This window comes from Salaquimonas pukyongi (genome assembly GCF_001953055.1).
In the GTDB taxonomy this organism is placed as follows: domain Bacteria; phylum Pseudomonadota; class Alphaproteobacteria; order Rhizobiales; family Rhizobiaceae; genus Salaquimonas; species Salaquimonas pukyongi.
This window is the reverse complement of record NZ_CP019044.1, coordinates 3,067,647-3,123,487: the sequence shown is the minus strand read 5'-3', so window position 1 is coordinate 3,123,487 and position 55,841 is coordinate 3,067,647. Positions and strand designations below refer to the sequence as shown.

56 protein-coding genes, 2 tRNA genes and 2 pseudogenes (2 of these 60 cut by a window edge) are annotated in these 55,841 nt (G+C 57.8%); 48 read left to right on the top strand and 12 right to left on the bottom strand.

The window, feature by feature from the left end; translation table 11 throughout:
- Positions 1–131: the beginning of a cell division ATP-binding protein FtsE gene (gene ftsE / locus BVL55_RS15105; RefSeq protein WP_075997593.1), read on the bottom strand. 529 nt of this gene lie to the left of the window's left edge; the window shows 131 of its 660 coding nt (coding positions 1–131); its start codon is at positions 129–131; its stop codon lies off the left edge, out of view.
- Positions 132–323: 192 nt separating this feature from the next.
- On the opposite strand from ftsE, the gene BVL55_RS15100 reads away from it, so the two are divergent.
- The 3 genes from BVL55_RS15100 to BVL55_RS15090 are packed head-to-tail and all read left to right on the top strand — an operon-like array spanning position 324 to position 1,970.
- Entirely contained in the window at positions 324–1,052 is a 729-nt protein-coding gene (locus tag BVL55_RS15100) for a hypothetical protein (RefSeq protein WP_075997592.1), read from the top strand.
- 9 nt (positions 1,053–1,061) lie between these two features.
- Positions 1,062–1,604, top strand: a complete 543-nt coding sequence (gene hpt, locus BVL55_RS15095; RefSeq protein WP_075997591.1) for a hypoxanthine phosphoribosyltransferase — start codon at positions 1,062–1,064, stop codon at positions 1,602–1,604.
- Positions 1,605–1,970 carry a response regulator gene (locus BVL55_RS15090; protein WP_075997590.1) on the top strand — a complete coding sequence of 122 codons (366 nt, stop codon included), beginning with the start codon at positions 1,605–1,607 and terminating at the stop codon, positions 1,968–1,970.
- 17 nt (positions 1,971–1,987) lie between these two features.
- Here the strand turns inward: BVL55_RS15090 and BVL55_RS15085 are convergent, their stop codons facing one another.
- Positions 1,988–2,200, bottom strand: a complete 213-nt coding sequence (locus BVL55_RS15085; protein ID WP_075998210.1) for a DUF1674 domain-containing protein — start codon at positions 2,198–2,200, stop codon at positions 1,988–1,990.
- Between the two features lie 141 nt (positions 2,201–2,341).
- Here BVL55_RS15085 and BVL55_RS15080 point away from each other — a divergent pair, with 141 nt between their 5' ends.
- The 3 genes from BVL55_RS15080 (at position 2,342) to purH (ending at position 7,260) form a co-directional block, all read left to right on the top strand.
- Complete coding sequence (locus tag BVL55_RS15080) at positions 2,342–3,664, top strand: RsmB/NOP family class I SAM-dependent RNA methyltransferase (protein WP_162841522.1); 1,323 nt, start codon at positions 2,342–2,344, stop codon at positions 3,662–3,664.
- Positions 3,665–3,792: 128 nt separating this feature from the next.
- A complete protein-coding gene (locus BVL55_RS15075) occupies positions 3,793–5,496 on the top strand; it encodes a heparinase II/III family protein (RefSeq protein ID WP_075997588.1) in 1,704 nt (567 codons plus the stop codon).
- Positions 5,497–5,646: 150 nt separating this feature from the next.
- Complete coding sequence (gene purH / locus BVL55_RS15070; RefSeq protein ID WP_075997587.1) at positions 5,647–7,260, top strand: bifunctional phosphoribosylaminoimidazolecarboxamide formyltransferase/IMP cyclohydrolase; 1,614 nt, start codon at positions 5,647–5,649, stop codon at positions 7,258–7,260.
- A gap of 3 nt (positions 7,261–7,263) precedes the next feature.
- Here the strand turns inward: purH and BVL55_RS15065 are convergent, their stop codons facing one another.
- On the bottom strand, positions 7,264–8,589 hold the full coding sequence (locus BVL55_RS15065; protein ID WP_075998209.1) for an MFS transporter: 1,326 nt from the start codon (positions 8,587–8,589) through the stop codon (positions 7,264–7,266).
- 440 nt (positions 8,590–9,029) lie between these two features.
- Here BVL55_RS15065 and BVL55_RS15060 point away from each other — a divergent pair, with 440 nt between their 5' ends.
- From BVL55_RS15060 to BVL55_RS15030, 7 genes are all read left to right on the top strand, one after another.
- Positions 9,030–9,296 carry a hypothetical protein gene (locus tag BVL55_RS15060; protein WP_075998208.1) on the top strand — a complete coding sequence of 89 codons (267 nt, stop codon included), beginning with the start codon at positions 9,030–9,032 and terminating at the stop codon, positions 9,294–9,296.
- Between the two features lie 17 nt (positions 9,297–9,313).
- The gene (gene pdxY / locus BVL55_RS15055; RefSeq protein WP_075997586.1) at positions 9,314–10,153 is read left to right on the top strand and encodes a pyridoxal kinase; all 840 of its coding nucleotides are present in this window, start codon (positions 9,314–9,316) and stop codon (positions 10,151–10,153) included.
- A 5-nt stretch (positions 10,154–10,158) separates the two neighbouring features.
- A complete protein-coding gene (locus tag BVL55_RS15050; RefSeq protein WP_075997585.1) occupies positions 10,159–10,971 on the top strand; it encodes a DUF429 domain-containing protein in 813 nt (270 codons plus the stop codon).
- A gap of 71 nt (positions 10,972–11,042) precedes the next feature.
- Positions 11,043–11,684 carry a carbonic anhydrase gene (locus tag BVL55_RS15045; protein ID WP_075997584.1) on the top strand — a complete coding sequence of 214 codons (642 nt, stop codon included), beginning with the start codon at positions 11,043–11,045 and terminating at the stop codon, positions 11,682–11,684.
- Positions 11,685–11,709: 25 nt separating this feature from the next.
- The gene (locus BVL55_RS15040; RefSeq protein WP_075997583.1) at positions 11,710–12,165 is read left to right on the top strand and encodes a hypothetical protein; all 456 of its coding nucleotides are present in this window, start codon (positions 11,710–11,712) and stop codon (positions 12,163–12,165) included.
- 348 nt (positions 12,166–12,513) lie between these two features.
- Entirely contained in the window at positions 12,514–13,032 is a 519-nt protein-coding gene (locus BVL55_RS15035; protein WP_083649568.1) for an invasion associated locus B family protein, read from the top strand.
- Positions 13,033–13,436: 404 nt separating this feature from the next.
- Positions 13,437–13,512, top strand: a tRNA-Thr gene (locus BVL55_RS15030).
- 101 nt (positions 13,513–13,613) lie between these two features.
- On the opposite strand, the gene BVL55_RS15025 is transcribed toward BVL55_RS15030, so the two are convergent.
- Positions 13,614–13,832, bottom strand: coding sequence for a helix-turn-helix domain-containing protein (locus tag BVL55_RS15025; RefSeq protein WP_075998207.1), 219 nt, complete (start codon positions 13,830–13,832; stop codon positions 13,614–13,616).
- A gap of 95 nt (positions 13,833–13,927) precedes the next feature.
- Here BVL55_RS15025 and BVL55_RS16655 point away from each other — a divergent pair, with 95 nt between their 5' ends.
- The 8 genes from BVL55_RS16655 to BVL55_RS14990 all read left to right on the top strand — a co-directional run bounded on the left by BVL55_RS16655 (position 13,928) and on the right by BVL55_RS14990 (position 19,020).
- A complete protein-coding gene (locus tag BVL55_RS16655; protein ID WP_156892570.1) occupies positions 13,928–14,080 on the top strand; it encodes a hypothetical protein in 153 nt (50 codons plus the stop codon).
- Positions 14,081–14,556: 476 nt separating this feature from the next.
- Positions 14,557–14,958 (top strand): ketosteroid isomerase-related protein, encoded by a 402-nt coding sequence (locus BVL55_RS15020; RefSeq protein ID WP_075997581.1) that lies wholly within the window; start codon positions 14,557–14,559, stop codon positions 14,956–14,958.
- 3 nt (positions 14,959–14,961) lie between these two features.
- A complete protein-coding gene (locus tag BVL55_RS15015) occupies positions 14,962–15,558 on the top strand; it encodes a GNAT family N-acetyltransferase (protein ID WP_075997580.1) in 597 nt (198 codons plus the stop codon).
- Between the two features lie 66 nt (positions 15,559–15,624).
- Positions 15,625–16,107: a tellurite resistance TerB family protein gene (locus tag BVL55_RS15010; RefSeq protein ID WP_075997579.1), complete on the top strand. Its 483-nt coding sequence runs from the start codon at positions 15,625–15,627 to the stop codon at positions 16,105–16,107.
- Between the two features lie 6 nt (positions 16,108–16,113).
- Entirely contained in the window at positions 16,114–16,851 is a 738-nt protein-coding gene (locus tag BVL55_RS15005) for a glutamine amidotransferase (RefSeq protein ID WP_075998206.1), read from the top strand.
- 95 nt (positions 16,852–16,946) lie between these two features.
- Positions 16,947–17,240 carry a YggT family protein gene (locus BVL55_RS15000; protein WP_075997578.1) on the top strand — a complete coding sequence of 98 codons (294 nt, stop codon included), beginning with the start codon at positions 16,947–16,949 and terminating at the stop codon, positions 17,238–17,240.
- Positions 17,241–17,254: 14 nt separating this feature from the next.
- Positions 17,255–18,493, top strand: a complete 1,239-nt coding sequence (rlmN, locus tag BVL55_RS14995) for a dual-specificity RNA methyltransferase RlmN (protein ID WP_075997577.1) — start codon at positions 17,255–17,257, stop codon at positions 18,491–18,493.
- Positions 18,494–18,501: 8 nt separating this feature from the next.
- Positions 18,502–19,020, top strand: coding sequence for a hypothetical protein (locus BVL55_RS14990; RefSeq protein ID WP_156892569.1), 519 nt, complete (start codon positions 18,502–18,504; stop codon positions 19,018–19,020).
- Here BVL55_RS14990 and BVL55_RS14985 read toward each other — a convergent pair.
- On the bottom strand, positions 19,004–19,645 hold the full coding sequence (locus tag BVL55_RS14985) for a LysE family translocator (RefSeq protein WP_075997575.1): 642 nt from the start codon (positions 19,643–19,645) through the stop codon (positions 19,004–19,006). The genes BVL55_RS14990 and BVL55_RS14985 overlap by 17 nt on opposite strands.
- A gap of 201 nt (positions 19,646–19,846) precedes the next feature.
- Here BVL55_RS14985 and BVL55_RS14980 point away from each other — a divergent pair, with 201 nt between their 5' ends.
- The 3 genes from BVL55_RS14980 (at position 19,847) to BVL55_RS14970 (ending at position 24,761) form a co-directional block, all read left to right on the top strand.
- Positions 19,847–21,067: an argininosuccinate synthase gene (locus tag BVL55_RS14980; RefSeq protein ID WP_075998205.1), complete on the top strand. Its 1,221-nt coding sequence runs from the start codon at positions 19,847–19,849 to the stop codon at positions 21,065–21,067.
- A gap of 135 nt (positions 21,068–21,202) precedes the next feature.
- A complete protein-coding gene (locus BVL55_RS14975; protein ID WP_162841521.1) occupies positions 21,203–22,615 on the top strand; it encodes a TAXI family TRAP transporter solute-binding subunit in 1,413 nt (470 codons plus the stop codon).
- Between the two features lie 85 nt (positions 22,616–22,700).
- Complete coding sequence (locus BVL55_RS14970; protein ID WP_075997573.1) at positions 22,701–24,761, top strand: M3 family metallopeptidase; 2,061 nt, start codon at positions 22,701–22,703, stop codon at positions 24,759–24,761.
- 11 nt (positions 24,762–24,772) lie between these two features.
- Here the strand turns inward: BVL55_RS14970 and BVL55_RS14965 are convergent, their stop codons facing one another.
- Positions 24,773–25,579 (bottom strand): ion transporter, encoded by an 807-nt coding sequence (locus tag BVL55_RS14965; RefSeq protein WP_162841520.1) that lies wholly within the window; start codon positions 25,577–25,579, stop codon positions 24,773–24,775.
- A gap of 180 nt (positions 25,580–25,759) precedes the next feature.
- Between BVL55_RS14965 and typA the strand changes: the two are divergent.
- Positions 25,760–27,582, top strand: a pseudogene (typA, locus tag BVL55_RS14960) (translational GTPase TypA).
- Between the two features lie 8 nt (positions 27,583–27,590).
- Here typA and BVL55_RS14955 read toward each other — a convergent pair.
- On the bottom strand, positions 27,591–28,508 hold the full coding sequence (locus tag BVL55_RS14955) for a SprT family zinc-dependent metalloprotease (RefSeq protein ID WP_075997571.1): 918 nt from the start codon (positions 28,506–28,508) through the stop codon (positions 27,591–27,593).
- A 183-nt stretch (positions 28,509–28,691) separates the two neighbouring features.
- Between BVL55_RS14955 and BVL55_RS14950 the strand changes: the two genes are divergently transcribed.
- On the top strand, positions 28,692–29,198 hold the full coding sequence (locus BVL55_RS14950) for a GNAT family N-acetyltransferase (protein WP_075997570.1): 507 nt from the start codon (positions 28,692–28,694) through the stop codon (positions 29,196–29,198).
- A gap of 25 nt (positions 29,199–29,223) precedes the next feature.
- Here the strand turns inward: BVL55_RS14950 and BVL55_RS14945 are convergent, their stop codons facing one another.
- Entirely contained in the window at positions 29,224–29,796 is a 573-nt protein-coding gene (locus tag BVL55_RS14945; RefSeq protein ID WP_075997569.1) for a shikimate kinase, read from the bottom strand.
- A gap of 169 nt (positions 29,797–29,965) precedes the next feature.
- Between BVL55_RS14945 and BVL55_RS14940 the strand changes: the two genes are divergently transcribed.
- The 4 genes from BVL55_RS14940 to BVL55_RS14925 all read left to right on the top strand — a co-directional run bounded on the left by BVL55_RS14940 (position 29,966) and on the right by BVL55_RS14925 (position 33,686).
- Positions 29,966–30,112, top strand: a complete 147-nt coding sequence (locus BVL55_RS14940; RefSeq protein WP_075997568.1) for a histidine kinase — start codon at positions 29,966–29,968, stop codon at positions 30,110–30,112.
- A 145-nt stretch (positions 30,113–30,257) separates the two neighbouring features.
- Positions 30,258–31,187, top strand: a complete 930-nt coding sequence (locus BVL55_RS14935; protein ID WP_075998204.1) for a site-specific tyrosine recombinase XerD — start codon at positions 30,258–30,260, stop codon at positions 31,185–31,187.
- A gap of 33 nt (positions 31,188–31,220) precedes the next feature.
- Positions 31,221–32,177, top strand: a complete 957-nt coding sequence (locus BVL55_RS14930; RefSeq protein WP_075997567.1) for an acetyl-CoA carboxylase carboxyltransferase subunit alpha — start codon at positions 31,221–31,223, stop codon at positions 32,175–32,177.
- A gap of 294 nt (positions 32,178–32,471) precedes the next feature.
- The gene (locus BVL55_RS14925; RefSeq protein WP_156892567.1) at positions 32,472–33,686 is read left to right on the top strand and encodes a L,D-transpeptidase family protein; all 1,215 of its coding nucleotides are present in this window, start codon (positions 32,472–32,474) and stop codon (positions 33,684–33,686) included.
- Between the two features lie 50 nt (positions 33,687–33,736).
- Here the strand turns inward: BVL55_RS14925 and BVL55_RS14920 are convergent, their stop codons facing one another.
- Both BVL55_RS14920 and BVL55_RS14915 read right to left on the bottom strand, forming a co-directional pair.
- The gene (locus BVL55_RS14920) at positions 33,737–35,200 is read right to left on the bottom strand and encodes a M48 family metalloprotease (protein WP_075997565.1); all 1,464 of its coding nucleotides are present in this window, start codon (positions 35,198–35,200) and stop codon (positions 33,737–33,739) included.
- A 142-nt stretch (positions 35,201–35,342) separates the two neighbouring features.
- Positions 35,343–36,650: a UDP-glucose dehydrogenase family protein gene (locus BVL55_RS14915; protein WP_075998203.1), complete on the bottom strand. Its 1,308-nt coding sequence runs from the start codon at positions 36,648–36,650 to the stop codon at positions 35,343–35,345.
- Between the two features lie 199 nt (positions 36,651–36,849).
- Between BVL55_RS14915 and BVL55_RS14910 the strand changes: the two genes are divergently transcribed.
- Both BVL55_RS14910 and BVL55_RS14905 read left to right on the top strand, forming a co-directional pair.
- A tRNA-Arg gene (locus tag BVL55_RS14910) sits at positions 36,850–36,926 on the top strand.
- An 18-nt stretch (positions 36,927–36,944) separates the two neighbouring features.
- Entirely contained in the window at positions 36,945–37,493 is a 549-nt protein-coding gene (locus BVL55_RS14905) for a peptidoglycan-binding domain-containing protein (RefSeq protein ID WP_075997564.1), read from the top strand.
- 79 nt (positions 37,494–37,572) lie between these two features.
- Here the strand turns inward: BVL55_RS14905 and BVL55_RS14900 are convergent, their stop codons facing one another.
- Positions 37,573–38,040 (bottom strand): RidA family protein, encoded by a 468-nt coding sequence (locus tag BVL55_RS14900; protein ID WP_075997563.1) that lies wholly within the window; start codon positions 38,038–38,040, stop codon positions 37,573–37,575.
- A 378-nt stretch (positions 38,041–38,418) separates the two neighbouring features.
- On the opposite strand from BVL55_RS14900, the gene BVL55_RS14895 reads away from it, so the two are divergent.
- From BVL55_RS14895 to BVL55_RS14840, 12 genes are all read left to right on the top strand, one after another.
- Positions 38,419–41,280, top strand: a complete 2,862-nt coding sequence (locus BVL55_RS14895) for a molybdopterin oxidoreductase family protein (protein WP_075997562.1) — start codon at positions 38,419–38,421, stop codon at positions 41,278–41,280.
- On the top strand, positions 41,277–41,921 hold the full coding sequence (locus tag BVL55_RS14890) for a LysE family translocator (RefSeq protein ID WP_075997561.1): 645 nt from the start codon (positions 41,277–41,279) through the stop codon (positions 41,919–41,921). Before BVL55_RS14895 ends, BVL55_RS14890 begins: the two co-directional genes overlap by 4 nt.
- Positions 41,918–42,673, top strand: a complete 756-nt coding sequence (locus BVL55_RS14885; RefSeq protein ID WP_075997560.1) for a 4Fe-4S dicluster domain-containing protein — start codon at positions 41,918–41,920, stop codon at positions 42,671–42,673. The genes BVL55_RS14890 and BVL55_RS14885 overlap by 4 nt, the downstream gene beginning before the upstream one ends.
- Positions 42,674–42,675: 2 nt before the next feature.
- Positions 42,676–43,593 carry a dimethyl sulfoxide reductase anchor subunit family protein gene (locus BVL55_RS14880; RefSeq protein ID WP_075997559.1) on the top strand — a complete coding sequence of 306 codons (918 nt, stop codon included), beginning with the start codon at positions 42,676–42,678 and terminating at the stop codon, positions 43,591–43,593.
- 10 nt (positions 43,594–43,603) lie between these two features.
- On the top strand, positions 43,604–44,431 hold the full coding sequence (locus BVL55_RS14875) for an alpha/beta hydrolase (protein WP_075997558.1): 828 nt from the start codon (positions 43,604–43,606) through the stop codon (positions 44,429–44,431).
- Positions 44,432–44,540: 109 nt separating this feature from the next.
- On the top strand, positions 44,541–45,146 hold the full coding sequence (gene leuD / locus BVL55_RS14870; protein WP_075997557.1) for a 3-isopropylmalate dehydratase small subunit: 606 nt from the start codon (positions 44,541–44,543) through the stop codon (positions 45,144–45,146).
- Between the two features lie 50 nt (positions 45,147–45,196).
- Complete coding sequence (locus BVL55_RS14865) at positions 45,197–45,436, top strand: DUF2798 domain-containing protein (protein WP_075997556.1); 240 nt, start codon at positions 45,197–45,199, stop codon at positions 45,434–45,436.
- A gap of 76 nt (positions 45,437–45,512) precedes the next feature.
- Positions 45,513–46,619 (top strand): 3-isopropylmalate dehydrogenase, encoded by a 1,107-nt coding sequence (gene leuB, locus BVL55_RS14860; protein WP_428977265.1) that lies wholly within the window; start codon positions 45,513–45,515, stop codon positions 46,617–46,619.
- Between the two features lie 161 nt (positions 46,620–46,780).
- Positions 46,781–48,004 carry a pilus assembly protein gene (locus tag BVL55_RS14855; protein WP_162841518.1) on the top strand — a complete coding sequence of 408 codons (1,224 nt, stop codon included), beginning with the start codon at positions 46,781–46,783 and terminating at the stop codon, positions 48,002–48,004.
- A 192-nt stretch (positions 48,005–48,196) separates the two neighbouring features.
- The gene (locus tag BVL55_RS14850; protein WP_075997554.1) at positions 48,197–49,570 is read left to right on the top strand and encodes a pilus assembly protein; all 1,374 of its coding nucleotides are present in this window, start codon (positions 48,197–48,199) and stop codon (positions 49,568–49,570) included.
- A 266-nt stretch (positions 49,571–49,836) separates the two neighbouring features.
- Entirely contained in the window at positions 49,837–50,871 is a 1,035-nt protein-coding gene (locus tag BVL55_RS14845; RefSeq protein WP_075997553.1) for an aspartate-semialdehyde dehydrogenase, read from the top strand.
- 194 nt (positions 50,872–51,065) lie between these two features.
- A complete protein-coding gene (locus BVL55_RS14840) occupies positions 51,066–51,803 on the top strand; it encodes an alpha/beta hydrolase family protein (protein WP_075997552.1) in 738 nt (245 codons plus the stop codon).
- Positions 51,804–51,910: 107 nt separating this feature from the next.
- Here BVL55_RS14840 and BVL55_RS14835 read toward each other — a convergent pair whose 3' ends face one another.
- Positions 51,911–52,852, bottom strand: a complete 942-nt coding sequence (locus tag BVL55_RS14835; RefSeq protein WP_075997551.1) for an AEC family transporter — start codon at positions 52,850–52,852, stop codon at positions 51,911–51,913.
- Between the two features lie 122 nt (positions 52,853–52,974).
- Here BVL55_RS14835 and BVL55_RS14830 point away from each other — a divergent pair, with 122 nt between their 5' ends.
- From BVL55_RS14830 to sdhA, 4 genes and pseudogenes are all read left to right on the top strand, one after another.
- Positions 52,975–53,436 carry a GNAT family N-acetyltransferase gene (locus BVL55_RS14830; protein WP_075997550.1) on the top strand — a complete coding sequence of 154 codons (462 nt, stop codon included), beginning with the start codon at positions 52,975–52,977 and terminating at the stop codon, positions 53,434–53,436.
- A gap of 198 nt (positions 53,437–53,634) precedes the next feature.
- Positions 53,635–54,033, top strand: a complete 399-nt coding sequence (gene sdhC / locus BVL55_RS14825; protein ID WP_075998201.1) for a succinate dehydrogenase, cytochrome b556 subunit — start codon at positions 53,635–53,637, stop codon at positions 54,031–54,033.
- Positions 54,034–54,043: 10 nt separating this feature from the next.
- A complete protein-coding gene (gene sdhD / locus BVL55_RS14820) occupies positions 54,044–54,424 on the top strand; it encodes a succinate dehydrogenase, hydrophobic membrane anchor protein (protein WP_075997549.1) in 381 nt (126 codons plus the stop codon).
- 51 nt (positions 54,425–54,475) lie between these two features.
- Positions 54,476–55,841 (top strand): annotated as a pseudogene (gene sdhA / locus BVL55_RS14815) (succinate dehydrogenase flavoprotein subunit); it runs 472 nt beyond the window's last position.

Genomic DNA, 55,841 nt, shown 5'->3' with positions numbered 1-55,841 from the left:
AGGCTTGTCTTTCCCGCACCGGAGGGACCTGTCAAAAACTGGAACGAGTTGGCCCTGACATCGAAAGTCAGATCGCTCAGAACCTCAGGTCCCAGCCCGTAGCGCAATCCGACATTTTCGAACTGAATCACCGTTCTGCTCCGTCCATTTTCGCGCCCCGGACCCGCTGGGCGCTGCCTGCGGCGTTTGTGCGTTAATCATGGTTAACAATACGTTAAGGATTGGGCGATAGTCAGTCTTTGGAAAATTGAATTTGGACGGTGATTCGCGGGTATCCATGTGGTGGGCACCCGGTCCAGGTTTCACCGGGCATGAGACAGGCAATGAAAAGGCATCACAGGCAGATCAGGACCATCGATCATGAACCGCTCCCTGCCGGCTCAGAACACACGCCGGCTGACTCCGGCCATCGCCTTGCTGAATCAGGTGGAGCCGGCCGGTTTCAGGACCACCAGCCAAAGCCGGACTTTTCGGGCCAAAGACGCATAACCAGCGCCATCACCGGCGACTTCTTCGCTGCCAGGCGCTCCGAGTCACAAAGCGGAACACAGGAAGCCGCAATGGCCGCGGGCGACCTCAGCACATCGGTACCACTGACCCGCACCATCGCCGGGGTGGTTGCGGTTTTCACCCTTGCAGTCACGATTCCCACCGGATTCATCGCCATGACGGAAAACCTCGAACAGGCAGCCATCGATCCGGTGACCACTGCATCGATTAATCCGGCCTCCGGGCTGGGGAAGTTGGCCGTTGCGGATGTTTCCATGACCCGGATCGTGAAATCCGGCTCGTCAGTGGTCACGGTGTTTGGCGAGATTCGCAACACTGCCGGTGAAAACCAGACGCCGGGCGATGTGGTTGTTCAGCTTCTCGATGGGAACGGCCGCATTGTCCAGAGCTGGCAGCATCGCACCGGCGCAGGCAGCATCAAGCCGGATGGCAAACTGCGTTTCGTCACCTCATCGATCGACGTCTCCGGACGTGCCCGCACGGCTGTCGCTTTCACCAGGCCAGCCGCCGGCGCAAACACGGCAAACTCCACTTCCCGATAAGAGAACCTGATGCCCATCGTACGAAACAAGAAGATTGAAGTTCTTTTCAGCGCTGAGGACATCGACCGGCGAATCACAGAACTCGCCGAGGAAGTTGCCTTGAGCGAACTGAAGAACATATTGGTGGTCTCCATCCTGAAGGGATCGTTCGTGTTTGCCGCCGATCTCATTCGTGCCTTTCACCGCGCCGGCATGGCACCGGAAGTGGAGTTCATTTCGGTGTCGAGCTATGGCGCGGGGACCCAGGCCGGTGAATTGCGTCTGTTGAGGGATGTGGAATCGGAGGTCGAAGGACGCGACATCATCTTGATCGACGATATTCTGGAATCGGGAAATACATTGAAATTCACCCGCGACCTCATGCTTGAACGCGGGGCCAATCGCGTGGCGATCATTGCCTTGCTGGACAAGACTATTCGGCGCAAGGCGGAAATCGATGCGGATTTCGTGGGATTTGAATGCCCCGACAAGTTTGTTGTCGGATATGGCATGGATGTGGGGCACGCCTTCAGAGAGCTACCTTTTGTCGGCGTCGTAACGGGAGATGCATAAGTGGCGAACATTCTGCTGGTGGAAGATGACGATTCGGTGCGGGAGTTTGTGGCCCGCGCACTGGAAACCGACCGTCACGGTGTGGTGAAAGCGGAAAACGGCGAGGAAGGCCTCGAACTTTTCATCGCCAGCAAGGATGGGTTCGACCTTGTTCTGACAGACATCCAGATGCCGCTGATGGACGGCATCGAGATGAGTCATTCCATTGCCAGGGCACAAACGGGGCAGAAAATCCTGATGATGACAGGCTTTGCCAATCAGCGCGAACGCGCCGAAAGCCTTTCCAGCGTCGTCATCGATGTGGTGCAAAAACCGTTTACACTGCCTGAAATCCGCAAGCGGGTGAGCGAGGCGCTGGCAGCCTGACACGCTGGCGGGCGATCTCAAAAATCGATCGCAATACCCTTTTTCTCCCAATCGCCATAGCGGGCCGGATCGGGGCCGTTCCGGCCATTGATTTCCTTTGGCGCGGCGGCGGCTTTGTCAGCTGCTTTTCTGCGTGCCTGCGCTTCTTCAAGGGCGCGTCTGGCAGCTTCCGGCAGATCTTCGTCCCGCTGGCCCTCTGAATCGGCCCCGCCTTGATCGTCCGGCTTCATTGCGGTGTCCTTTCCGCCCTGCAATTTGGTGCTTCATTTTTCTGCATTTGCATTGTTTTGCACCGGATCAACATACACCTTTCAATCCGGCTGCTTTCATCCCATACAACGCGCTGAACAGGCATAATGCAAGGTTTGCCCATGCGGGAAGATGTCAAGGGAGCAAAAAGCAGACAGGCAGCTGCCGGCATGCTGGCGCTTGTTGCCGGCAAGCGGGCAAGTTTTGATGACCTTGTCGATGCCCAGAAAGGATATCGCCCCTATCTTGCCCTGGACGCGGCAGATCAGGGCCTGGCCAGGGCCATCACGCTTGCAACCCTCCGCCACCGTTGCCGCCTTCAGGCGATGCTTGCCAAATGCTGGGACAGACCGCCGCCAAGGCGCGCCACCCATCTTCTTGCAGTTTTGGAGACAGCCCTTGCCCAGATGGCATTCATGAAAGTCCCGGATCAGGCGGCTGTAAACATTGCCGTCTCCCTTGTCGGCAACAATCCTGCAACCCGGCGGTTTCGCGGCTTTGCCAATGCAGTGCTGCGAAAGGCTGCCAGCCAACTGGATGCGTTGAAACAGCAGACGGAAACGGTTTCCCCTTTTCCGCCCTGGCTGGCAAAACAACTGCAGCACGACCATGGCAAGGAAAAAACCCGGGCGATGGGACGGCAGTTTGGTTTCGAACCAACCCTCGATATCAACGGCAAGCCCGGGATTGGCGCCAAGCTTGCCGAAGCCATTGACCTGCCGGGAACCAGCCGGCGGCTTACTAGCACCATGCCGGTGCACGAACTGCCTGGCTATGAACAGGGCAACTGGTGGGTCCAGGATATCGCCGCGGCCCAGCCGGTCCGGCTGCTCGATCATTGCATGGCCGGCGGCCTGGCCGGAAAGAAAATCGCTGATCTGTGTGCAGCACCTGGCGGCAAGACAATGCAGCTTGCCAGCCTGGGCGCCGATGTAACCGCAGTTGACATATCATCACGCAGGCTTGCCCGCGTTGAAGGAAATCTCGCGCGCACCGGACTTAAGGCTGACGTCGTCTGCAGCGATTTGATGGAATGGGAACCGGCAACAGGGTTCGACGGAATATTACTCGACGCACCTTGTTCTGCTACCGGAACGATACGCAGGCATCCTGATATTCTTTGGAACAGCACTGGTGAGAACCTGTCCGGCCTTGTCGCACTCCAGGTTGCCATGATCGGCAAGGCCGCCGGCCTGTTGCGGCCCGGCGGGGTGCTTGTCTATGCCAATTGTTCCCTGTTGAAAGCGGAGGGGGAGAATCTTGTTGCAACACACCCTTTCCCGCAGCTTGAGCCAATCCGTCTTTCAGCGGATGCACTGCCCGGGCTTGAAGTATGCATCAACGGGCAGGGGAATTTCCGCTCACTGCTTCACTACCTTAAGCTGGACAGCGGCGAACAATCGGGAATGGACGGATTTTTCTGTGCCTGTTTTAAAAGAATCTGACGCCATTCCGGCAGAAGTCCCCACTGCATAAAGACAGATGTTCAATCTGATCCTTCAATAGGTTAAGAGAAAACGGGAAGAGGGCCGGTGACGAACCGGTATTTCAATGCGGCCAATGGAACAGTTAAGTGCTTAGCCAGGAGATCACGTCCGCACGGCTCGCCATCGGCGAAGCGGCGAGACGCCTAGTCAACCGGTTCACAGGACCGCCGCTGCTGAACCGCATGATGCCGGCTGCCACCCCGGGCCGCCTGCTGATCGCACCCAAGGACCTGCGCACGGCAGATCCGACAACCGCTCAGGACATCTACGCAGGAAGGTATTTTCTTGCCGGCAAGCTGGTCGAAACCGGTGGCGGAGATCCCTTCATCAGGGAAGACACGCCGCAAAACTGGCAGCGCGAACTGCATGGCTTTGGCTGGTTCAGACATCTGGAGGCCGATGGCAGCGCCCTGGCCAGACAGAATGCCGCTGCGCTATTGGGCGACTGGCTCAACCACCGCTTTTCCCGTACCCATTCCGTTGCCTGGGAACCGGAAACCGCCGCACGGCGGCTGATTACATGGTTTTCCCACAGTGTTGGCATTCTGGAGGCCATCACCCCGCGCCAGTATCAGCAATGGCTCAAATCAATCGGCTTTCACATCCGCTTTCTAAAATACAACTATGCAGTATCAGATCCGGGTCTGCCGCGATTGCTGGTGCGCATTGCATTGGCCTATGCCTCGATCTGTGTCGACGGCCAGCAGCAGCAGCTACACCGGTCGGCAAGATTGCTGGATGCCGAACTCGCCGAGCAACTGGGCGAGGATGGCATGCATGTTTCCAGAAATCCGTCCGTTATTCCTGATCTTCTCAGCCTGTTGCTGCCACTGCGCCAATCTCATGCGAGTGCCGGTATAGAACCATCCCCTACGCTGGTATCGGCCATCGACCGGCTAATGCTTGCCATGAAGTTCTTTATCCTTGGCGACGGTACCCTGGGCCGCTTCAATGGAATGGCGGCCACAAGAAGCGATCTCCTGGCAACACTGCTCCAATATGATGACAGTCCGGGAACCATGGCATCCGCCACGGTCATCGGCGGCTACCAGCGGCTGGCGGCTGGCGACACCGTTCTGCTGGCAGATATCGCCGCCCCGCCTGGCCGCGGACTTTCAAGAAGTGCTCATGCCGGGGCCCTCGCCTTTGAAATGTCGAGCGGCGACAATCTACTGGTGGTCAATTGCGGCGCCATACCTTTCCGAAAATCGGACTCGACAGCCCGTTTGGCAAGATCGACCGCGGCCCACAGCACGGTGACGATCAACGATACATCGTCCTCCAGGGTATATGCCGGCAACTGGTTTGCGAACCTGCTTGACAACTGGCTAGTTTCCGCACCACGCCGGGTAGTCCACAAGCGCATCGAAAGTCCCGGCGAACTCGGCTTTTCCGCCAGCCATGACGGCTATCTCCGCTCCTTCGGCATTCTTCACCAGCGCGAACTGATGCTCGCTGGCGACGGCAACCGGATCGAGGCAATCGACCGGTTCACCGGACGTCAGGGAAAACCGCTGGCCAAAAGCACCAATGCCCGCTTTGCAATCCGGTTTCACCTTCATCCGTCGGTCAGCGCAGGTCATACAGCAGGTACCGACATTCTGCTGATGTGCGGCAATGGGCGCTCGTGGCGTTTTATTTGCGATGATTGGGACGCAAGAGTTGAGGAAAGCGTTTTCTTCGCTTCGGTTTCAGGCGCCCGGCGGACCACCCAGATCGTTCTTGAGGGTGAAATCGACGCAACACCTCAAGTGCGCTGGCGCCTGATTCGCGAACAGATGGCACAGTAGCCGGTTTAAGGGCCACACGCCGCAAATCTGTGTATTGGCTCACGCTTGGTGCAAACAAAGGTTACCGCTTTACCGCGTGCATGATATCTGCGGGCTGCGATCTCTCGTCCACCCAGTTTCCAATCACTGCAAACCCGGTTGTTGCAAACCATGTCTGTCAAAGCCAAAAACATCCCCGCACCCGATCTGGTTCCGGTAAAACGCGCACTGATCTCTGTGTCGGACAAAACCGGGATCATCGAGCTTGCAGAACAGCTTCACGCCAGGGGCATCACACTGCTCTCAACGGGCGGGACCAGCAAGGCACTCGCGGCAGCCGGATTGCCGGTTACCGATGTAAGCGAGGTTACCGGATTTCCCGAAATCATGGATGGCCGGGTAAAAACCCTGCATCCGGCCATCCATGGTGGATTGCTGGCAATCCGCGGCGACTCAGAACACCGTGAGGCGATGAACGTTCATTCGATCGAGCCGATCGATCTGGTAATCGTCAACCTTTATCCGTTCGAGGAAACGGTTGCATCCGGTGCAGACTATGCAAATGCCGTGGAGAACATCGATATCGGCGGACCTGCCATGATACGCGCCGCCGCAAAAAACCACGCCTATGTCACGATTGTCACCAACCCGGAAGACTATCCCGACCTGATCGGGCAATTGGAAACCGGCGAAAGTGCAACCGGTCTTTCCTTCCGCAAAAAGATGGCAGCGCGGGCCTATGCGATGACCGCACGTTATGATTCTGCCATTGGGTCATGGTTTTCCGGCCAGATGAACGAGCCCCTGCCGGAAATCATCTCGCTTTCCGGAAAAAGGGCGGAAGTGCTGCGCTACGGAGAAAACCCCCACCAGCAAGCCGCCTTCTACCACAGTCAGGAAAAACGCCCGGGCGTTGCCACTGCCCGCCAGTGTCAGGGCAAGCAACTTTCCTACAACAACATCAACGACACTGATGCGGCTTTTGAACTGGTCTGCGAGTTTGCAAAGGACACGCCTGCCATCGCCATCATCAAACACGCCAATCCCTGCGGTGTGGCGGTTGGAAAAAGCCTCGCCGATGCCTATCGCAAGGCCTATGCCTGCGACACGGTTTCAGCCTTTGGCGGTATCGTTGCTGCAAACCGTGAGCTGGATGCCGAGGCAGCTGGCGAAATCGTCAAGATTTTCACCGAGGTCATCATCGCTCCGGCAGTGAGCAAGGAAGCCGAAGCAATTCTTGCAAAAAAGCCCAATCTGCGGCTGCTTGTGACAGACGGCCTGGCCGATCCGGCAACGCCCGGCATGGCGATGAAAACAGTATCCGGCGGCCTGCTGGTTCAAAACCGTGACAATGGCCGTATCGGCCTCGATGATCTGAAGGTGGTTACCGAGCGCCAGCCCACCGAACGTGAACTGGCCGACATGCTGTTTGCCTTCCGTGTCGCAAAACACGTCAAGTCCAACGCGATCGTCTACGTTAAAGACGGCGCAACCGTCGGCATCGGTGCCGGACAGATGAGCCGGGTCGATTCTTCAAGAATTGCCGCCCGCAAGGCACTGGATGCGGCCGAAACAGCGGGCGAAAGCGAGCCTGCAACCATCGGCAGCGTGGTCGCATCCGATGCCTTCTTCCCCTTTGCGGACGGACTGCTTTCGGCCGTTGAGGCCGGCGCCATTGCGGTTATTCAACCCGGCGGTTCCATGCGGGACGATGAAGTCATCGCAGCAGCCAACAAGGCCGGAATTGCCATGGTCTTTACCGGCATGCGCCACTTCCGGCATTAGGCCTTACTCCTGCGGATTATCCGCCGGATAGGGCGTAGTGCGGATGATCAGGAAGCCGACCAGCAGGAAGATCAGAATGACTGCCATGCCGGCGCGCTGGGATATGGTGATCGAGGTAACGACACCGATCAGAAACGGCGCGAGAAAACTTGTCGCCCTGCCGGCAAAGGCGTACAGGCCGAAATAGCGGCCGGCTTCATCCTCGGTAACACTGCGCGCAAGCCAGGAGCGCGAAGAAGCCTGCACCGGACCGAAAGCCAATCCAATCAGCAGGCCATAGGCAATGTAGGCTTTTTCAGCGGGAGTACCGAACAGGCCTCCCGTGTCTGCTCCGGGCAGGGCCAACAGGCCGAACAACGTGTATCCGGGCCCTGTTGAAACAATACCGAGGGTCGCCACGAAAAGGAGAAGGATGGAGACCGTCACCACCCACTTCGAGCCGAAGCGGGTGTCGAGCCAGGCAGCCGCAAAACAGCCGGGGATTGCCACGATATTGAGGATGATCCCGAAAATGCCGATTTCTGCTGTCAGCCAGCCGAACATCGAGGCGGCAAACGCCCCGCCAAGCGCCAGCAGGGCATTGACCCCGTCCTGATAGATCATGCGGGCTACCAGAAACCGGAAAATGCCTGCACGCTGCCTTGCTTCGATAAGCGTCGTCTTGAGTTCGGTCAGGCCGCGGCTGACCGCCTGGCTGATTTTCCGCCTGCCGCCACTGTCCGGTGTAAACAGGAACATCGGCAAGACAAAAATGAAATACCACACCGCTGACAGTGGTCCGGTAATCCGGTCGCCTTCGGCTTTGGCCGGATCGAGGCCGAACAGCGGATCGAAACCCAGGAACGTCTTGCCGGTATCCGGACTTGCGGCCAGAAATGCCACCACGACAATCAACATGATCATCCCGCCGAGGTAGCCAAGCCCCCAGGCAATGTTGGAAACCCGGCCTATTCCTTCCTTGGAAACCAGGCGCGGCAGCATGGAGTCATTGAAGACAATCGAAAACTCGGCCGATACCATGGCCAGCGCAAAGATCGACACGATTAGGAAAAGATTGGCGCCCGGCTCGGCATTCCACAGGGCAAACAACGCTGCGATCTTCACGACCGCAAAGATGGCAATCCACGGTTTTCGTGGGCCTGTTTGATCGGCGATCGATCCGAGGATTGGCGACAATACGGCGATCACCAGGCCGGCAGCGGCAATGCCGAACGTCCAGACCGCCTGGCCCTGGGCGGGGTCTTCTGCAAGACGCGAGACGAAATAGGGCCCGAATATGAAGGTGGTTACGATGGTAAAGAAAGGCTGTGCCGCCCAATCGAACAGCATCCAGCCAAAAATACCCCGCTTGGGAGCCTTTCTCGGCGAATTCGGCACGCCGGTGCCTCGTCCCGTTCTGCCGCCAGTTACTGCCGGCGTTTCCTCTGACACCAAGTTTCCTCCCCGCCCCGAAGCCATGCTGCTGTGTTTACCTGAACTGGGATCCGCCAGCGTTCCTCCTGCAACAGCGGCCATTGGAACTATGGCAGGAAAACGCTTTTTGCACCAGCTACCTGCGGTTCAATTGATCCCGCAGATGAAACCGTACAATACTTCGGTCAGGACCCCTGCTTGCCGGTTTCATAACGACCCGGCCGCGCCTTCACGGCAAGTGATTCCGTTTTGCCCGCCGGATGCTGTAGGATTGGATGGAAACGGCCAGCTGTCGTTCATCACGGCATCATGGAAAGCGGCAACCGATGCCCGACACAAGACTGGAGAGCGACCCGATGACCAACAAACGGCCCAATACGGATAATGCCCGCGCCGAGGAGTCAAAGCGCATTCTGGAACGCATCGAGCGCGAGTCGGAAACCGTTGCAGCCTCCTCAATGGCCCGGACCTCCGATCTTCTTCGCAAAGGTCTCTCCGGCAAGGACGGAAACAGTGAAGATGCTGACCCGGTGGAGGTTCTGGGAAAACGTATCGGCCGCACACTGGGCTGGATCGCCATGATTGCCCTGGTGGTTTATCTGTTGGTTACCTACGTCTTCTGACCGGCGGGAAATTGACGATGAAAAAGCCGGTTATCACGATCTCCAGTCATGTGGTGCGCGGATCGGTTGGAAACCGGGCATCGGCTTTCGCGCTTGAAACCCGCGGCCATCCGGTTTGGGCGGTTCCCACCATAACCCTGCCCTATCATCCCGGCCACGGCACCGCGACCAGAATTGTTCCCGGCCATGGTCGGTTTCAAAGCCTGCTGGACGATCTTGCTGATTCGCCATGGGCAGCAGAACTTGGCGGCGTCCTGACCGGTTACATGGCGGACGCCGTTCAGGCGGAAGCGACAGCACGCTTTACCGCCAGGCTGAAGCAACGAAACCCCAACCTGCTCCATCTTTGCGATCCTGTCATCGGCGATGAGGGCGGGCTTTATGTCAGCGGAGAAACGGCCGCTGCAATTCGCGATCATCTTGCGGCAAGGGCCGACATCCTCACGCCGAACCGGTTTGAACTGCAATGGTTGAGCGGTGAAGATGTTCTGGATGCAGGCAGTGCCCGCAAGGCGGCAGAACACCTTGCCCCGGCAATGATTTTGGCAACGTCGATCCCCGCCATGATGCGCGGCAACATCGCCAATCTGCTCGTTCATGAAAACGGGGCGATGCTTGCCGAACACCGAATGGTGGAAAATGCCCCCAAAGGTCCTGGTGATGCTGCCGCAGCGGTTTTTCTCTCCCGTCTGCTCGACGGCGAATCGCCGGAAAAGGCGCTGCAGGCAACCACTGCCAGCATATTTGAACTGGTGGCAAGGGCTACAAGACGTGGTGCTGATGAACTCATGCTGGAAACCGATTCAGCTTCCCTTCTGCGTCCGGCAGCCATGGTTTCCACGCGCAAACTGATCTGAAAACCATGCAGCAGGCTTCACCATTGCAAAACGCCCATCCGGCCCAAACCGTATTGGCCGGCATGGATGGCTGCCGGGCCGGTTGGATCTCCGTGCACACCACAACCGGAAAGGACAATCAAGCTGCTGCGCCAATGGCGGATGCTGCTGTTTCGCTCTTTGCAACCATCGAAGAGGCCGTAGCTGCCTTCGGCGCTTCGACCATTATTGCGGTGGACATGCCAATCGGTCTCCCCGAGAAAACCGGCGCTGGCGGAAGGGGGCCCGAACAGGCGGTGCGGCCGCAGCTTGGTGCGCGGCAATCCTCGGTATTCTCCATTCCCTCCCGAAGCGCAGTTTATGCCGGTACTTATGGAGAGGCTTGCCATCTGGCGCAGGAGACCTCCGACCCACCCCGAAAAGTCTCCAAACAGGCATTCAACCTGTTTCCAAAAATCCACCAACTTGATCGATTCCTGCGGTGCACGAAAGATGATCCTGCTTTTGCCGGAATCACCCTTTATGAGTGTCATCCCGAGTTTGCATTTGCCGTGCTGAACCATGGTACGGCGATGCAACTTCCCAAAAAAATCAAATCGAAAGTCAATCCGGCAGGAATTGCGGAACGAAGACGGCTGCTTGAACGGCTGGGCTTTGATCAGGAATTCTTGAGGCATGGCATCATGGGTTTCAAGGCGGCCGATGCCGCATTGGACGACTTCATTGACGCTTGTGCCTGCCTTGCCGTTGCCTGGCGTGTGGAGCAGGGTCTTGCCCATCCGCACCCGGAACAATACAAACGCGACGCGCACGGCCTGCCCATTGCCATCTGGGCCTGAGCCAGAGTGAGGACTCGTCAACCGGCGCGAAATGGCACCGGTCGCCGCATGATCGCTTGAAGGAAACGAAGATGAAAAATTTTCCCGCACGCCTTCTTAAAGGATATCAGGATTTCATGGAGGGGCGGTATACCACCGAACGCGACCGCTATCACGAGCTTGCTGAAACCGGACAGAAGCCTGAAATCCTGGTGATCGCCTGCTGTGATTCCCGCGCAGCGCCGGAAACGATCTTCAACTGCGGGCCGGGAGAATTGTTCGTCGTTCGCAACGTTGCAAACCTCGTACCGCCTTACGAGCCGGACGGCAGCTATCACGCTACTTCTGCAGCCCTGGAGTTCGCCGTGCAGGCATTGCGCGTCAAGCACATCCTGGTAATGGGCCATGGGCGCTGCGGCGGAATTTCCGCTGCCCTTGACCCGGCAGACAAGCCGCTTTCTCCCGGCGACTTCATCGGCCAGTGGATGAGCATGCTGGCGCCCCTTGCCGAACAGGTTTCCTCTTCCGATGCCTTGACCAAGGCAGAGCGGCAAACAGCCCTTGAACGCATTTCGGTGCGCAATTCGATCACCAATCTGATGACCTTCCCGTGCGTCGACATCCTTGCGCGGAAGGGAAAGCTCACCCTGCATGGTGCCTGGTTTGATATTTCAACCGGTGAATTGTGGGTGATGAATTCCGATACCGGTGATTTTGCCCGGCCCGGACGCTAAACACACCAACACAGAAAGAACGCCCATGACACAAGCAGGGAAATCTGAAAGCCGGTCTCGTCCGTTTGTCGGCGTGCTGGTTGCAGCCTTCACCCTTTTGTCGATCACCGGATCTGCCGCCGCAAACGGCGATCTGCCGAAGCCGGTTCAAGCCTGGTACCAGGCACTGGGTGACGTTGACCGGAAGGGACTTGACAGCATGCTGGCTGAAGGTGCGCGGATAGAGCTTCGCGACCTCGGCATCGTCCAGACAAAAGGCGAGTTTCTCGATTCGCTGGATGCATGGGCTGAAGCCAACCGGGATGCGGAAATCCTCACCCGGCCCGGCAAGAATACGGGCGATGCCGATGCGGTTTCTGTCGAGGTCTGTTACCGCTTTCCTTCCAATGAGGCTCTGTTCAAGGAAACCTTCAGGCTTGAAGGCGAGCAGATTATCGAATCGGTCCAGGAGCAGATGGCAGAAAGCTGCGGCGAATTTTAAGGGAGTCCCTGCTGGAAGGGCAAACGGTATACAGGCCGCGCAAACTCATCCACTTGGGGCGTTATTGGATGAGCCTGGCGGCCTGTTCCCGAGAGGGAAGCTCTCATGGACCGGCACCTGTAACTGTTCAAATGCCGGTAATTTCCTGTTTAGTTGGTTTGCGGCATACGCAGTGTGCAATCCGTCACAACGCTGCAGTGTTTTGACATCTGCTTGCATGGCCCAGAAGAGCTCTGCCATAATCGGGATCAGGGGCTTGTGCCCGCAGCATTGCGAGCCTCAATGGGTCGCAAAGCACCTTGTTCGCGCAAGGTGAGCTTCGATTAGGCTTTCAAAGGCAGGCAACAGATGAGTCGATCACCCCTGTCGTGGCTTTGCAGATCACTCACCATTGGCATCATTCCTGTCTTGTTGCTGCCCTCGGCAAGCTATTCGGAATGGCAAACCATCTGCCAGAAGAAGATCTGCATGCTGCAAAATCAGATACGCAGCCCAACAGACCAAAAGATACTTGCCCGCATTTCCATGCGCCGGCTCACAGCCGCCGACCGGGAGGTTATTAATTCAGAAACCGCAAATCAAATGTTTGCAGTACTGTTTCTTCCTTTGGGAATTCACATTCCATCCGGCGTGACGGTCATCATCAACGAGGAAATGCTGCTGAAGGCCAATCTGTTGGATTGCACCAAAAAATATGGTTGCAGGGCAGCATTCGCGCCGACGAGCCAGGTTCTGGAGGAAATGGGAAAACAGGAAGCAATTACCGTGTCGATCGTACTTGCGGAAGAGGCGAAGCAGATAAATTTCGCATTCGAGATGGAAGACTTTTCCGACCATCTGAATACCTTTCACCGCCCAAAGCCCTAGGCTGTATCGACATTTAGGTTTCGGACGCGGCGCGAGACGGATTTCGTCTCTGGCAAGGCGAAAATTCCGCCGTGGTGTGGCCCCACCACAAGGGGTTTTCAACGATGCCAGGGGCAAAATCCGCCGCGTTCTAGAAGAATACGGCGAAAATTGCCCACTTCGGCGTCGCGGAACCTCGAAAGGATACCGACCGGTCATCGGTCCCGCTCCTGGAATTGAACGATTTTCCCCCATACCGCGCTCCAAATCCCAAATGTCGATACAGCCTAGGGCAATTCAGGGATTGACCGCCTTGGCGCGGGGCTTTCCAAGGCGCCGGTTTTGTGGTTAAAGCCGCTCGCGGAGTGAGCGTGCGTCTGGCTTCGTTCGGGCTTTCGGGTTCTTCAACAACCTGATCGTATCGGGCCGCTTTAGCTCAGTTGGTAGAGCATCGCATTCGTAATGCGGAGGTCACGTGTTCGAGTCACGTAAGCGGCACCAGCCAACACGCTTATTGTAAAAACAAATGAGTGCGGCACCACAAAATCGTGCCGTCTCTGTTATCCAGAAGCCGGGAATGAACCGTTCTGCAGGCGCCGGTTTCACGGTTCATTCCGGTATTGGAGCAGTTTCGCCACATCTATTCCCAGTGCTCCGGCAATTTGTTCAACAGTCTCTAGGGTGACGTTCATCTGCCCGGCCTCAACGCGGCTGACATAAGCCTGATCGGCGCCAATGCGCATAGCGAGCTCTTCCTGCGACACATCTAACCGCTTGCGCTGCTCTCTTACGGCAAGGCCGAAATGCTTCTTGATCTCCATGACCAAGAAGTCGCCGACAAGACCCTCGCTTATCCATGTATTATAATACATATTCCTGCTAAACAGATACTACGCGAAAACCAAGGAATGAGCCTGTGGAACCCTACAATTTCTGGCAGGACTTATTCGACACATACCAGTCGCTGTCCGACTGGATGAAATTTGCATGGTTGATCGTGCCACCGGCGTTCGTGTTGGGGCTGGTCGCGATCGTGCTGCATTTTCGTATGGCTGGCGCGCGCAAATAAGGGCCTGCGGGAGGTGTATCGCCTCACCTCCTTCGTCATCCTCGGCCTTGAGCCGAGGATCCAGTGCACAACGACCAGCGCTGGATCGCCGGCTTTCGACGGCACTTCGTTTGTCTTTCGCCATCGGCGGCGCTTCGCTTGCCTCGGGTCAGACCCGGCGATGACGAATGTTGATGGTTCGCTGAATGAGGGTACATCCCGGAATGGGTCCTCGGGACAAGCCCGAGGATGACTACCGTTGTTGGCTCATTGACATTGGGCAGATCACGGAATGGGCCCCAGAAACTTGCTTGCTGCGCAAGCTGCCCGCAGATGACATAGGGATGCGCAAGGTTTGAACCAGTAAATGCCATGACACGGCAGCAATTTGCTGGGCGTGAACGGCGAGGTGTGCCCTGATTTTTGTTTGACGCAGGAGCGGGATGTTCTAGATCGGCTCATGTTTCATCACCAGCGCAGAAAAAGGAGCGTGGCGCATGCAGGCCAGATCCATCATCGAAGCCTATTTTGATGCGTTCAACCGGGGCGACATGGCAGCGCTTGAAGGGCTGCTTGACGAAAAGGTCGAGCATCATGTCAATCAGGGACCGGTGCGGCCGGGCATCGAAAAGTTCCGGGCCTTCAATGCCCACATGGCCGAATCCTACAGGGAGGAAATCTCCGACCTGGTGATTTTCTGCAACGGGGACGGGACGCGGGCTGCGGCGGAATTCCTGGTATCCGGCACCTATCTTAAAACCGATGAGGGATTGCCCCCTGCCAAGGGGCAGCGTTACGAACTGGCTGCCGGTTCGTTCTTCACGCTCAAGGACGGCAAGATCACCCGGGTGACGACCTATTACAACCTGCAGGACTGGATCCGGCAGGTTTCCGGGTAAACGATGACGAGCTGCAACGTCACCATAAAGCCCCTGACCGGAAGCGCGCTGGAAGAAGCCATACCCGGCCTTGCCCGCCTGCGGGTATCCGTCTTTGCCGAGTTTCCCTATCTCTACGATGGCGACGATGCCTATGAGGCGCGATATCTTGAAACCTACCGTGAGGCCGGCAACGCGATCGTCGCCGGTGCGTTTGACGGGGAAAAACTGGTGGGCGCTGCCACCGGCACGCCGATGCTGGAACATGAGGCGGAATTCGCCGCCGCGTTTGATGGCCAAGACTACGATCTGACAAAGCTTTTTTACTGCGGAGAATCGGTGCTTATGCCCGATTATCGCGGCCAGGGCATCGGGCACCGGTTTTTCGATGTGCGCGAGGCCCATGCCCGCGGCCTCGGCGCGACCCATTGCTGTTTTTGCGCCGTGGTGAGGCCAGATGGTCATCCGGCCCGGCCATCAGGCTACCGGCCGCTTGACGCCTTCTGGGAAAAACGCGGCTACCGGAAGCTTGCCGGGGTCACCACCACCTATCGCTGGAAGGACATTGGCGAAGCAAGGGAAACCGGCAAGCCGATGCAGTTCTGGATGCGGAAATTGTGAGCGGTTCATGCAAGCGGAAAACGGGGTGACTTTACGCCGCGTGCTGCCCGCGTTACATGGTTTTGGATGTTCGATCGAATAAAAGCGCTCTTGCTGGAACAGGATGGACCGGAGGAAAATCCGGCGACGCCCGATGAGCAGCATCTCGCCGAAGCGGCGCTGATGTTTCATGTCATCGTTGCAGACGGCAATGTGCGGGATGTTGAAATCGACCGCATGCGCGCCGTGCTGACGGAGCGCTACAATCTCAGTGAAGAGGCATTTTCGGAGCTTCTGGAAGCAGCGCGGCAGGCGGAAAGCGAGGCGGTAGACCTGTACCGTTTCACTTCGCTGCTCAACAAGCGCTTTGACCGCGATCAGCGCATCGCGATGATCGAACGGCTGTGGGAAATGGTGTTCGCCGACGGGGAGTTGCACGAGTTCGAGGACAATGTGGTCTGGCGGGTTGCCCAATTGCTTCATGTGGAATCGCCGGACCGCATTGCCATGAAGCAGCGCGTTCGCGACCGGGCGGCACAGGATGGCGGGCAGCAGGAAGGGGAAAGCTGAACCGTGCTGCTCAAGACCCCGAAAGAACTGAGGAACGATGCACAGCCGAAAATCCTGGCGGTTCTGCATCAGGCAACATCGTCCTGCGGGCGCCTCGGCATGATGCTGGAGGCGATGGGCTATGAGATCGATATCCGCCGCCCGCCGCTTGGCGAGGAGCTGCCGGCAACGCTGGAAGATCATGCCGGCGCGGTTATCTTCGGCGGCCCGATGAGCGCCAACGACAATGAGGAATTCGTCAAGCGCGAGATTGACTGGATTGAAGTGCCCCTGAAGGAAAACAAGCCGTTTTTCGGCATCTGCCTGGGCGCACAGATGCTGTCGAAGCATCTCGGCGGGTCGGTGCGGGCCAATGAGCGCGAATATGCCGAGATCGGCTATTATCCGCTTGAAGCGACTGAAGAGGGCCGCAATCTCATGGATTGGCCGGACATGGTCTATCAGTGGCACCGGGAAGGCTTTACCCTGCCCTCGGGCGCAGAACTGCTGGCAACCGGCGAAGAATATGAAAACCAGGCCATGCGGGTTGGCAGCAATGCCTATGGCGTCCAGTTTCATGCCGAACTGACATTTGCCATGCTTTACCGGTGGACGGTACGTGCCGAGCACCGCTTTTCGCTGACGGGCGCCCAGCCGCGGCAGGCGCATATTGACGGGCGCTACCAGCACGATCCGAAGGTGCGGCGCTGGCTGGAGGACTTCCTGGATCACTGGGTAGGCCCGGCGCATGTTCATAGCCGGTAGCGGTTTTCTTCCAGGCCGGGCAGGCCGCCTGATGCGGCTTTGCTTGAAACCGGCGGCAAGGACGTCTATCTGGAGCAAAACCGGAGACCAGTTGAATGCGCGCCCTTTTTGAAGTCCTCTATCTCGCCCTCGATTTCTATATCTGGATCATCATCGCCAGTGCGGTGTTTTCCTGGCTTTACGCTTTCAACGTGGTCAACATGAATAACCAGTTCGTCGGCATGATCGGCAATTTCCTGCATCAGATGACGGAACCGGCGCTCAGGCCTATCCGGCGGTTCATGCCCAATCTCGGCACGATCGATATTTCGCCGATCATCCTGATTTTTGCGATCTTCCTTCTCCAGCGCATCATTGCCTACAACATCATCCCCAATCTTGCGTTCTGACGGGCGCTGCGACGATGGCCGTCACCCTCGACCTATCCGATCCGAAGACCCGGCCTTCCGGTCCGGCGGGCATGGCTGAAAAACCGGTGCTTGTCGGGCTGACACGCCCGCAAATGCAGCAGGCGCTGGCCGAGGCCGGCATTCCGGAAAAACAGGCGCGCATGCGAGCCTCCCAGATCTGGCACTGGCTGTATATCCGCGGCGTTTCGGACTTTTCGGCGATGACCAATATCGGCAAGGAATTGCGGGCAACGCTTGCGGAAAAATTCTCCATTGCGCGGCCGGAAATTGTCGAGGAACAGATTTCCGGTGACGGCACCCGTAAATGGCTGTTGCGGTTTCCGCCGCGCGGGGCCGGCAGGCCGGTGGAAGTGGAAACCGTCTATATTCCAGAAGAAGGCCGCGGCACGCTGTGCATCTCCTCCCAGGTGGGCTGTACGCTGACTTGTTCATTCTGCCACACCGGCACGCAGAAACTGGTGCGCAATCTGACGGCTGAGGAAATCCTGTCGCAATTGCTGGTGGCGCGTGACCGGCTTGGGGATTTTCCCGATGCCGATACGCCCCAGGGCGCCATCGTGCCGCTGGAGGGGCGCAAGGTATCGAACATCGTCATGATGGGGATGGGCGAGCCGCTCTACAATTTCGAGCATGTGAAGAATGCCCTGCTGATTGCTTCCGACGGCGACGGGCTGGCCCTGTCGAAGCGGCGCATTACCTTGTCGACCTCCGGCGTGGTGCCGTATATCGGACGTACCGGGGAGGAAATCGGCTGCATGCTGGCGATCTCGCTGCATGCGGTGCGCGATGAATTGCGCGATGAGCTGGTGCCGATCAACAAGAAGTATCCGCTTGATATGCTGCTCGATGCCTGCCGGGCCTATCCAGGGCTCTCCAATGCCAAACGCATTACCTTCGAGTATGTGATGCTGAAGGGTGTCAACGACTCGCTTGGCGATGCCAAGGAACTGATACGGCTGCTGAAAGGTATTCCTGCCAAGATCAACCTGATCCCCTTCAATCCGTGGCCGGGTTCGGCCTATGAATGTTCGGACTGGGACACCATCGAAAGATTTGCCGACTTCATCAATGCCAATGGTTATGCTTCGCCGATCCGCACACCCCGTGGGCGCGATATACTGGCCGCATGCGGCCAGTTGAAGTCGGAGTCCGAACGCTTGCGCAAGAAAGAGCGCGAAAAACTGGAAAGCCTTGCGCTGGAGGCGATGATGATCGCCGGCCACGGGGAATAGATCGGGGTTTGATGCAGTTCCTTGGCCACCTCATCGTTCGGCTTTTGGCGGTTTCCTTCGGCCTTTTCACAGCAATGCTGGCAGCGAGCCTGTTTCTTTCCGCCGGAATTTTCGGGGGCATGGCCACCGAGTTTCTTGCTGATCTGCAATGGACCATCGAAGGCGACCCCTATCTGGAGCCAGTCGATACTTCGCCGCTCGTTACCCTTCTGGTGGTGGTCATCGGGTTCTTCACCTCTTTTCACGTGGCGGGACTGGCAGCACTGCCGATGCTTCTTGCCGTTGGTCTGGCGGAATTCATGCGCTGGCGCGGCATGACGATCAACCTGGTGCTGGGCGGACTGGTGGCGCTGGCTACGGGACTTTCGGTGTTCGGCGATGCGGGCGGTGAGGGATTGCCATCTGACGGGACACTTGTTGTTCTGCTGGCAACCGGTTTCGTTGGGGGGTTTTTCTATTGGCTGATTGCCGGGCGCAGTGCCGGCAAATGGCTCGATGCGGGCAAGCCGGTCAACCGCGCTCGGTAAACAGGATGCGCACGGCAAAGGCGCCAAAAATGCCGGCAAACAGATAGTCGACAATCCTCGTCACCTTCGGGTTTTCCTTCATCCAGGCGGCGAATTGTCCGGCGAGCGCGATCAGCGGCACCAAGATCACCATGGCAATCAGCACAAACAGGGTGCCGAGAAAAAGCAGTTTGCCGGAAGCATACGGGTCTGCGGTGGAGACGAACTGCGGCAGGAAGGTCATGAAAAAGATGATGATCTTCGGGTTAAGAAGGTTGATGGCAAGTCCCTGAAACCAGTTGCTGAACATCGAGCGCGGATTCTGGCTCTTTTCCGAAATCTGAAATGTAGAGCCGTGGCGGATGGCATCGAACGCCAGCCAGCCGAGATAGGCTGCACCGGCAATCTTTACCGCCGTAAACAAGGCCGGTGAAGCAACGATCAGTGCCGAAAGGCCGAAGGCAACGAACAGGCTGTGAAAGACGATGCCTACCAGGGCGCCGCCGAAAGCAGCCAGTCCCGCATGAACATTCTGGGCGATGGCGCGGCCGATGAAGAACGTCATGTCGGGTCCCGGCGTAAGCGTAATGACGACAACGCCTGCGACATAGGCCAGCAGAACCGGGGTTTCGGGGATGAAATTCACGGGGCACTCTCTGGTTTGTTGCTGTTCCAGTCCCGACACTAACTTCAGTGGAAGTTCGTGCCAATAACCGTGCGGCGATGGCGAGGCGAATTTGCGCAGCCGCCAATTCCCTCTTGCGAACGCAAAACTTGCCGCTATGTTGCCGCCAGCCTGACGGCCCTGCCGTCAATTGAATGCATCTCAAACATTGTGAAACGTCCCATGGCAGCTCCCAAAGCAAGAAAAGTTGTGCTCGCCTATTCCGGCGGGCTGGATACCTCGATCATTCTCAAATGGCTTCAGACGGAGCTTGATGCGGAGGTCGTCACGTTTACGGCCGATCTGGGCCAGGGCGATGAGTTGGAGCCGGCGCGGCGCAAGGCCGAGATGCTCGGCATCCGGGAAATCTACATTGAAGATCTTCGCGAGGAGTTCATCTCCGATTTCGTCTTCCCGATGTTCCGGGCCAATGCGGTTTATGAAGGAATTTACCTGCTGGGGACATCGATCGCCCGGCCGCTGATTTCCAAGCGACTGGTGGAAATTGCCGAGGAAACCGGCGCGGACGCGATTGCCCATGGCGCGACCGGAAAGGGCAATGACCAGGTGCGGTTCGAACTGTCTGCCTATGCGCTCAATCCGGACATCAAGGTGATTGCGCCATGGCGCGACTGGGCATTCAAATCCCGCACCGATCTCATCGAGTTTGCCGAAAAGCACCAGATTCCCGTGCCCAAGGACAAGCGGGGCGAGGCGCCGTTCTCCGTCGATGCCAACATGCTGCATTCCTCCTCGGAAGGAAAAGTGCTGGAAGACCCGTGGGAGGAAGCGCCTGAATACGTCCACATGCGCACCGTTTCGCCGATGGATGCACCCGATCAGGTTACCGAGGTGGAGATTGAGTTCGCCAGAGGCGATCCTGTAGCGCTAAACGGCAGGAAACTCTCTGCAGCAGCCCTGTTTGAAAAACTGAACAATCTTGGCCGCGATAACGGGATTGGCCGGATCGATCTGGTGGAAAACCGTTTTGTCGGCATGAAATCGCGCGGCGTATATGAAACGCCGGGTGGAACGATCCTGCTGGCAGCGCATCGTGCGATGGAATCAATCACGCTCGACCGCGGGGCGGGGCACCTGAAAGACGAATTGATGCCGCGCTATGCGGAGCTGATCTATAACGGCTTCTGGTTCTCGCCGGAACGCGAGATGCTGCAGGCAGCGATCGACCAGTCCCAGCAGCATGTGGAAGGCAAGGTGCGTCTCAAGCTCTACAAGGGCAATGTGATCGTTGCAGGCAGGCAGAGCGACAAGTCGCTCTACTCTGAAGAGCTGGTCACCTTCGAGGACGACCAGGGCGCTTATGACCAGAAGGATGCGCACGGCTTTATCCGTCTCAACGCACTTCGCCTGCGCACACTTGCTGCGCGCAACCGCCGCAGCTGATCGCAGAGCATTACCTTTCGTCAATCGGAGATTGATCTGACTGCACGCAACCGCTAGCCTGTTTGCATGCCGGCAACTGCTGTTGCCTGGCAACAGCAGCGAACCGGGCAGGCCCGGGCTGAATGGGGGCGAGCCATGGCAGAGCGGTCTGGGAAGACACTGCCGTCCGAGGGTGAAAGTGAGGCCGAAGGCAGTCTTTCCACCTATGAAAGGCATGCGCGAAGCGAGGCAAACAAGCGCTCGGTAGGCCGCAAGCGCTTCTGGCTGTGGAGCCTGATGGCCGGATTGCTGGCGCTGACAGTGGCAGCCGCGAGCTGGTTTTACCTAAATCGGGAACAACCGCTTGTCGTGCTCAAGGTGGCGGCCGGCCCGTACCGCTCCGACTCCTATGAAATGCTGCGGGAAATTGCAGAAGTCGTGGAGCGCCAGTCGGACCGCATGCGTCTTGAAATCACCGCAACGCGCGACTCCTCCACCAACATTACCCTGCTCAACAACCGCCAAACGGACCTGGCCACCATCCGTTCCGACACGCCGGTCATTGCCGACATCAGGATGATCGCAGAACTGTTTCCGGATTTCTTTCAGGTCATAACCAAGCCGGAAAACGGCATTTTCTCGGTGCATGATCTGGAGGGAAAAACCGTTGCCATACCGCCATTCGGGACAGACGAGTTCCGCTCTTTCTGGGCTGTCGCCGATCACTATGATCTTTCTATAACCGGCGTTAAATGGATTGCCATGCCGTTTACAAAGGCAGCGAGTGCATTCTTGTCCGACCGGATCGATGCGATTTTCACGGTACGCTCGCTGCGTGACCGGCTGCTGCTCAATCTGCATGAAGACGCGATTCTGAAGCGCCAGAACCTGAAGCTGCTGGCCATCGATCAGGCGCCGGCCATCTCTGTAAAACGGCCCTTCCTGCGCGCGGAGACAATACCCAAAGGCACTTTTGCCGGCGATCCGGCAGTGCCCCGCAGAGACACCCTGTCGAGCGTGGTCAGCCGGATCCTTGTCTCACGCGAGGATGTGGATGTTGAACTGATGCGCGAGCTGACCTCGATCCTGTTCGAGAACCGGCTCGATCTGGTTATCCGCTTCGCGCTTGCCTCGGCTATTCGCATGCCTGATCCAGCGGTTGGCCTCAACATCCCCCTGCATGACGGCTCGGAAGCCTATTTCAACCGTAACGAGCCATCTTTTCTGCAGGAGAATGCCGAGCCGATCGCGCTGGTGGTAACGGTAACCGGTCTGCTTATTTCCGGTCTCTTCACGTTGAGGGCGCGGCTTACCAGCGGCCAGAAGAACCGTATGGACAGCTACAATTACATGCTGCTGGAAATCGGCGAGCGGGCGCGCAACAGTAAAAAGCGGCAAGAATTAAGAAAGCTGCGCCGTGATCTCTACCAGATTCTGGAAACGGTGGTGCGGGCGCTCGATACGGACGAGGTTACCGAGGAAGGTTTTCAGTCCTTCTCTTTGTTGTGGGAATCGGTTCGCGAGATGATCAAGGACCGGGAACAGGAACTGGAAATGAGCGTTTCGTGAAGTTGCATTCCGATTTCCTGCTTGCTGCAGATGGTGCGGGTTCCTATGTGTTGGGAAAACAATCCCTCATGTTCTGGAACCTCTCATGGCCCGCAAAAAACAGCTGTTCAAAGACGTCAATCCCGAAATTCTGTGCTGGTCGGGCAAATACGACCTGCCGCGCTTTGAGAAGATCGCGAACAGTGATTTTGCACCGGCCTTCGAAGCGGCGATGAAGGCTGGCCTTGAAGAAATTGATGTCATTGCCGGACAGAAGAAAAAGCCGACCTTCAAGAACACAATTATCGCGCTCGAGAAGGCGGAAGATGCGCTGAACCGGGTCTCGGCCCTGTTCTGGAACCGGGCGGGCGCTCATACCGACGATGTCATACAGGCGGTTGAACGGGACATAACCCCGAAACTGTCGCGCTATTCCTCCAAAATCGCAATGAATGCCAAGCTGTTCAAGCGCATCGATGCGCTGTGGGAAAGGCGCAAGCACTTAAAGCTCAGCACGGAAGAAGAGCGTGTGCTCGAGCGCTATTGGAAGGGTTATGTGAAGTCCGGTGCAAAACTGCCCAGGGCAGAGCAAAAGGCATTGGCTGAAATCAACGAGCAGCTCGCTTCCCTGGGGACGCGGTTCGGGCAGAACCTGCTGGCGGATGAGGCCGGCTGGCACATGGAAGTTGGCGAAAATGCGCTACCCGCGCTGCCCGGGTTTTTGAAACAGGCAATGGCGGCTGCCGCCGAAGAGCGCGGCATGGAGGGCAAGCATGTGGTGACGCTGGCGCGCTCCATCATCGAACCCTTTCTTACGTTTTGCGACGTGCGTGAGTTGCGCGAACAGGCGTTCAAGGCCTGGGCAGCGCGTGGTGAAAATGGTGGCAAAACCGACAACCGGGAAATCATCGAGAAGATTCTGGCTTTGCGTGACCGCAAGGCGAAACTGCTTGGCTATGAAAACTATGCTGCCCTGAAGCTTGATGATACCATGGCAAAAACACCGCAGGCAGTGAACGAGCTCCTCGAGAGTGTTTGGGAAAAGGCGCTTGCAAAGGCCAAAGAAGAAGAAAACGAACTGGCCGCGCTGGTTGCTGCCGAGGGCAAAAATCATCCGGTAGCCCCCTGGGACTGGCGTCATTACGCGGAGAAACTGCGGGCACAGAAGTTCGATTTTTCCGAAAGCGAACTCAAACCCTATTTTCAGCTGGAGCAGGTTATTGCCGCCTGTTTTGATGTGGCCGGGCGTTTGTTCGGTATCACGTTCAAGGAACGCAAGGGCGTCACAGCCTATCACCCTGATGTGCGCGTGTTCACCGTGCACAACAAAAAAGGCAAACGGATCGCGACCTTCCTCGGCGATTATTTTGCGAGGCCTTCGAAACGCTCGGGCGCGTGGATGAGCAGCTTCCAGCAGCAGCACAAGCTGAAGCGCGAAGATGGTAAAAAAGGGCAAAAGCCAGTCATCTACAATGTGATGAATTTCGCCAAGGGCGATCCGGCTCTGCTGTCGCTGGACGATGCCCGGACCCTGTTTCACGAGTTCGGCCACGCCCTGCACGGCATGCTGTCGGATGTTACCTATCCTTCGGTGTCAGGAACGGCGGTTTCTCGTGATTTCGTCGAATTGCCGTCACAGCTCTTCGAGCACTGGCTGATGGTGCCCGAACTGCTTGCGAAATATGCCGTACATGCAGAAACCGGCGATCCCATTCCCGAGGCGTTGATTGCCAAGGTGAAGGCGGCAGAAACCTTCAATGCCGGCTTTGAGACCGTGGAATTTACCGCTTCCGCACTGATCGACATGGCCTATCACACGGCGGGCAAGGTTGCCGATCCCCTGGGTTTCGAGCGGGAGCAGTTGAAAAAGCTCAACATGCCCGATTCCATCATCATGCGGCATCGATCGCCACATTTTGCCCATGTGTTTTCCGGCGACGGGTATTCGGCAGGCTACTATTCCTACATGTGGTCGGAAGTGCTGGATGCCGATGCCTTCCGGGCATTCGCAGAAAAAGGCGATCCATTCGACAGAAAAACCGCGAAGAAGCTGAAAAAGCATATCTATTCTGCCGGCGGCTCAGTCGATCCGGAAGAAACCTACAAGGCGTTCCGGGGCAAGCTGCCTTCTCCCGAAGCAATGCTGCAAGGGCGTGGGCTGATATAGCCATTTGCCGTTCAGGCGTCGGGGTGTTCGGCCAGTTCGGATGCCTCGCGCATGGAGCGCCTGGCATCTTCACGATCCTTGGTCAGGGCGGCGCGGCGCTGTTTGTCCTCCTCGCGGGCCTGGGTGAAGGCCGAGGCGATCAACCCGGCCGGAAGGGCAACAATGCCCAGTCCGATCATGAGGATGATGAAGGTGAAGATCTTTCCGCCAACCGTTACCGGAAATATGTCACCATAGCCCACTGTGGTGAGCGTGGTAACGGCAAACCAGAAGGAATGGGGAATGGAGGGAAAGGCTTCCGGCTGCGCATCGTGCTCGAAGATGAAAATGCCAACCGCGGTACAGAACATCACCAGCACGGCAAACATGAAGACCACGACCAGCTCGCGCCACACCAGTTCGAAGGCGCGTTGAAGGGTTTCCATGTTGGCAATGAAGCGCAGCAGCTTGGCAATGCGCAGGATGCGCAAGGTCCATAGCGCTTCACCGCCCGGCAGACCCAACAGCAGGCCGGCCCAGAACGGTGCGATGGCGACAAGGTCGATCAGGCCCCAGAAACTGAAGACGTATCGGAGCTTTGCGGGTGCCGTCCAGTAGCGCAGCGCATATTCGATCGTGAAGATAATGACGATGATCCAGTCGAAAACCAGCAGCGGTCCGGACCATTGACTGGGGAAATCTGGAAGCGTTTCGATCGCCATCAGGCTGATCGAAATCACGATCAGCACGATCATGGCATAATCGAAGGCATGGCCATAGCGGGGATCGCGGCCCCAGACGAAATCGGCAATGCGGGTTTTGGTTTGAGAACCTGCCATGGCAAATTCCCATACCATGCCTGCATGGCCGGGCTGCAAGCAGAGAATGCGATTTTGCTTTCACCCGGCCGGAAATTCGGGTATGGGTGCCGCGAATTTCCAACAATCAGAACGCCGCAGCGCTGGCATGGCTGGCGAACCACACCTTTTGGCCTGCGGCAACAAACAAGAGATACAGCGATGACAATGCGCAATATCGCAATCATTGCCCATGTTGATCATGGCAAGACGACACTGGTGGATGAGCTGCTCAAGCAATCGGCGACCTTCCGCGATCACCAGCGGGTGGAAGAGCGGATGATGGATTCCAACGATCTGGAGAAGGAACGCGGGATTACCATTCTTGCCAAGGCGACTTCGGTCGAGTGGAAGGGTGTTCGCATCAACATCGTCGACACGCCCGGCCACGCCGATTTCGGCGGCGAAGTGGAGCGCATCCTGTCGATGGTGGATGGCGCCGTTCTGCTGGTCGATGCGGCCGAAGGCCCGATGCCGCAGACAAAGTTCGTTGTCGGCAAGGCGCTGAAGGTGGGCCTTAAGCCCATCGTGGCGGTCAACAAGATCGACCGGTCCGATGCACGGCCTGACGAAGTGGTGAACGAAGTATTTGATCTGTTTGCCAATCTCGATGCAAACGACGAACAGCTTGATTTTCCGATGCTGTACGGTTCGGGCCGCGATGGCTGGATGAATGTGGCGCCGGAGGGTTCCAGAGACGAAAAACTGGCGCCTCTTTTCGACCTGATCCTCGACCACGTGCCGGAGCCAGGTGTCGGCGCCGGGCCGTTCCGGATGATCGGCACCATTCTGGAGTCGGACAATTTCCTTGGCCGCATCATTACCGGCAGAATTCATTCCGGTTCGATCAAGGCCAACCAGCCGGTCAAGGTGCTCAACCGTGATGGCAAAACCGTGGAAACGGGCCGGATATCGAAAATTCTTGCGTTTCGCGGAGTCGAACGGGTAGCGCTCGAGGAGGCCCATGCCGGCGATATCGTGGCGATCGCAGGCCTTGCAAAAGGCACGGTTGCAGACACATTCTGTGATCTGGCCGTCACCGAACCGCTGCTGGCACAACCGATCGACCCGCCGACGGTGACCATGACTTTTTCCGTCAACGATTCTCCGCTTGCCGGAACTGAAGGCGGCAAGGTAACCAGCCGGATCATCCGCGATCGCCTGTTGCGGGAAGCAGAAGGCAATGTGGCGCTGAAAATCGAGGAAGCTGCCGAAAAGGACAGTTTCCATGTTTCCGGGCGCGGTGAACTGCAGCTCGCAGTGCTGATCGAGACGATGCGCCGGGAGGGTTTCGAGCTTTCGGTTTCACGGCCGCGTGTCGTGCTGCAGAAAGCCGAGAACGGTCAGCAATTGGAGCCCGTGGAAGAAGTCGTCATTGATGTCGATGAGGAATATTCCGGCACGGTGGTGCAGAAGCTTTCCGAGCGCAAGGCCGAAATGGCCGAACTCAAGCCGTCGGGCGCCGGGCGTGTCCGGATGGTCTTTCACGCACCCACCCGCGGGCTGATCGGCTATCAGTCCGAATTGATGACGGATACGCGCGGTACGGCAATCATGAACCGCCTGTTTCATGCCTATGAGCCCTGGAAGGGCCGATCGGCGGGCGCGTCAACGGTGTTTTGATCTCGCACGATCAGGGCGAGTCGGTGGCCTATGCCATGTTCAACCTGGAAGATCGCGGCCCGATGATCATCGATGCCGGAGAAAAGGTCTATGCCGGGATGATCATTGGCATTCACAGCCGCGACAACGATCTTGAGGTCAATGTGCTGAAGGGCAAGAAGCTGACAAACATGCGTGCGTCCGGCAAGGACGAGGCAGTCAAGCTGACGCCGCCGGTGCGCATGACGCTGGAACGGGCGCTTTCCTGGATTCAGGATGACGAATTGGTGGAAGTAACGCCGAAATCAATCCGTCTGCGCAAGCGCTATCTGGATCCCCATGAGCGCAAGCGGTTTGAAAAGGCGCGCAACAACGCTGCCTGAGCCACGGATCAGGCGGTGGTGATGGTCCTGCGCACTGCGGCCAGCGGTGCACGGTCATCGAACCGGAGTTCCCCGCCGGCCATCATCACACCCAGGTCCTTCCACAATTTCTGGAGACCTGGATCGTAGGGGTCTTCACGCATTTCCTGCCAGGCATCAATCAGGACCGTGGTGCCGGTTGCCTTGTCACCGAGCGCCAGGGTTTCGCCGAAGTCCGCTTGCTGGCTGAAATCGAGCTTGGCATTGATGCCGCGCAGGGCATCGCGCAAGCCCATGCGATTGCCGGTTGCCCGGCGGCAGCGAATATCGCAGATGAGGCAGAAAATGGCGCCGCCCCAGTATGTGCGTGCCCAGTTCTGGGTCACGTCATACCCCTTGTCGCCAGGGGCGGGCACGCCACGCGGCATCATTTCAACGAAGTCGGCCCACATCTGCCGTTCATCCATGTGGCCTGCCATGATGCGGCTGATCGGCTCCACATATACCGCGAGCCCTTCCACCATCCAGTCATGACGGCGGCTTGCGATATAGGGAAAGGCAAGGTGCGTCATCTCGTGGACCAGCACCCAGTCGTCGGAAAGCAGGTTTTTCTCGGTCGCGCCCATGGGCACGGACAGTTCCAGACGCAGTGGATCAGATGGCCATGCCCGTCCGCCTACCCTTCGCCGCCCGGTGGTAAATAGCACGGAAATCTGCACCTTGGGGACCGGGAAACTGCCATAATAGGCTGCAACGGCCTGTGCTGATTTTCTGATCCAGGCCTCGACAAGCGCCAGCGAACCGGGATCGGATTTCCCTGTTACAGACCATTCGGCCTCAGCGCCCTTGCCGTCGAGGCTGATAGGGGAAAACTCCCTGGCACCGGCGGGTGTCGCGGGTGCCAGGCTTGCTGCGCCTGCCAGTAGGAGGAAATCACGCCTCTGCATGATGCCATCTCACCTCAAAGCGGTGGCTGCGGCCAGACACAATTGCGTGTTTGGAATGCGGGCCGGAAGTGGGCGCTTCCAGCTTGCATGACCTAACCCGCTTTAGTGCCGGTTTTCGGGGATTGAACAGGCTTTTTCCGTTTTTTGCTTTTGGTTAACAAAATCTTAACGTATGCTTTGCTCATGGGTACGCTGACGCTCAACGTAAGACGCGCCGGCACGGCGGATGGAGGCGATATTGCCGCCATTCACGATGCTGCCTGGTGGAACGCCTATTCCGGCATGATCCCGCCGCGTGCGCTGACGCGGATGATCCAGCGGCGCGGAAAGGCCTGGTGGCAAGCCGCGATCAGCCGGCAAACCGTCATCCTGCTGCTGGAGATACAGGGCAAAACAGTGGGGTATGCCACTGTGGGGCGCAATCGGGTAAAAACGCTGCCTTTCGACGGTGAGGTCTATGAACTCTATCTGCTGCCCGAATATCAGGGCATTGGAGCGGGGTCGCATCTGTTTCTTGCCGCAATGGGAGAACTGAAACGGCGGGGCCTTTCCGGCGCGGTTGTCTGGGTGCTGGCCGACAACCATTCCGCCATACGATTCTACGAGAATGCAGGCGGCAAACAGGTTGCGGAGGGAAAAGAAACCTTCGACGACCGGGATTTGAGAAAAATCGCCTTTGCCTGGGGCTGAATCGCAGCAGATCCTCGAACGCCGGTTATGAATTGCCGGTTTTTCCAAACAGCCTACCGGCCAGCGCTGCCAGCACGGCATCGTGGGTATGTGCCTTGGAAATACGGGAAGATTCCACATGGATATCGGCCAGCGCATAGACCGGCTCGCGGGCTTTCTGCAGGTCGCCAAGGGTCTTGCGGGGATCGGTCGTATTGAGCAGCGGCCTTGTTCCGGGGCGGCGGGAAACCCGGTTGAACAACAGTTCCAAATCGGCTTTCAGCCAGACCGAGACGCCCTGGCGTGATATGGCCTGCCTGGTCTTCTCCGACATGAACGCACCGCCACCCAGGGACAGCACAACAGGGCCGCCGGAAAGCAGGCGTTGTATGACCCGTTCTTCGCCGGCCCGAAAATAAGGTTCGCCATGTTTTTCGAAGATCTCGGGAATATCCATATTGGCGGCGGCGACAATTTCCTGATCGGAGTCGCAAAAGGGTATATCGAGCGTTGCGGCGACCAGGCGGCCGATGGCCGTCTTGCCACTGCCCATCATGCCGACGAAGGCAATACACTTATTGCCGAGGGCTTCGCGTAACTGGGTCCCGTTGACGGTCATGAAAGTGCCGCTTGTCCTCACCTATCTTGCGGGTTCTGGCCCTGAAGCCGGTTTACAGCCAGTACGAGCAGCATGGCTTATGCAGCGATAAATTGCATCCCGGCAAACGAGATTGAATTGCTGCGATGCGTTTGCCATATTGAAGCATCCAAGCCAACAGGATAGCCGAATGCCAAGCCTGATCCGATTTGTTGTTTTCTGCGGTGTGCTGGCCGGCATCGCCTATGGCGCCGCCTTCGCACTGGTGCATTATGTGGAGCCCGAGCCGCGGGAGGTTCTGGTTCGCGTTCCCGCCAACAAGCTCAACGTTCAGTAAGGCGGTTTGCGGCCCTTGTGCCGCGGTGAATATCCTGTGACCGGGGAACCCCGTATATGAGGCACAAATCACCGTGAATGCTTCGACTGCCAATCCCCCTGCAGCCAATCAGGACGATGCGCTGCTGGCAGAATCCTTTCTGGAAATGATGAGCGCGGAGCGCGGCGCAAGCCCCAACACGCTGAATGCCTATCGCCGGGACATCAAACGCTATCTTGGCTTTCTCGCCGGCAAGGCGAACAATTGTATCGCGTGCGACAGTGAAACCGTGCGGCGGTTTCTGGCAACGGTTGCAGACAGCGGGGCGGCGGCCTCCACCCAGGCAAGAATCCTTTCTTCCGTGCGGCAGTTTCACAAGTTTCTGTATGGTGACGGGATGCGCGACGATGATCCGACGGCAACGGTGGATGCGCCGAGGCAGAATCGGCCGCTGCCCAAGATACTGTCCATTGAGGAAGTGGACCGGATGATTGTTCTGGCCGAGTCTGAAGCTGCCCGCAAGAATGGTACTCCGACAGGTATTCTGCGCCGCTTGCGCATGCACGCGCTGCTGGAGATGCTCTATGCCAGCGGTTTGCGTGTCAGCGAACTGGTGGCATTGCCGCGGACAGCCGCGCGGGGCGACGGGCCATTTCTGACGGTGCTGGGAAAGGGCAACAAGGAGCGCCTGGTGCCGGTATCGGCCAGGGCGCGCGAGGCGCTCATCCGTTATTGCAAGGTGCTGGAGGCAGGCGAAGCCAAAAGCGGCGAAGTTTCGCCGTTTCTTTTTCCTGCCGCCGCCAGGAAAGGCCATTTGACACGGCAGGCTTTTGCACGGGAATTGAAGGACCTGGCGATCAGGGCAGGGCTTGTACCTTCGCGGATATCACCCCATGTGTTGCGGCATGCTTTTGCGAGCCACTTGCTGCAGAATGGAGCGGATTTGCGGGCTGTGCAGCAATTGCTGGGGCATGCCGACATTTCGACCACGCAGATTTACACCCATGTGCTGGACGAGCGGCTGCGCGAACTGGTGGAAAGCCACCATCCACTGGCAAAAGCGAACAAACTGGCAAAAGCGAATAAAAAGAGTTAGTACCGGCCCGCAATTGCAACAGGCTTAAAGCGTATGCGTCTATATCTCGATTTCGAAAAACCGGTTGCCGACATCTATGGCAAGATTCGTGAACTGAAGAGTGTCAGCGAGCCTGATGGCAGCGTCGATCTGACGTCGGAAATCGCAAAATTGGAGGCAAAGGCGGAATCGACGCTTGAGGGCCTCTATTCAAAGCTTACGCCATGGCACAAGACCCAGATCGCGCGGCACCCGGACCGGCCGCATTTTGCCGACTACCGCGATGCGCTGTTCACCGACTTTGCCAATCTGGCAGGTGACCGGTACTTTGCCGAGGATTTCGCCATACAGGCCGGGCTCGCCCGCTTCAATGGCGAATCCGTTGCGGTGATAGGGCAGGAAAAGGGCAATGATACCGAATCTCGCTTAAAGCACAATTTCGGCATGGCAAGGCCTGAAGGCTACCGCAAGGCAGTCCGCATCATGGAGCTTGCTGACCGGTTTTCCATTCCCATTATCTCGCTGGTGGATACGGCAGGTGCCTATCCCGGCATCGGTGCGGAAGAGCGCGGCCAGGCCGAGGCCATCGCCAGGTCCATCGAAATGTGTCTGAAAGTGCGGGTGCCGATCATTACCGTCGTCATCGGCGAGGGCGGTTCGGGCGGTGCGATTGCCATCGCCACGGCAAACCGCGTCTACATGCTGGAGCATGCCATCTACAGCGTGATTTCGCCGGAGGCGGGTGCTTCCATCCTTTGGCGCGATTCAACGAAGGCGCAGGATGTAGCCACTGCCATGAAAATGACGGCGGATGACCTGAAGGAACTGGGCGTTATTGACGAGATAATTCCGGAGCCTGCCGGTGGCGCGCAACGTCACCCCGAAACGGTTGTATCGGCAACCGGAAAGATGATCTCTTCGGCCCTTGAGGAGTTGTCCGGAATGGAAGGCGATGCGCTGCGCCGGCAAAGACGGGAGAAGTTTCTTGCCATTGGCCGCAATCTGACCTGAAAACGGATAATTGCACGGTCATGACAATCGCGTGATGGGTTTTGATAATCACTTGTCAACCGGTTCGGCGGTAATATGGTCAGCGTAAACACCCGGGCACCATACCGCTTGCCATAAATCAGCTTTCTTTCTGTTTGAAACGATCGGTGGTGCCGGTTTGCATGATTACGATCTTCCGGATGGCAAACGGACCAATGGGCGGGTTTGTTAAACACACTGTAGCGGACTGAAAAAGCGTAGCGGGAAGCGATGCCGGGTTTTGGCAGGCCATATTTGAGTTTGGTTGCAGCTGTCATGGCGGGTATCTTGCTGGCCGGCTGCCAGGGTGCGCTTGACGAGATTTTTCCCAAAGCCGAGCGGCCCATACCCCCACGGCTGCTTCAGAAGATGAAAAAGCTGGGCATGAAGCCGTCTTCGCCCATTTTGATGCGGATCTACAAAACCGAAAACAAGCTGGAAGTCTGGAAACAGAGGAATACCGGCCGTTTTGCGTTGCTGGAATCCTACGAAATCTGCAAGTGGTCGGGAAAGCTGGGCCCGAAATTCAAGGAAGGCGACCGGCAGGCGCCGGAGGGATTTTACAAGGTTGCGGTTCATCAGCTCAATCCGAAATCCGATTATCACCTTTCCTTCAATCTGGGCTATCCCAACACCTTCGACCGTGCCCATGGCCGTACCGGTTCGCATCTGATGGTCCATGGGGCCTGTTCGTCGGCCGGATGCTATTCGATGAACGACGAGCAGGTGGAGGAAATCTATTCCCTGGCCAGGGAGGCGCTGAAAGGTGGCCAGAAATATTTTCAGGTTCAGGCATTTCCCTTCCGCATGACGGCCAAGAACCTCGCAAAGCAGGTAACCAGCGAACATTTTGAATTCTGGAAGAGCCTGAAAGAAGGCTCCGATCACTTTGAAATCACCAACCATCCTCCCAAGGTGGATGTGTGCGAGAAACGCTATCTCTTTAACCGGGAGACAGCGGATGACGCAGAGTTTTCGGCCAGAGGCGAGTGCCCGCCGGTAACCATGCCCGCCCGCCTGATAGAGGCATACAAGGAGAAACTGGCTGAAGAGCAGGCAGCGTTTGCCAAGGCGCTGCGGCGCCATCAGTTGCTGCGGGGTTCAAAAAATCCGGAACTGGCGGCACTCGACCCCGATCAGGTTTCCATTGTCGCCGCCGGATCGGAAGTATTGCCTCCCCCAACGCCCGTCCCTGTACCCGAACAGCCGCCGAAGCCTGAACCGGCACCCGATGCGACGGTTGAAAGCGCACCGGCGATTGCCAGTGCGGATCCTGCCGTGCCCGGCGTTGAAGCAGGGCAGAACGCTGCCGGCTCCCAAAACGCTGCCGCGGTTCCGCAATCCAGCCCCCGGCAGACGGTTGCGGCCATCTCCGCTGCGCCTGTGCAGGAAAGTTCCGCTGTGGAGGCGGTTGCGGGTGCCGATCCTTCAGTTCAGCCCGATCTGAGCCAGCTGCCCGCCGTTCCGGTGCCAAGCCCGGCGGCACGCTGACGCGTTGGTATTGCTTTTTGCCAATATTGTTTTTGCCGGGAAGCTGCCGCTTAATCCGTGACGACTTTGACCCGGCTGCCAGGCTGCGGGATCTCGCCTGCCGACAGCCCGTTCAATACCTGGAAGGTCCGCAACGGAGAGGGCGTTCCCTGCATTTGTGCTGCAAGGCTTGCGAGGGTATCGCCCGCGCCGACGGTGACGATCCTGATTTTCAACGGCTTGAGTTTTTCTTTTTCGGCATCCGTCATGCGGCGGAAGCTGCCGGCGATGGCATTGGATTCAGCCTCCACGCTCTGGCTGCCGGCGGGACCTGCGGTGATGAAGCGGTAGACCTGCCGGTCGATCTGCAGCAGGCGGATGACAAATCGCCAGTTGGCACCATCTGCTTCGGCGCGTGCTGCAGAAAGGCCGCCGACGGTGCTTTCGGTAATGGACGCCTCGTCGAGCCCCTTGACCCATCCGCTCTTCAGATAGCCGGCAAGATTCTGGCCTCTTGGCAAGACTGCGGCGTCAAACCGGGTCGCAAGATTGCCAGGGCCGGTAATGACCACGGCGGTTGCCTGGTTTTCCATACGGCGGTCGGGCGGAGCGGAAAATGTCACACCAAGGCCAAGATGCGAGAAGGTGTTGTTGCGGACGAAGCCTTCTTCCGCACTGTCGCCGTATAACAGGCCGTCAATGCTCTTGAGGTAAGCCTCGCGCCCGCTCTCCCCCGTGCCCGGGGCGCCGAATGCGCGGGCATGGCGCCTAGCCTGCTCGATGCGCTGCGGCGTTGCAGGATGGCTTGAAAGAAACGAGAAATCTCCAAACCGCCGGTCTGCCTGGGACATCAGTGCCTGATAAGCCTGCATGGTTTCCAGAAACCGCACCGAGCCGTGGGCATCGAAACCGGCGCTGCCGAGCATCTTGATGCCGACGGCATCGGCCTGCAATTCCTGATCCTTGGAAAATTCGGAAAGCCGCAACTGGTTTGCCGCTTCTGCCACTCTGCCGGCTACGTTGTTGCCGAGAACCCGTGAAACCACTTCGGAGCCGACCTTGATCGAACTTTCCTTCTCGCTGCGCAGGATCGCATGGTTGGAGGAAACATGGGCCATTTCGTGGGCAATCACGCCGGCAAGGGCTGCCGAATCATTGGCCAGGGAGAGCAGGCCGCGTGTGACGTAAAGATACCCGCCCGGCAGGGCGAAGGCATTGACCTTGGGCGAATTCAAAATGGTGATTCGATACAACTGGGTCTTGTCTTCGGAAACCGCGACCAGCCGGCCTACAACACCGGCAATCAGGCTTTCAGCCTTTGGATCGCGAAACTCACCACCGTATTTTGCCAGCACCAGGGGGTGTTCACGCTTGCCGATCTCCGCCCGGGGGTCGCCGGCCTTCATCCAGTTGTTGGTAAAGGAGCGTCCGTCGCCGGTATCGAGCGGCTCGGTCAATACGCAGCCGGAAAGGACGGCAAGGAGCAGCAGACCTGCCCCTTTCAAACCATGCCGCCTGTGTGACGGAAGCGTCATCTTGCCTTTTACCCCTGCAATCGGGCTGGCTTTCGCGAGCCCAGTGCTGCCTCATGCCACACCCTAGCGGCGAATGTGGCACAAACAAGTGCAGACAGCCCGGATAAAGAACGCAAAGCGCGACAGCGGACGGCTGGCCTGTCTATCCGGGGCGGCCGACTGAATGGTATTTCAGGCCGGTACCTTGAACCTCTTCCCTTGTGTAGATGTTGCGCAGATCGACAAACACCTTGTCCTTGAGCAGACCGGCCACCCGTTTCAGATCAAGGGCGCGAAACTGGTCCCATTCGGTGATGATGACCGCAGCATCGGCGCCATCGAGGCAATCATAGGCGTCCTGGCAATAGGCAACCTTTTTGAGCAGGGTGCGGGCCTCTTCCATGCCTTCGGGGTCATAGGCACGAATGGTGGCGCCAAGCTTCTGCAGGCCGGGAACGATCGCCAGGGAGGGCGATTCGCGCATGTCGTCGGTGTTCGGCTTGAAGGTGAGGCCCAGCACCGCAATCGTCTTGTCCTTGACCGAGCCGCCGCAGGCGGCAACGATCCGGTCCACCATGGAGCGTTTGCGGCGGTTGTTGGAGCGAACGACCGTATCGACGATGGTTACCGGCGCATCATAGTCCCTGGCGGTTTTGGAAAGCGCCAGCGTGTCCTTGGGAAAGCATGAGCCACCGTAACCGGGGCCTGCGTGAAGGAATTTTCCGCCGATCCGCTTGTCGAGGCCTATACCCCGCGCCACCTGTTGCACGTCCGCGCCAACCTTGTCGCACAGATCGGCAATCTCGTTGATAAAGCCGATCTTTACGGCCAGAAAGGCATTGGAGGCGTATTTGATCAGTTCCGCCGTCCGGCGGCTGGTGACGACGATCGGCGTTTCATTGAGAAACAGCGGCCGGTACAGCGCCCTGAGCTGTTCGGCAGCCTTTTCGCTTTCCGTTCCCACGACCACCCGGTCAGGCCGCTTGAAATCGTTGATGGCAGCCCCTTCGCGCAGAAATTCCGGATTGGAGGCAACGTCAAAGCGCGCTTTCGGGGCGTGCTTTCTGATGATCTGCTCCACCTCGTCGCCGGTGCCCACAGGGACGGTCGATTTGGTCACGATCACGGTATAGCCCTTGAGCAGGGGCGCCAGTTCCTCGGCCACCGCATGGACGAAGCGAAGATCGGCATGGCCGCTGCCGCGGCGAGTCGGCGTGCCGACGGCGATGAAAACAACATCGGCTTCGCCAACCACCTTCTTCGGGTCGGTGGTGAAGACAAGCCGGCCGGCGCCTGCATTTGCAGCAACCAGATCGTCGAGGCCGGGCTCGTAAATGGGGATTTCGCCCCGGTTGAGCCGCTCGATCTTGTCTTCATTGTTGTCGATGCAGGTGACATGATGGCCGAAATCGGCAAAACAGGCTCCTGAAACCAGTCCCACATAACCGGTTCCGATCATTACAACACGCATGAATTGCTCCGGAAATCTGTTGCATGCCGCAATGGCCTGCGGCGCCTTGGGAAGTTGAGGAGCGGAGTAAAGAAAGTTTGCGTCAACTGCAAGCGTGGCGGCCAAATCGGCTTGGATTGCATTTGGCAGAACCGCAATCCGTCTTACCCCCGACAAATCCCTTTGAAACTCAACCCGCTTTTGTTACCAGAAGGCCCCCGGTCCCGTAGCTCATCAGGATAGAGCGCAAGATTCCTAATCTTGAGGTAGCAGGTTCGAGTCCTGCCGGGATCGCCAACGGCCAGGAGGAAATGTATGTCCGTACTGAAAAAGGGAATGAGCGGCGCCCCTGTAAAGCGTCTTCAGCAGAAACTCGGCGTCTCCGACGACGGAATTTTCGGCCCCGGCACCGAGCGGGCTGTAAAGGAATTCCAGGAGGCAAACGGCCTTGCGGTCGACGGCATTGCCGGTCCGGAGACGTTCTCTGCCATGGGCTTGAACGAACTTGTCCTGTTGCGGGTGGGTTCGCGCGGCAATCTGGTGAAAAAGCTTCAGGAGGCTTTGGGCATCGATGCTGACGGCCGGTATGGCCCTGGCACCAAAAAGGCGGTGATGGCCTATCAGGAAGCCAATGGCCTTGCGGCCGACGGCATGGCAGGCCCCAAAACGCTGGCCAGCCTTGATGCCTTCAAGTCGAGCTTCAACGCCGAAACGATCCAGAATTCGGAGCTTCGCGCGGATGAGGAGGGTTTTGAAGCCGAGCCGATGCCGGAAATCAAGGGCACGGAATACGTCAAGGGCGATGCCGGGGACGCAGCACCGGAAAAGTCCCTGTGGAGCCGGGTAAAGGGCTGGTTCTCGTAACCGGTAGACAGACACGACAAGCCTGTTTTGCAAGCGCCCGGAGCAATCCGGGCGTTTTCACTAAGGCAATAGAGTGCATTCAGGAAACGGCAAAAACCGCCTCAACCTCAACACAGGCGTTGAGCGGCAGGGCAGCAACGCCAACGGCGGCACGGGCATGGGCGCCCTTTTCGCCCAGGGCTTCGCCGATGAAATCCGATGCCCCGTTGATCACCTTGGGATGATCGGTGAAATCGGGGGTTGAGGCCACAAAACCGCCGAGACGCACACATCGGGCAATCCGGTCCAGGTCACCGTCGCAGGCAGCTTTCATCTGTGCCAGCAGGTTGATGGCGCACTGGCGGGCGGCTGCAGCGCCGTTCTCCAGGCTGACATCACGGCCCAGCAGGCCGGTTGCGGTCAGTTTTCCCCCGGCCAGCGGCAACTGGCCGGAAACGAAAACAAGATTGTCCTGGCGCACGAAGCCGACATAGCTTGCCACCGGTTTGGGCGGCTCTGCCAATACGATGCCCATATCCGCCAGCCTTGCTTCTATTGCATCCGCCATGCTGCTGCCTCCGTCCCGTCCTTGCGGCCCGTTATTGTGGCCTGTTGTTGTGGAATTATACCCATGCACTGTCTGGCCAATCCCTTGCAAGTGAAAAGACGCAGCCTGCATATCGCGCCTTGTATCCCAGCAAATTCGCTGTCACCCTTTGATGATTGATGCTGGCAGTCATCATTAAACCCGGGGATGGTTGGAATGGTTCTGGACCCAGCATCGGCAGCTGTGTGGCGCTTCGAAAAGGGCAGGCAGGTTCGCTAAACCGTAATGGCACTCCTGCCGGTTTGTATTGCGGGCGGGCGGGCCATATGGATACTACCCGGCGGCAGCCGGAATGCCTGCCGGTGCGCGACAGATGCGCGAGAGGGGAAGGGAAAACGAATGTCTGTGCCCGCCGCCAGGGTGGAACCATCGCCGCATGTGTCAGATGAGGTGCGCAAAACCACCTGCTACATGTGCGCGTGCCGGTGCGGCATCAATGTGCACCTTCGCAACGGTGCCGATGGCAAGCCGAAAATCCGTTACATCGAGGGCAATCGCGATCATCCCATCAACAAGGGGGTTTTGTGCGCCAAGGGTTCGGCAGGGATCATGCAACATTATTCGCCGGCCCGGCTGAAGAAACCGCTGAAGCGGGTTGGCGAGCGCGGCGAGGGCAAGTTCCAGGAAATCGAGTGGGAGGAAGCCCTATCCATCGCCACACAGTGGCTTTCGAACATCCGAAACAGTGAACCGCGCAAGCTTGCCTTTTTTACCGGACGCGACCAGAGCCAGTCGCTGACCGGCTGGTGGGCGCAGCAATACGGAACGCCCAACTTTGCCGCTCATGGGGGGTTCTGCTCGGTCAACATGGCGGCGGGCGGTATCTACACCTTTGGCGGTGCGTTCTGGGAGTTCGGGTCGCCAGATTGGGAAAAATCGGAGTATTTCATGATCTTCGGCGTGGCCGAGGATCATGATTCCAACCCCATCAAGCTCGGCCTTTCCAGGCTCAAGGCACGCGGCAAGAAGATTGTCGGCGTCAATCCGGTGCGCAGCGGCTACAACGCCATCGCCGATGAGTGGGTGGGCATCACGCCCGGAACCGACGGCATGTTCGTGCTGTCGATCGTCCATGAACTGCTGAAGGCCGGAAAGGTCGATCTCGACTATCTGATCCGCTACACCAATGCACCCTGGCTGGTGATCGACAATCCAGGCGGGGCCGATCACGGGCTGTTTGCCCGCGACAAGCAGGGCAATGCGCTGGTCATCGACCGCAGAAGCGGCAGGCCGGTTGCCTACAACAAGAAGGATGTGCGTCCGCACCTGAAGGGAGTGACAAAGCTCGGGCGGGGCAGGTCCGCCCGCAATGCTATTCCGGTGTTCGAATTGCTGGCGCGCAAATATCTTGCCGACGAATACAGGCCGGAACATGCAAGCAGCATTACCGGCGTGCCGGCAGTACAGATCAGACGGCTGGCAGCCGAACTCGCCGAAGCGGCCTTTGAACGGCAGGTGGTTGTCGACCAGCCCTGGACTGACATGAAGGGCGAACGGCACGAAAAGATGATTGGGCGGCCGGTTTCCTTTCATGCCATGCGCGGTATTTCCGCCCATTCCAACGGTTTTCAAACCTGCCGGTCGATCCACCTTTTGCAGATACTGCTCGGCTCGATCGACACGCCGGGCGGCTTTCGCTTCAAGCCGCCTTATCCGCGCCCGGTAGCTGCCCAGCCCAAGCCGCATGCCGGAAACCTGCCCCACGAACCGTTGCCGGGGCCGCATCTCGGCTTTCTTCGCGGGCCGGAAGATCTGCTGATCAACGAGGATGGATCGGCAAAGCGCGTCGACAAGGCGTTCTCGTGGGATGCGCCGATGTCCGCACACGGGCTGATGCACATGGTGATCGCCAACGCCCATGCGGGCGACCCCTACCCCATCGATACGCTGTTCATGTACATGGCCAACATGTCGTGGAATTCGAGCATGAACACGCAGAGCGTGATGAAAATGCTCACCGACAAGGATGAGAGCGGCGAATACGTTATCCCGCGGCTCATCTACAGCGATGCCTATGCTTCGGAGATGGTGGCTTTTGCCGATCTGGTGCTGCCGGATACCACCTATCTGGAGCGCCATGATGCCATTTCACTGCTTGACCGGCCGATCAGCGAGCCCGAAGCGATGTGCGATGCCATCCGCTGGCCGGTGCTGGAGCCAGACCGTGACGTGCGCGGCTTTCAGTCCGTGCTGCTGGATCTGGGTGCACGGCTTGGCCTGCCAGGCATGGTGAAAGAGGACGGCACAGCCAAGTTTGCAGATTATGCCGATTACATCGTCAATCATCAGCGCAAGCCGGGGGTTGGTCCACTGTCGGGCTGGCGCGGGGAAGATGGCGGGAAAACCGGGCGCGGCGAACCCAATCGGAACCAGCTCCGCCGCTATATCGAAAATGGCGGGTTTTGTGAAACCCATGTCCCCGCCGAGGCGCATTATTTCAAGCATGCCAACAAGGCCTGGCAGGACTGGGCGGTTGAAATGGGGCTGCAGGACAGCCCGGTGGAAAACATCTTTCAACTGTATCTGGAACCGCTGCGGAAGTTTCAGTTGTGTGCAGAGGGCAAGACAGAGCCCATCCCGCCGGAACGCTATCGAAGCCGCATACGTGATTGTTTCGACCCCCTGCCGGCCTGGTATCCGCCGTTCGAGGGAACGGCCGTAGACGAAGCGGAGTATCCCTTTCACGCCCTGACACAACGCCCGGCGGCGATGTATCATTCCTGGGGATCGCAGAATGCCTGGCTGCGCCAGATTCACGGCTCCAACCCCATGTATATTCCCCAGGCGATTTGTGATGAACTGGGTCTTGAGCAGGGAGACTGGGCCTGGATCGTCTCCGCCCATGGCCGCATCAAGGTGCCGGTTGCTCCCATGCGGGCGGTCAACGAAAAGACTCTGTGGACCTGGAACGCCATCGGCAAGCGCAAGGGGGCCTGGACGCTGTCGCCGGGGGCACCGGAGGCAACCAGGGGTTTCCTGCTCAATCACATCATCAACGAATTGCTGCCGCCCAAGGGCGACGGCCATCGCTGGTCGAACTCCGACCCGATAACCGGCCAGGCAGCATGGTTCGATTTGAGGGTGCGGGTTGAAAAGGCGGAAGCGGGAGAAGCGGTAAGCCTGCCGCAATTCGATGCCCAGTCAAGCCCCGTGAGTGCTGACGGTGCCAATCTGGAATATGGCAAGGAGTGGAGCAAATGACGCTGGAAATCTATCTTGCCTATCTGGCAACGGTGCTGGTCTTTTTCGTTCATCCGCCAGGACCAAGCCAGTTGCTCTTCATCGCCCATTCCATGCGATATGATGTGCGCAATGCGATGCCCACCATGGCCGGTGACCTGAGTGCAAATTCGCTGCAAATTGCCATTGCGGGGTTCGGTCTTGCCGGTCTTATTCATCTTTCGGCAGGGTTCTTTTTTGTTATCAAGTGGTTTGGCGTCGCCTATCTTGTCTGGCTCGGCATCCGTGCAATCCGCTCCGGTTCGTCGAAAGCCGCCGTTCCGGCCAAGAAAGGGCATCTTTTCCGTCAGGGGTTCATCACGTCTGCAGCCAACCCCTATGCGGTGGTATTTTTTGCCGCGCTGTTTCCCCAATTCATCGATCCTGCCGCGCCCCTTACCCGGCAGATCGTTATTCTGGGCGCGACCTATCTCATCATTGATGGTGCCATCCTGCTGATGATGGGTGCGGCGGCGGAAAAACTGACGGCTAGGCTTGGCGGCCGGTTTCATGCCTGGGCCAACCGGCTTTCCGGTGTTTTCATGATCATCGCCGCTATCCTGCTGGCCATGAAGGATATCGCCAGCCCGCAAGCGGCCGCTCTGGAAAGACCTGCAAAATGACAAGCCTTCCGGAAACGACCGGCAAGAAACTCGGTCTTGTCATCGATCTCGACATTTGCGTCGGCTGTCATGCCTGTGTGGTGAACTGCAAGGAATGGAATACAGGTGGCTATGGGGCGCCGCTGGCCGATACCGAGCCTTATGGCGACAATCCGTCCGGTGCCTGGCTCAACCGCATCCATACCTTTGAGATCACGCCGCAGGACGCCCAGAAGGGGGCGCAGGCGCAGATTGTGCATTTCCCGAAATCCTGCCTTCATTGCGAACAGGCGCCCTGTGTCACGGTGTGTCCGACCGGCGCCAGCTACAAACGAACCGATGACGGCATCGTGCTGGTCGAGGAAGACATATGCATCGGTTGCGGCTTGTGTGCCTGGGCCTGTCCCTATGGCGCACGGGAGATGGATCCGGTCGAGAACGTGATGAAGAAATGCACCTTGTGTGTCGATCGCATCTACAATGAAAACCTGCCGGAGATCGACCGCACACCAGCCTGTGTGAGAACCTGCCCCGCCAATGCCCGCCATTTCGGCGACTTTGCCGATCCTCATTCCAGTGTATCCAGAATGACCGCGGAGCGCGGAGGCATCGACCTCATGGCAGAGATGGAAACACGGCCGGTCAACAAATACCTGCCACCGCGGCCAAAAACACTGCCAGGCAAGGAAGCCGCACTGGCGCCAGCTGTCGTGCCGAAAGCCGATGAAGGCCTGCTCGGCTGGATCGACCGGGCACTTGAGGGGCTTGGATAACAATGCATCCAGCCATATCCGTCATCTTCTTTACCGTCATGTCCGGCGCGGGACTTGGAACGATCTTTCTGCTGGGGCTCGGTTGGCCGATGCCTGACGGCCCGCTGGCAGCATTTTTGATAGCCTTGCTGGCAGGCGGACTGACCGTTGCAGGGCTGATTTCATCCACTTTTCATCTGGGGCACCCTGAGCGTGCGTGGCGGGCGCTGTCGCAGTGGCGCTCTTCCTGGCTTTCGCGGGAAGGTGTTCTGGCGATTGCGACCATGGTGCTGTTCGGCATTTACGCACTGGTGTGGATTTTGACCAGTGAGCGCTGGATCTGGCTCGGATTTGCCGTGTCGCTGTTGGCTGCCATAACCGTGTTCGCCACGGCCATGATCTACGGTCAGCTCAAGACCGTACCGAACTGGCATACCAACTGGACTCCGGCCTGCTATCTGGCTTTTGCCCTTGCCTCCAGCGCCTTGCTGACGGCCGGGATCGGTACAGCCGAAAGCCTGTTCGGGTTTCCGGTCGCGCTTTGGACGGCAGCCTTGCTGGTCATCGCGTGGGCGGTCAAATTCATCTGGTGGAACCACGCCGGGCAGATCGGCTTTACCCAAACCGGTTCCGACACCGGAACAGCAACTGGGCTCGGTCATCTGGGAACGGTCAGGCTCCTTGAAAGGCCGCATACCGGCGAAAACTATCTTACCCGGGAAATGGTACATCAGATTGGCCGAAAGCATGCGAGAAAGCTGCGCGTTATAGCGCTTTTCCTCGGCCTCGGCCTTCCCCTGACACTAACGTTTATCGCCATGGGAACAGGTCAGCCCGCCATCTTGTTCCTGATCGGCTTTGTCTGCATGATGGCAGGCCTGTTCGCCGAGCGCTGGCTGTTCTTTGCCGAAGCAAAGCACGCGGTTTCGCTTTATTACTGAGGCCCGACACATGCAGTTTTTTCCGATTTCCGACTGGGATGATGCCTATGCCAATGCCGATCACATTCCCGGGGCGGACGGTTTCATCAAGCGCTGGCCGAAGCAGGCTGCCCGGTTTCGAAAAGCGCTGAGCAAGCAAGGCCGGGCAATGCTGGATGTTGCCTATGGCCCGGGCGAGCGCAACCGGCTTGACCTGTTCTATCCTGAAACCGAGCCGAAGGGCCTGGCCGTCTTTGTCCATGGCGGGTACTGGATGCGTTTTGACCGGTCGTTCTGGTCCCATCTTGCTGAAGGCCCGCTGGCTTCCGGCTGGATCGTGGCAATGCCGTCCTATTCACTGTGTCCGGCGGTCGGAATACCGCAAATAACCAGGGAAGTGGCCGCAGGCGTTGAATTTGCCGCACGGGGCATCAAGGGCCCGATCCGGCTGGCGGGCCATTCCGCAGGAGGGCATCTGGTGGCACGGATGGTCTGCAAGGCATCGCCGCTGAAAAAATCCGTTCAAACCCGCATTGAGAAAACGCTTTCCATTTCACCGGTTTCCGATCTGCGCCCGCTCTGCCGCCTCAAGATCAACGACGTATTGAAGCTGACGGACAAGGATGCGGCAAAGGAAAGCCCTGCCCTGCTGGAGCCGGTTGCCGGTGCGGATGTGGTGTGCTGGGTGGGGGCGGCGGAGCGCTCGGAATTTGTTCGCCAGAACCTGTTGCTGGCGGCTGTCTGGCACGGCCTTGATGCCCGTATCACCCATGTTGAAGAGCCCGACCGGCACCATTTCGACGTCATCGATGGCCTGGTGGATGCCCGATCCCCCCTGACGCGGGCATTTTGCGGATAGCACTGCACGTTGATCCCGCCAAAGAACCTGCCGGCCCACTCGACGCATTGGAATTCTTGCGGTAAACCCGCCGTGAAATCCCAAATTCCCAAGTATCAGGTTGATTGCGATGCAGAAATTCACCCGTCTTACCAGCGTTGCGGCTCCGTTGCCGATCATCAACATCGATACGGACATGATCATTCCGAAAGACTATCTGAAAACGATCAAGCGGACGGGCCTTGGCAAGGGATTGTTCGCGGAAATGCGCTTTGATGAAGAGGGCCGCGAGAACCCTGATTTCGTGCTCAATCAGCCCGCCTACTCGAAGGCTGAAATCCTGGTGGCCGGAGACAATTTCGGCTGCGGGTCCTCGCGGGAGCATGCGCCCTGGGCACTGCTGGATTTCGGCATCAAATGCGTGATTTCGACGAGCTTTGCCGACATTTTCTACAACAACTGTTTCAAGAACGGCATTCTGCCCGTCCAGGTCTCCGAGGAAGAGCTGGAAAAGCTGATGGACGACGCCAAGCGCGGCGCCAATGCAACGCTGACAGTTGATCTTGAAGCACAGACGATTTCTGGTCCCGATGGCGGGACCATCCGTTTCGATATCGATCCTGACCGCAAGCACCGGCTTCTGAATGGTATCGACGATATCGGCGAGACGCTGGAAAAAGCACCCTCCATCGATGCGTTTGAAGCTCAAGTAAAAGAGCAACGTCCCTGGGTGTGACCCCTGGGCGCAATGATTGGGTGCAACAGCGGCAGAAGCAGAACGAGTAGATGAAACCCTTCCTCCCGAAAAAGGCCGAACACATTGCGTTCGGCCTCATCCTCGCCGGCATGATGACGTTCTTTGTTTCCGGCATTTCAACTGCAATCGCACTGGGTGTTTCCAACCCGGGCCTGGTATCAAAATGGATGGGGTCCTGGCTCACCACCTGGGCTTTTGCCTTCCCGATCGTCCTGTTCGTGGCGCCGCTGGTGCGCAGGATCCTGCACCGCATCGTTTTGCCGGAATAGGCCGGAAAGCCTCTTGAACCAGACCGTTTCCAGCAGGGGCGGTCTCACGCAACAGACAACCCTGGAACCGACAATCATGACGAAATCCCTTTTTCTTCTTCCCGGTGACGGCATTGGTCCCGAAACCATGACGGAAGTGCGCAAACTCATCGACTGGATGAACCAGGAGAAGGGGGCAGGGTTTGTGCTTGATGAAGGGCTGGTTGGCGGTTCTGCCCATGATGCCCATGGCAAAGCGATATCCGATGATGACATGGCAAAGGCGCTGGGTGCCGATGCTGTACTGTTTGGCGCGGTCGGCGGGCCGAAATGGGATGATGTTCCCTACGACGTTCGCCCGGAAGCGGGGCTGCTGCGCCTGCGGAAGGAGATGGAGCTGTTTGCCAACCTGCGCCCGGCGATCTGTTATCCGGCACTGGCAGCATCCTCGTCGCTGAAACAGGATGTGGTGGAGGGGCTCGACATTCTGATCGTGCGGGAGCTTACCGGCGGCGTCTACTTCGGGGAGCCCAAGACGATCACGGACCTGGGCAATGGCCAGAAGCGGGCTGTCGACACCCAGGTTTACGACACCTATGAAATCGAGCGGATTTCCGGCGTGGCGTTCGAACTTGCCAGAACGCGCAACAACAAGGTGTGTTCGATGGAAAAGCGCAACGTCATGAAAACAGGCGTTTTGTGGAATGAGGTGGTATCGGCAACGCACAAGGAAAAATACAGCGATGTGGAACTGACGCACATGCTGGCCGATGCCGGCGGCATGCAGCTTGTGCGCTGGCCCAAGCAGTTTGATGTCATCGTCACCGACAACCTCTTTGGTGACATGCTTTCCGATGTTGCGGCAATGCTGACGGGTTCGCTCGGCATGCTGCCGTCAGCCTCATTGGGTGCACCTGACCCGAAATCGGGCAAGCGCAAGGCGCTGTACGAGCCGGTTCATGGTTCCGCGCCGGATATTGCCGGAAGCGGCAAGGCCAATCCGATCGCCATGATCGCATCCTTTGCCATGTGTCTTCGTTACTCCTTCAACATGATCGAGGAGGCTGCGGCGATAGATGCGGCTGTTGCCAGCGTTCTGGAACAGGGTTTGCGCACTGGCGACATCATGGCAGATGGGTGCACGGAAGTGGGCACAGGCGAAATGGGAGACGCAATTCTCTATCAATTGCGCAAAAGCGCTTAAGGCAAGAAAGCCGAATTTGCCGGCTTTCGGCTGACCGGCAAGGCCTGGATTTACGCTTCGTTCACCATGTTTGCCGGAAACGGCGGAAAGCCGGGTATCTTAACGTTGTGTTTGCCCTGCTGACCTAGTCTTGCCCCGCCTATCAGTGGGGGTTGATGGTTATGATCAAGGGTTTTCCGCGCGATGTGCGCGGCAATTTTTCCGTTATTCTTGCATTGGCTGCATTGCCGATCATGATTTGTGCCGGCGTTGCGGTCGACTATTCCAGCCTTTCGCGGGAGCGGACGATGCTGCAGAATTCGGTCGACGCGGCCATTCTTGCCGTCGGCCAGAGCTTTGAAAAAAAGGGAAAGCGCAAGGTTCGCAGAGAACTGCGCAATTATCTCAAGGCCAATATGGGCAATGCCGCCTACCGGCAGATTGATGACCTGGACATCGATATCAACCGCCGCAAACATACCCTTACCGTTTCCGCTAAGGGGCAGATCGACACCTCCTTCATGATGCTCGCCGGCAAGGACAAGCTTGAGTATACCGCTGTTTCCCAGATCAAGTCTGCCTATGGCGGTGCAGAGGTTGCACTGGTGCTGGACAATACCGGCTCCATGGGTGTCGATGGCAAGATGGGTGCCTTGAAAACAGCCGCCAACCGGTTTGTGGACAACATCATCGGAGATGCCAGCAACGATCCGGTGAAAGTCGGTATTGTACCTTTTTCGACCCATGTGAACGTTGGGTTATCAAACCGAAATGCCGGTTGGATTTCGGTACCCGACGATGATCCCGGCGCTGGCCTGTACTGGAGCGGATGTGTCGGCTCAAGAGCGGAGCCCTTCAACATTCAAGACCGCAACTACAGCCGCCGCGTTCCAGGTATGATGAACACCGTCTGTACGAACCCGATCACGCCCCTGACAAACAACAAAACCAGGCTGCATTCTGAAATCAACTCGATGTCGGCCGGCGGCAACACCTATATTCCGGCCGGGCTGGTGTGGGGCCACCGCATCCTGACGAGCAAGGCACCGTTCAGCGAAGGGTTAACCAATTCGGTTGCCAAGCGTGACAACATCAAGAAGTTCATCGTTCTGATGACCGATGGTGCCAATACGGTTTCCGCCGATTTGCCGGGTAGTGGCGATCACACCGGAACGGATGTTGCCCGCGCCAATGCATGGACGTCCGATGCCTGTGCCTATGTCAAAGGGGAAGCAATTGTTCTCTACACGATTACCTTTGGCGATCTGGACGATCCCATTCGCAATCTGATGCGCAACTGCGCAAATTCCAGCGATCATTATTTTCATGCGGCAAGCGGGGCGGAGCTGGACCGTATTTTCGAGGAAATCCGCTCGACGATTACCGCACTGCATCTTTCGATGTAATACGGCTCAAGGAACTCTAAAAACTTGATTGTCTGCTCCGCCTTTGCATGAATGGCGGAGCGGGCTGTTTTTACCGTTTGTTATCATTAGGCACAGATATCTGCCTGTTTTGCGCAGGCATTTACCGGCTGTATGCAGCCATGGGGTTAGGGTCCGGGGCAATTGCAACCCCCAAAACAGGCATCGACCCCCATGATGAAACAATTTGTCAAAGACCAGCAGGGCAATTTTGCCCTGACCCTCGCCATTGCCGCGCTGCCGATCATGCTGTGCGCGGGTGTAGCTGTGGATTATGCCGGTGTGTCGCGTGAGCGCGGCAATCTGCAGGATGCTGTTGATGCGGCCCTTCTTGCCGTCGGGCAGGATTTCAAGACCATGAAAAAAAAGGACATCCGCAAAGCGCTCATGGACATGCTGCGCGCCAATCTTTCCAGAGAGGAATATGCACGGATTAGCAGCCTCAAGCCCGTTATCGACAAAAAGACCCATACACTGACCGTTACCGCGTCGGCGGAGTTTGACACCTCCTTCATGGCGCTGGCGGGCAAGGACAAGCTGCCTTACCACGCCATTTCCCAGATCAAGTCCGCCGGTGGCGGCGCTGAAATTGCTTTCGTGCTCGACAATACCGGCTCGATGAGCGTTGGCGGCAAGATGGATGCGCTGAAAAAGGCGGCCACGGGCTTCACCAAAGGGATCATGACCAAAGCCAACGGCGGCGATATGAAAATCGCCATCGTGCCGTTTTCCAACCACGTCAATGTGGGGCTTTCCAATCGCAAGGCATCCTGGCTGGACGTTGAAGATGATCGCAGCGAAACCAAGGAGAATGTCTGCTACAACAAGCGCGATGTAATTTCCAAATCCAACTGCCGCAAAGAGACCTATTATTCGGACGGTGTTCCCTATGAAACCGAGGTCTGCGACTATACCTATGGTGAGCCCTATGAGGTTTGCGGCCCGCAGACCAATTCCTACACCTGGCATGGGTGTGTGGGTTCGCGGCGCAAACCGCTGAACCTGCGCGACAGACGTTATTCGGTTCGCGTACCCGGCCTGATGAATGTTTGGTGCGGCGCTGAAATAACCCCGCTGACCAACAACCGGGAGGCCATCATCAAGGAGATTGACGGCATGGTTGCCGGTGGCGACACTTATATTCCGGCCGGCCTGACCTGGGGTTTGCGGGTGCTTTCCAGCGGCCGTCCCTTTAACCAGGGTGTCAGCAAGACCACTGCCAAGAAGAAAAACATCAAGAAGTATCTGGTGCTGATGACCGATGGCGACAACACACGTTCGGCCCAGTTGCCGGATGCGCCGACCCATTGGGGCTCAGATGCAGATCAGGCAAATGCGTGGACTGCGGAGGCCTGCAGGATCATCAAGAAGCAGGACATATCGGTCTTCACCATTACCTTCGGTACCCTGCTGGATGACACGAAGAAGCTGATGCGCAACTGTGCTTCCGGGTCCAGGCAATACTATCATGCTGCATCCGGCGCAGAGCTTTCAGCGGTATTTGAAGACATCCGCGGCCAGATCAGTGCGTTGCACCTGTCGATGTAGCGCTGTGCGCCAGCGTTGCTTAAGAACGGATAACCCGGCTGCTGCTTTGGAGCAGTGCCGGGTTTTCTTCTTGCAGACCATACAGCCCGCTTCGCCCAAAGCATGATGCGGATCGATTGACATTCTTCGCGGCCTGTATCAAAAGACCGCCACCATGAGCATCGCGTTGAAAACCAAGACCGGTATCTGACGCGCCCGCCCCACACTCTCCCCGGGGGCGGGAAGAGTGATGCTTGCCAGCAGCAGGGGGAGAGAGAGGCAAAATCATGGGTTACAAGATCGCCATCATCGGAGCGACCGGCAATGTGGGCCGGGAAATGCTCGATATTCTTGCCGAGCGCGGATTTCCCGCCGAAACGGTCGTCCCGCTTGCTTCGCGCCGCAGCGTGGGAACAGAGGTATCGTTTGGCGACAAGACCCTGAAGGTCAAGGCGCTGGAGGACTATGATTTTGCCGGAACCGATATTGCATTGATGTCGGCAGGTGGTGAGATTTCCAAACAGTATTCGCCCAAAATCGGGGCGGCAGGCTGCGTTGTGATCGATAATTCGTCGGCGTTCCGCTACGATCCCGACGTGCCGCTGATCGTTCCTGAAGTGAATGCGGATGCCGTTGAGGGGTTCACGAAGAAGAACATCATTGCCAATCCCAATTGCTCGACAGCCCAACTCGTCGTGGCACTGAAACCGCTGCACGACCAGGCAAAGATCAAGCGGATTGTCGTTGCGACCTATCAGTCGGTATCGGGTGCCGGCAAGGACGCCATGGATGAATTGTTCAATCAGACGCGTTCGATTTTCGTCAATGATCCCATCGAAGCGGAAAAGTTCACCAAGCGAATCGCCTTCAACGTCATCCCCCATATCGATGTGTTCATGGATGATGGATCGACCAAGGAAGAATGGAAGGTGGTGGCCGAGACCAAGAAGATGCTCGACAAGAACATCAAGGTTACCTGTACTGCGGTGCGGGTGCCGGTCTTCATCGGTCATTCGGAGGCGATCAATATCGAGTTTGAAAACGAGATGACGGCCGACCAGGCACGCGCTATCCTGCGCGAGGCGCCCGGATGCCTGGTGATCGACAAGCGTGAGGACGGCGGATACATCACGCCGCATGAAAGCGCCGGCGAGGATGCGACTTATATTTCGCGCATCCGTGAGGACGCCACGGTGGACAATGGCCTTAACATCTGGGTGGTTTCCGACAATCTGCGCAAGGGCGCGGCGCTGAACACCGTGCAGATTGCCGAATTGCTGGTCAATCGCGGCTTGCTCAAGCCGAAAAGCCAGGCAGCGTGAACCACTGCCTCTTACCAAACGCATGAAACCCGCCTCCGGTTCCCCGGAAGCGGGTTTTTGTGACCATGGTGGCAAGAAACCCACAATAACCCACCTAATCATCTGAAATAATTAAATAAATCAGCGTGTGATGAATCGCACGGCAAATGGGAACCATTTCCCGCAAATTGGTGTTCTAGAGAGGGAGAACACCAATGAGCAAGCTGATCAACACCATTACCGAAAACGCCCGCCGGATTGCCCTGGCAGCTGCGCTGATCGGCACGGCTGTCGTCACCGGCTGCTCGGCCACCGCTTCTTCGTCGTCCAACACCACGCTGGGTGATGAGATCGCCAAGCCTCAAACGCAGATCGCGGATGTGGAAAGTGCAGACAAGGTCCGCCCGCATCATGTCATCAACCGTTCCAGGGCGCATGTCACCCGGACCGGCGAAATCTACATGATGCGCGGTCTTGCCAACGTCTTTTCCCGCGGTATCGACCGGATGGCTGAAGACATGCGTGCCAGGGGGTACGATGCTGCCAACTTTTCCTACAAGTTCTGGAAGCCGATTGCAGAGGATATCGTTGCCCGCGCCAAACGCGGCGAGGTTTCCTACCCGGTCGTTATCATGGGCCACTCACTGGGCGGCAATGAATCTTCGAAATTTGCCAATTACCTGGGCAGAAACGGCGTCAAGGTGTCGCTGGTTGTAACCTTCGATCCCGTGGAAACCGGCCATGTTGGTGCCAATGTTGACCAGGTCATCAACTATTACCTGCCGATGCAGAACGAAGACAACACCATTCATGCAGCTTCCGGCTTCACCGGCACCATCGAAAACATCGACGTTACGGCCGATCCTTCGATTACCCATACCAATGTGGAAAAGAACGCACGCTTTCAGGCTGCCTCGATCAACAAGCTCAATCAGATCACCGAGGCCCTGTAACCGGAATTTGTGACACAGGCGGGGTCTGAACCACCCCGCTTCCTCCAGTCGCAAAACAAAACGGCCCGGTAGCCAGCAGAAGCTGCCGGGCCGTTATTCTTCTTCCATCAGAGTATTTGCTTCAGCAGCCAGAGCCAAACGGCAATGGTGACGATGGAAAGACTGGTGGTAACGAGAATGGCGGAAGCAGAAAGGCTGACCGCGCGGTTGTACATTGCCGCAAAAATGTAAACGTTGAGGCCGGGGGGCATGGCTGCAACCACAACTGCAGCGCGGACCAGATCGGCAGGCAGGCCGAACCACAAATGGGTGATGGCAAAGGCAATGGCGGGATGGAGGACGAGTGAAAGACTGGCCACCATCAGGCTTTCGGCGATTTCGGATTTCAGTTGATAGCGGGTGAGCGCTGCGCCAAGCCCGACCAGGGCGGCGGGGATGGCGGCGGTAGCCAGCATGTCCACTGGCGCGCGCAGCACTGCTGGAAGGGCAAAGCCCGAGACATTGACCAGCACGCCCGCGATGACGCCGATCATCAACGGATTGGCAAGGATCGACCGGGCTGCCGCCTGAACGGTTTCGCCGATGGAGCGCCCGTCAGCGCGGGCCAGTTCCATGCAGGACATACCAAGCGCATACATGACGCCTGCATGCAGGGCGACAATCCCGTAGACGGGCGTTAGTGCGTCATCGCCATAGGCGCGCTGCACGATGGGAATGCCGAGCAGCACGGTGTTGGAAAACAATGCGCAAAAGCCAACGGCAACGGCTTCGCCCGGCCTGCGACCGAACAGGACCCTTGCAAGCATGGTCCCGGCAAAGAAGCTTGCAAATCCGCCGAGATAAAACCCCGCCAGCATCCTGATTTGAAAGGCCTGGCCGAAATCGAGGTCGACCATGGCGCGAAACAGCAGCACGGGAACGGCCAGCCGGACGGCAAATGCGTTGAGCTGATCCGACAGCGCCTCATCGAGATAGCCGGTTCTCACCGCAAGCCAGCCGGCGGCCAGAACCAGGAACACCGGCAAAATGGTAACGAGCGTGGTCAGCACGGCGATTTACGGCACCTGACTTCGAATTCGATGCATTGCGCGGTTGACGCGCTATAAGGTGGCCGCTACCGCTTTGTGCGCTCAGCCACCCATACACTGCCTATAGCCGGATCGAACCACCCATGACCAGCGAAACCCACAACATCGAGATTGTTCCCCTGCGGCTCAAGGACTCGTTTAGTCTGGCGCCGCTGATTGCCCAATACGGCCAGGCGCTGAAACGCGGAGCGCCGAGACGTCCTGATCAGTATTATGCTGAACAACTGCTGCAGGATCGTTCGGCCGAGTTTCTCGGTGCTTTTCTGGATGGCGAACTGGTAGGGTTTATTCTGTTTTACGATCTGCCCGAGCCGGTAACCGGAAAACGTGCCGGCCAGTGTGATCACATCTATGTTCATCACGATCACAGGGGCAAAGGCATCGCCAAGGCACTGGTCGATGTGCTGGCAGATCAGGCCGAATCGCGGGGATGGTCGAAACTCATAATGAATGCGCCGCGCCAGCCCGATACCGGCCGCAAGGTATTTGAAAAGGTGGCAGCACCGGCAGATTGGCATTCCTATATTCTGCGGTTCGACGAGTAGGGTTTGGATTCTGAATTCTGTCCAAGGCTCCTGGCTGGCCTGTTCAGCTATGCAGGGCGATAATGCGGACGTTAGCCTTTTGTTGCTTTGACCTGCGGGGGGAAGCGCTCTAAAACGGAAACAACCGTCAAGCCGGTTTTCGCTGGCTACCCGTCTTTTGAACCAGCCAAGTGCATTGGTCATTTCGCGAAAAAAATCATGAGCCAGACCCAAGCAAAATCCAGCCGACCCCTGTCTCCACATCTGGAAATCTACAAGCCCATCCCAACCATGGTCGCTTCGATCATGCACCGGATAACGGGCGTGGCGCTGTATTTCGGCATGTTCCTGTTTTCATGGTGGCTGTTTGCGGCCGCAACGGATGCGGCCTATTTTGACTGGGTCAACGGCCTGTTCGGTTCGCTTTTGGGCAGGATCCTTCTTCTTGGCTTCACCTGGGCACTGGTTCACCACATGCTGGGCGGCATCAAGCATCTTGTCCAGGATACCGGCCGGGCGATGGAAAAACACTTCACCACGAAACTGGCCAGGCTGCATTTTGCCGCGTCCATCGCGATCACCATCGTGATCTGGATCGCGGCCTATGCGGCACGATAGGAGAAACGCCATGGGGATGCGCACGGCTCTCGGCAAGGTTCGCGGCCTTGGCTCTGCCAAGGAGGGAACGGAGCACTTCTGGCGGCAGCGGCTGACGGCGGTTGCCAATATCCCGCTGGTGATTGTCGGTCTGTGGCTGGTGGTTTCACTCGTGGGCGCACCCTATCCGGAAGTCCGTGCGAGGCTGGCTTCGCCGCTTACCGCCATCTTCATCGCGCTGTTTTCCATATCGGTGCTTTATCACATGCGCCTGGGCATGCAGGTCGTGATCGAGGACTATATCCACAGTGAGCTGCGGAAGATTGCGCTCATCATGCTTAATACGTTTTTCGTATTTTTCTCCGGCGCGCTGGTCGCCTTTGCCGTGTTCAAACTGGCTTTCGGCGGTTAAGCGGGCAAACGGGACCGGGCACACAGTTTCATCGAAGGTACGCAACGGCACATGGCAACCAAGAAAACGGGAAAGACAGCCGCCACGGCTTATGAATTTGTGGATCATTACCACGATGTCGTGGTGGTGGGAGCGGGAGGCTCCGGACTTCGCGCGACGCTGGGCATGGCGGAACAGGGGCTGAGAACAGCCTGTGTCACCAAGGTTTTCCCGACCCGTTCGCACACGGTGGCGGCGCAGGGCGGCATTGCAGCTTCGCTGTCGAACATGGGGCCGGATCACTGGCAGTGGCACATGTACGACACCGTCAAGGGATCCGACTGGCTCGGCGATACCGATGCCATGGAATATCTTGCCAGGGAGGCACCTGCCGCCGTCTATGAACTGGAACATTACGGCGTTCCCTTCTCGCGAACCGAGGAAGGCAAGATCTATCAGCGCCCCTTTGGAGGCCATACCACGGAATTCGGTGAAGGCCCCCCGGTACAGCGTACCTGTGCAGCTGCCGACCGTACCGGACATGCCATTCTGCACACCCTTTACGGCCAGTCCCTGCGCAACGATGCGGAATTTTATATCGAGTATTTCGCCATCGACCTGCTGATGAGCGATGACGGCGCCTGTACCGGCATTATCGCCTGGAATCTGGACGATGGCACGATCCACCGCTTCAACGCCAAGATGGTGGTGCTGGCGACCGGGGGCTATGGCCGTTCCTATTTCTCTTGCACGTCCGCACATACCTGCACCGGCGATGGCAACGGCATGGTGGCCCGCGCCGGCCTGCCGCTGCAGGACATGGAATTTGTGCAGTTTCACCCGACCGGCATTTATGGCGCCGGGTGCCTGATTACCGAGGGTGCACGGGGTGAAGGGGGCTATCTGACCAACTCGGAAGGCGAACGGTTCATGGAGCGCTATGCGCCGACCTACAAGGACCTTGCCTCGCGCGATGTGGTGTCGCGCTGCATGACGATTGAAATTCGCGAAGGCCGGGGCGTCGGTCCTAACAAGGACCACATCTACCTCAATCTCAACCATATCGATCCGGATACGCTGGCTGAAAGACTTCCCGGCATTTCGGAATCGGCGAAGATATTTGCCGGTGTCGATCTTACCCGTGAGCCGATCCCGGTAATTCCGACCGTTCACTACAATATGGGCGGCATCCCGACGAACTATTGGGGCGAGGTACTTCGTCCGACGAAGAAAAACCCCAAAGCGGTTGTGCCGGGGCTCATGGCTGTTGGGGAAGCGGGCTGCGCATCCGTCCACGGTGCCAACCGGCTTGGTTCGAATTCGCTGATCGATCTGGTTGTGTTTGGCCGGGCAGCGGCAATCCGCGCCGGTGAAACGATTGACCGCAGCACCTCCGTGCCCACAGCGCCGGCTGCAGCGTCGGAAAAAATCATGAGCC

Excerpts from the sequence above, each read along its gene's own strand:
- BVL55_RS15015 (WP_075997580.1), top strand. The coding sequence starts at position 14,962 with ATGACGAGCTGCAACGTCACCATAAAGCCCCTGACCGGAAGCGCGCTG.
- BVL55_RS15085 (WP_075998210.1), bottom strand. The coding sequence starts at position 2,200 with ATGAAGCCGGACGATCAAGGCGGGGCCGATTCAGAGGGCCAGCGGGAC.
- purH (WP_075997587.1), top strand. The coding sequence starts at position 5,647 with ATGTCTGTCAAAGCCAAAAACATCCCCGCACCCGATCTGGTTCCGGTA.
- hpt (WP_075997591.1), top strand. The coding sequence starts at position 1,062 with ATGCCCATCGTACGAAACAAGAAGATTGAAGTTCTTTTCAGCGCTGAG.
- BVL55_RS14840 (WP_075997552.1), top strand. The coding sequence starts at position 51,066 with ATGAGCAAGCTGATCAACACCATTACCGAAAACGCCCGCCGGATTGCC.
- BVL55_RS14980 (WP_075998205.1), top strand. The coding sequence starts at position 19,847 with ATGGCAGCTCCCAAAGCAAGAAAAGTTGTGCTCGCCTATTCCGGCGGG.
- BVL55_RS15050 (WP_075997585.1), top strand. The coding sequence starts at position 10,159 with ATGCAGCAGGCTTCACCATTGCAAAACGCCCATCCGGCCCAAACCGTA.
- BVL55_RS14880 (WP_075997559.1), top strand. The coding sequence starts at position 42,676 with ATGCATCCAGCCATATCCGTCATCTTCTTTACCGTCATGTCCGGCGCG.
- BVL55_RS14920 (WP_075997565.1), bottom strand. The coding sequence starts at position 35,200 with ATGACGCTTCCGTCACACAGGCGGCATGGTTTGAAAGGGGCAGGTCTG.
- BVL55_RS15040 (WP_075997583.1), top strand. The coding sequence starts at position 11,710 with ATGACACAAGCAGGGAAATCTGAAAGCCGGTCTCGTCCGTTTGTCGGC.
- BVL55_RS14830 (WP_075997550.1), top strand. The coding sequence starts at position 52,975 with ATGACCAGCGAAACCCACAACATCGAGATTGTTCCCCTGCGGCTCAAG.
- BVL55_RS15010 (WP_075997579.1), top strand. The coding sequence starts at position 15,625 with ATGTTCGATCGAATAAAAGCGCTCTTGCTGGAACAGGATGGACCGGAG.
- BVL55_RS14875 (WP_075997558.1), top strand. The coding sequence starts at position 43,604 with ATGCAGTTTTTTCCGATTTCCGACTGGGATGATGCCTATGCCAATGCC.
- BVL55_RS14865 (WP_075997556.1), top strand. The coding sequence starts at position 45,197 with ATGAAACCCTTCCTCCCGAAAAAGGCCGAACACATTGCGTTCGGCCTC.
- BVL55_RS14895 (WP_075997562.1), top strand. The coding sequence starts at position 38,419 with ATGTCTGTGCCCGCCGCCAGGGTGGAACCATCGCCGCATGTGTCAGAT.
- rlmN (WP_075997577.1), top strand. The coding sequence starts at position 17,255 with ATGGCCGTCACCCTCGACCTATCCGATCCGAAGACCCGGCCTTCCGGT.
- sdhD (WP_075997549.1), top strand. The coding sequence starts at position 54,044 with ATGGGGATGCGCACGGCTCTCGGCAAGGTTCGCGGCCTTGGCTCTGCC.
- BVL55_RS14950 (WP_075997570.1), top strand. The coding sequence starts at position 28,692 with ATGGGTACGCTGACGCTCAACGTAAGACGCGCCGGCACGGCGGATGGA.
- BVL55_RS15080 (WP_162841522.1), top strand. The coding sequence starts at position 2,342 with ATGCGGGAAGATGTCAAGGGAGCAAAAAGCAGACAGGCAGCTGCCGGC.
- BVL55_RS14940 (WP_075997568.1), top strand. The coding sequence starts at position 29,966 with ATGCCAAGCCTGATCCGATTTGTTGTTTTCTGCGGTGTGCTGGCCGGC.
- BVL55_RS15025 (WP_075998207.1), bottom strand. The coding sequence starts at position 13,832 with ATGGAGATCAAGAAGCATTTCGGCCTTGCCGTAAGAGAGCAGCGCAAG.
- BVL55_RS15045 (WP_075997584.1), top strand. The coding sequence starts at position 11,043 with ATGAAAAATTTTCCCGCACGCCTTCTTAAAGGATATCAGGATTTCATG.
- leuD (WP_075997557.1), top strand. The coding sequence starts at position 44,541 with ATGCAGAAATTCACCCGTCTTACCAGCGTTGCGGCTCCGTTGCCGATC.
- BVL55_RS15000 (WP_075997578.1), top strand. The coding sequence starts at position 16,947 with ATGCGCGCCCTTTTTGAAGTCCTCTATCTCGCCCTCGATTTCTATATC.
- BVL55_RS14915 (WP_075998203.1), bottom strand. The coding sequence starts at position 36,650 with ATGCGTGTTGTAATGATCGGAACCGGTTATGTGGGACTGGTTTCAGGA.
- BVL55_RS14945 (WP_075997569.1), bottom strand. The coding sequence starts at position 29,796 with ATGACCGTCAACGGGACCCAGTTACGCGAAGCCCTCGGCAATAAGTGT.
- BVL55_RS15065 (WP_075998209.1), bottom strand. The coding sequence starts at position 8,589 with ATGCTGTTCGATTGGGCGGCACAGCCTTTCTTTACCATCGTAACCACC.
- pdxY (WP_075997586.1), top strand. The coding sequence starts at position 9,314 with ATGAAAAAGCCGGTTATCACGATCTCCAGTCATGTGGTGCGCGGATCG.
- BVL55_RS14905 (WP_075997564.1), top strand. The coding sequence starts at position 36,945 with ATGTCCGTACTGAAAAAGGGAATGAGCGGCGCCCCTGTAAAGCGTCTT.
- BVL55_RS14890 (WP_075997561.1), top strand. The coding sequence starts at position 41,277 with ATGACGCTGGAAATCTATCTTGCCTATCTGGCAACGGTGCTGGTCTTT.
- BVL55_RS14930 (WP_075997567.1), top strand. The coding sequence starts at position 31,221 with ATGCGTCTATATCTCGATTTCGAAAAACCGGTTGCCGACATCTATGGC.
- leuB (WP_428977265.1), top strand. The coding sequence starts at position 45,513 with ATGACGAAATCCCTTTTTCTTCTTCCCGGTGACGGCATTGGTCCCGAA.
- BVL55_RS14935 (WP_075998204.1), top strand. The coding sequence starts at position 30,258 with ATGATGAGCGCGGAGCGCGGCGCAAGCCCCAACACGCTGAATGCCTAT.
- BVL55_RS15100 (WP_075997592.1), top strand. The coding sequence starts at position 324 with ATGAAAAGGCATCACAGGCAGATCAGGACCATCGATCATGAACCGCTC.
- BVL55_RS14925 (WP_156892567.1), top strand. The coding sequence starts at position 32,472 with ATGGCGGGTATCTTGCTGGCCGGCTGCCAGGGTGCGCTTGACGAGATT.
- BVL55_RS14955 (WP_075997571.1), bottom strand. The coding sequence starts at position 28,508 with ATGCAGAGGCGTGATTTCCTCCTACTGGCAGGCGCAGCAAGCCTGGCA.
- BVL55_RS14885 (WP_075997560.1), top strand. The coding sequence starts at position 41,918 with ATGACAAGCCTTCCGGAAACGACCGGCAAGAAACTCGGTCTTGTCATC.
- BVL55_RS15060 (WP_075998208.1), top strand. The coding sequence starts at position 9,030 with ATGACCAACAAACGGCCCAATACGGATAATGCCCGCGCCGAGGAGTCA.
- BVL55_RS14965 (WP_162841520.1), bottom strand. The coding sequence starts at position 25,579 with ATGGCAGGTTCTCAAACCAAAACCCGCATTGCCGATTTCGTCTGGGGC.
- BVL55_RS14855 (WP_162841518.1), top strand. The coding sequence starts at position 46,781 with ATGATCAAGGGTTTTCCGCGCGATGTGCGCGGCAATTTTTCCGTTATT.
- BVL55_RS14970 (WP_075997573.1), top strand. The coding sequence starts at position 22,701 with ATGGCCCGCAAAAAACAGCTGTTCAAAGACGTCAATCCCGAAATTCTG.
- BVL55_RS14900 (WP_075997563.1), bottom strand. The coding sequence starts at position 38,040 with ATGGCGGATGCAATAGAAGCAAGGCTGGCGGATATGGGCATCGTATTG.
- BVL55_RS14845 (WP_075997553.1), top strand. The coding sequence starts at position 49,837 with ATGGGTTACAAGATCGCCATCATCGGAGCGACCGGCAATGTGGGCCGG.
- BVL55_RS14850 (WP_075997554.1), top strand. The coding sequence starts at position 48,197 with ATGATGAAACAATTTGTCAAAGACCAGCAGGGCAATTTTGCCCTGACC.
- BVL55_RS14975 (WP_162841521.1), top strand. The coding sequence starts at position 21,203 with ATGGCAGAGCGGTCTGGGAAGACACTGCCGTCCGAGGGTGAAAGTGAG.
- BVL55_RS15035 (WP_083649568.1), top strand. The coding sequence starts at position 12,514 with ATGAGTCGATCACCCCTGTCGTGGCTTTGCAGATCACTCACCATTGGC.
- BVL55_RS15020 (WP_075997581.1), top strand. The coding sequence starts at position 14,557 with ATGCAGGCCAGATCCATCATCGAAGCCTATTTTGATGCGTTCAACCGG.
- sdhC (WP_075998201.1), top strand. The coding sequence starts at position 53,635 with ATGAGCCAGACCCAAGCAAAATCCAGCCGACCCCTGTCTCCACATCTG.